The sequence below is a fragment of the Candidatus Babeliales bacterium genome, from assembly GCA_041660205.1.
Classification (GTDB): domain Bacteria; phylum Babelota; class Babeliae; order Babelales; family Chromulinivoraceae; genus JACPFN01.
Genome location: JBAZWT010000002.1, coordinates 1 through 57,671 on the forward strand (window position 1 = coordinate 1; position 57,671 = coordinate 57,671).

A 57,671-nucleotide genomic window follows, 5' to 3' on the forward strand; every position below is an offset into this window, starting at 1 on the left:
TTTCAGCTAGTCAAACTATGCCTGAATGGAGAGAGCATCGCGGCTTTTTAGGTGGAGTTTTAAACACTGGAGAAGCGATTGTTGAAGCTCCTGCAGAGATAGTCAGCCCTTCTTACAGAGAAGATGCAAAAATTAGAAGTGATGAGCGACGATATAGGAGAGATGACCGACGATATTGGAATAGTTACGATAGGAATGGTTATGATCAAAATGGTCGTTATAACAGCCGATATGATCAACGCAAAAATAGATCATACTACCGCGACTAGCGAATTAATTAAAAATGGAGGATAAAAATGAAAAAAATATTATTAGCACTTGCACTTATTTCAGCTAGCCAAACCATACCCTTTAGTATCGGTATAGGTGGCGGACCTTATTATGGTGGTTACTATGGTGGACCTTATGGTGGCTATGGTTACGGTCCTGGTTATTGGGGTCCTGGTTATGGTTATGGTGGTGTAGCTTTTGCACCAAGACCAAAATCTGATGCTGAAGTTGCAGCTGACGAAAGAGTTCGTCAAGCACGAGAAGAGACGCGAGATAAAGAAAACCAAAGAAAAGAAATTAGTAAACAAATCAAACGCTTGGACAAAGATATACGATTATCTCGAAGAAATGGAGATATCGAAACTGTAAAAATGCTTGAAAAACAACAAGCAGATTTACGTAAAGAATTAGCAAATGTTTAACCCGGCTTCGTTAATAAACTACGCCGAGGTAATAAAATGACCAAAATAGAAATAAATAAATAAAATAAAAAGGAACAAGTATATGAAAAAGTCTATTAAAAGAACAAAAAAATCAGTTGCAAGTAAAAAAACCGTTACACGTAGAAAAACTGCTGCACCTCGTAAAAAAAGTGCTGCTTCAAAGAAATCTGGTTCATTTATGTCAGGTCTAAAGAAAATGTTTTTTCCAACACTCTTGGCAATGATTAGTGTATCTTCTATGAATGCTGATTGTGGTGGTTGCAAAGCAAAACCAATAAACAAACCAGTACGTGTAGAAAAAGTAAGATCAAATTGTGGTGGTTGTTCAGCAAGACCTGTAAAAATAAAAGCAAAATGCGGTCGCGTTGGTTGTACAGCAAAACCCGTACATGTAAATCAACAAGTACAAACTAAAAAAGAAATGAAACAAGATTTGCATGAAATGAAAAAAGCAAAAGTAGAACATACAAATAAGCTTGCAACGCTTAAAAAGCAAGGAAAAGTAAATTCTCCAGAAGCTGCAAATCATAGATCGATAATTCAAACACTTGAATTGGACATTTCAGATCTTAAAGATAAAATTGAAAGCTTAGCTTAGTTTCACCCCTTCAATTACATTAAAGAGATCTGTTTTTACAGATCTCTTTTTTTGCCTAAAATAGTCACAATCAAACATCCATCGAGGCGTAAAGAAACAATGCACTTTTTACCACGAGGCCGCTCAAAAAGCATCAACAACTCATCTTGCCCGTCAAAGATAGATGTCAAATTCCATCCGAGCAATTCCATGTTGCAGCTGTATAGTTTTTTAATGTCTTCAAGCTGAACTACTTCTTTTTTTCTTGCTTTATACTCAATGCGTACGTTGTCAGAATTGCCTTCATCCTTTTCAACTTCTTTTACCTTAAAGCCAACTGGGCCGTCAGGTATATCGCAAAGGCGAGCAATTGACTCTTGCAACGCAAAACTATCTTGCCTTGATACAACTTTTGTTTTTTTATGCTGGCAGCCTGTGACTACAAGCAGCACCATGCAAGAAAAAACTATAAAGAAAGATAATGATTTATTCATGGTTTTAAACATAAGTGATACACCGTAACAGGAGGTACATTGCGATAAATCATAGCCTGTTCAACTAAGTATTTATTGCGAACGATTGATAAAAAATTTTGAACAGCCCTAAAATTTCGCTTACGCTCACTACCATAAAAATACTGAACAGCTTGGCGAACGATTGGGTATTCTACATACGAAAACATACAGCCAGGTCCAGCAACTTGCTCAAAATATGCTATTGCTTCTTGTGTAAAGTCTATACCCAGCGAGTTAAAAGGTAATGTAGAAATAATGCCATCGTACAGTACTTCAGGCTTCCAATCCAAAATCGAACACCAGTGAACAGAAACATTTGGATATTGCTGTAAACGTTGTTTCAAGATTTCACACATGTGCCCATCAATCTCAATAACATCTAAATGATCTTGTGGTCGAAGATTGCGAGCAATGCAAACACTAATGGCTCCACATCCGCCTCCAGCTTCTAGATATCTTTTACCTGCTTGCCCTTTGGACACGTATCTGGATAATTCAATACCAGCCAACTGTGATATTGGCGCAATTTCACCAACTTGTGCTGGATTTTTTAGATAACGAGAAAAAATGGTTACAACTTCTAAAAAACTGGTTGACCGCAGATCCTGCGAAAAACTGATCAAAAAAATAGCTGCTAAATGTAACTTTGTTAAAAACTTCACTTTACATCCTCAAATCTTAATTTTTTATAAAAATAGTGGGCTGTTGTTCACAGCCCACTAAAATTTTGCTTTTCAAAAATCTTATGCTTGACGCATTTGAAAGATATTTACGCAGCTACAGAAGCTTGCTCTACAGGAGCTACAGCTACTTTTTTTACTTTTTTTACAATTTTTTCTTTAATTGCAGCAGCTTTACCTACTTTGTGACGCACATAGTACAATTTCGCACGACGTACTTTTGCTTTTGATACCAATTTGATTGAATCAATAATTGGAGAATACATTGGATAAATTTTTTCAACCGCAATACCGTCAGCAGCCATTTTACGAACCGTAAATGTTGATGAACCTGCATTGTTGTTTCTTGCTATAACGTTACCTTGGAAAGCTTGGATTCTTTTTGTAGTACCTTCAAGTACCCATTGAGAAACTTCAATCACGTCGCCAATACCAAATGCTGGAAATCCTGTTTCTTTAACAGCGAGTTCTTGAATCGTTTCTTTGTTTATTTTTTTAGATTTCATGATGTTTTTTAACCCTTATCAATCATTTCATTGCTTATGGTAAAGAGTACCTTAAATTAAGCAGAATGACAAATTTACACGATATTTTTTACCCAACAATTTTTATCCATTTTTATTTTTGTAGCGCAAACCCTAGCCATTTATCAAAAATAATCGCTGCAGCAGAGCGAACTGACAAATGATTGAATTTGCTAAAGCCCTGAATTGGCTGCAATATGAAATCGCATTGTTTCATCAATTCTTCAGCCATTCCATGCCCCGTGCCCAGTAAAATCAATACGGGACGGTCATTACTCCATACCTTTTCTTGGTCGTGATACGAAATCATTCTAGGATCACCTGGTGCAAATTTTGCAGAAGTTCCTAAAATAATTGGCTTTTTGCCTTCTTTTTTCTCAATGGCAGCAATAACATCAGCAAGACCGTTTGCCATAATCACTCGGTTCATAGCTTCATGTCGATCACTGTTGTACTCACCACCAACTTCTTTTTCTTGCCAAAAATCTAAAAGATCTTGAATCATCTTTTTTTGATCTACCAGGGGCGACACAAGGAAATAATTTTTTAAATTATAGGTAGCGCTTGATCTGGCAATGTCATGCACATCAATTGACGTAATGGATGTCGTTCCAATTCGTCCATCTTTTAGCACAATGCCTGTATGCATTAAAGCAACATAGTGAGAAGGAATATAGCGCGACGCTAACTCTCTTTCTGCCGGCGTAAGCAGACAAGATCTCATCCAATCAAAATGTTTTTTTACCGTCAATTCTACTGATTTTTCTTGACGCCACTTTGCAATGGCGCCGTGGTTACCCGATCGTAAAACTTCTGGAACCACTCTGCCCTTCCACTCAACCGGTTTAGTATATTCCGGATGATCAACAAACGCTCCAGAAAAAGAATCTAACGTTACCGATTCTTCTTTTCCTACAACGCCTGGCATATACCGCAACAAACATTCAAGCAAAAGCATCGCAGGAATATCTCCACCCATCACAACAAAATCACCAACGGAAATAATTTCGTCAGCGTACTGCTCTTCAACGCGTGCATCAATTCCTTCGTACCGACTTGCAAATAGCATCACATGCTGCTGCGATGCTATCTTTTGCCATAATTTTTGTGCGCTATGTTGAGTTAATTTAGAACCCTGCGGAGATAAAAAAATCTTAAAAGATTTTCCAAATTGTTTTTCAGCTTCATCAATTCCATGTTCAATCACATCAGGCCGAATCAACATTCCTGAGCTATGCCCAAACGTAGGAGCATCAATTCGTTCTTTCGGTTGTACGTAGTCGAACATATTGTGCAAAGAAAAAGAAACAAGTTTTTTTTCTTGTGCTCGTTTGAGTAAGCTTGTTTGTAAAAATGACTGATATAATTCAGGGAACAACGTCAAAATGGAAACATTCATACAACAATTTTACGCAGTAAGGATTTTAAATAACTAAAGTCTACTTAGCAGCTGGTTTTGATTTTTTGATCACAGGAGCTTTTTCAGTTGCTTCTGTTTTCGCAGCTGGTTTTTTAGCTACAGCTTTTGCCACTTTAGGAGCAACTTCTGTTTTTTCCTGATCTACAGGGTTTTGTTTGCTTTTGATTTTCATCAAACGCACAACAGCATCAGTGATTTCTGCACCGACTGAAACCCAGTACGCTATGCGGTCATCATGAAACTGAACAAGTTGTTTAGTTTTAGGATCGTAAGTACCTAGGTTTTCCAGGAACATACCATCTCGTTTTCTGCGAGAATCAATTGCAACAATACGATAGATTGGTGCATGTTTTTTGCCAATACGGGCAAAACGAATTTTCACTGCCATTCGGCAATCCTTTTAGATAGAGTTAAACAATTACACATTTATAAAAATAATTTTACTTAAAAAAACGATTCTTCTTTAGCAGCTTAACAAATTGTTTACTTTGTTCAAACCTTTGCATTAAAAGATTTACGCTAGAAATGTCAACGCCTGCTCCACTTGCGATTCTTTTCTTATGAGAACCATCGATGATTTCAGGCTTTAATCGTTCTTTTGGAGTCATCGAGCTCAAAATAGCTCGGAATTTTTTAAGTTCTTTATCACTTTTTTCAGCGTCTTCTGCTGATACTTTCATTGAGGCCATACCTGGCATAAATTTCATAATCGACGAAACTGATCCCAATTTCGACATCATATTTAACTGTTGAGCAAAATCATTGAGCGTGATACTGCCGGACATGATCGATTTCGCAATGTTTTCTTGCTCAGATTGTTTAATTTTATCCTGAGCCTGTTCCATCAATGTCAGCACATCTCCCATCCCTAGCATGCGCTTTGCCACGCGTTCAGGACGAAAGATCTCTAAGTTTTCTACTTTTTCCCCAACGCCCATAAAATAAATAGGCTTTTTCAATTCATATCTAAATGAAAAAGCAGCTCCACCGCGAGCATCACTATCCATTTTTGAAAGTATCGCTCCGTCAAATCCAACAGTTTTTTCAAAAGATTTAGCAACGTTAAGTGACTCTTGCCCTGTCATAGCGTCAAGCACCATAAAGCTATACTTTGGTTGCATAATTTTTTTGATTGTTTGTAGCTCCTGCATCATCGATTCATCAATGTGCAAACGACCAGCTGTATCAAAAAATAAATATTCATATCCATGCTGTTTATAATAATTCAAAATATCTCGAGCTGCCAGCACCGGGTCCGTCTGTGGCGATCTATAAAAATCAACACTGACCTGCCCTGCCAGCACCTGTAATTGTTCCAGCGCTGCCGGTCTATAAAAGTCTACTGACGCAAAAAGAATTTTTCTTATTTTGCCGTGCTTTTCTGCTTGTTTTTTTATGAAGTAGGCTAACTTTCCAATCGATGTAGTTTTACCAGAACCTTGCAGCCCCATAACCATAATCACCGATGGAATTTGAAAATTGAAACCTTCGGCAAGATACTGACCACCTAAAAAAGAAAGCATCCGATCGTACACAATTTTAACAAATTGCTCAGATGGATTCATCGATGCAACCACCTTTTGGCCAACGACTTCACGCTGCACACCATCTACAAAAGTCTGCACAGATTCGTAGGCAACGTCCGATTCAAGCAAGCTGTCTTTAATTTGTCCAAGGACCTGCTGCAAATTTTGTTCGGTTAATTTACTTTTGCCCGTTAGCGAGGCAAATATTCCAGAAAACTTTTTTGTTAAAAAATCAAACATAGATTCTTTCCATAGGATCACGGCTTTAATTATCAATTTAACTGTTAGTATAACAAAAATCGCCCCCTCTTGCTATAAAATAACTACACTCAACAGCACTTTTCTAGTACACTGTTATTACGACCTCCACTTTAAAAGTAAGAAAGTTATTAATCTTATGGCAAAAAACGAACTGATATCAACAACGTTTTATAAAAAAACGTTGCTTGTTGGAGTACAGTCTCCAAATAACAAAACAGATGATATTGAAGCTTACTATGAAGAATTTCTCAATTTAGCTAAAACATACGGCATTGTTGACTACGTACTGCTCAAAATAAAATTACGAACCATTGAATCTGGTCATTATTTCACCAAAGGAAAACTGAGTGAAATCAAAACTATTTTCGATGAAGGCAATTTTGAAGAAATCATTGTCTCAGACACTCTGTCTGGTCAACAAGAGCGTAATCTACATGAAGTTTTCGACTGTCCTTTAATGGATAGAACTCGCTTGATTTTAGCGATTTTTGAAAAATCTGCTGTCACGGCTGAAGGTAAAATTCAAGTAGAAATTGCTAAGCTTCAATTTGCAAAAACACGCGTTACTGGACACGGAGTGCACCTTGATCAACAGGCCGGAACAGTCGGTATTCGCAGTGGACCTGGTGAAACGGTTAAAGAAGCAACAATTCGCTATCTAAGCCGTACTATCCTGACGCTTAAAGGACATTTAGAAAAAATCGAAAAAGCACGTGGCGCTCAGCGCAAACAGCGACTTACGCAAAAAGTACCTCTCATTTGCCTTGTTGGATATACCAACGCTGGTAAATCAACCATTTTAAATGTGTTGACTCATAGTGATGTGCTTGCAAAAGATCAATTGTTTGCAACGCTTGACACCACGACTCGTCAGCTTTTTATAGGTACTAGAAAAGTTGGTTTACTTTCTGACACCGTCGGATTTATCCAGCAGCTTCCTCATCAATTGATCGAGTCATTTAAATCAACGCTTGCAGAGCTTTCATACGCATCGCTTCTACTTGTAGTCACCGACATTGCTGACAACAACTGGAAAAATCACATTGATGTTGTTTTAAAAACACTTGAAGAAATCAATGTGAAAAAGCAGATTTTATTTGTATTTAATAAAGCTGATAAAATCACTAAAAAAGAACTGCAAAAACGCTTAGAAGAATTTGGCGATCAGCCGCATGTTGCAATCAGCTGCATTAAACCTGATGGCACAGCTCCACTGAAAAGATATTTAGCATCATGGAAGCCGGAACAAGATAAGGCAAAATCAAAACAGGATAAAACAAAATAATGAACGAGCACGAAAAACATAAGGCAGGTTTAAACCTAGATCCTTCCGACTTCGCCCAGGCTTCGACGGACACGCAGGCTATGTATGACGAAAATGACAATGATGAGTCTTTATCATCTCAGTCGCAATCAGAATTAAGAACATTGTTCAGCAATAATGATAATGCTGATACATACGCACAAACAATTCTTAATGATGTTCATCGTAGTCCTGAGGCAAAAGCTGCTTTTAATAATTTCGTGCAAGGTAGTTTAAATCAAGAGCAAAAATCAGCCGTCACGCCAAAAGACGGCTCATTTTTGGTAATCGCTGGAGCTGGATCAGGTAAAACACGTGTGATCACAGCACGTATCACAAACTTAATTTTAAATCATGGTGTTGAGCCTTCATCAATTATTGCTCTGACATTTACCAACAAAGCTGCTCAAGAAATGCAGCATCGTATTGAGCAATTTTTGCCAAACTTACGCACGAAACCAACAATTGCGACCTTTCATGCGTACTGTTTAAAACTACTCAAAAAAAATGCTGCCTTACTTCAAGCTCAACCATTTTCTGTCATCGATTCTGCAGATGGACAAAAACTGTTGCAATCAATCATAAAAGATCGTGGACTGGATAAATTATTTAATCCAAAACAACTGCTTCCTCTTTTTTCTTCATACAAAATGGCTGACACACTTCACCAGGAATTACCAGTCTGGAATATGCATCACGCTCAGCAGTTCATGGAACTGTACAATGCGTACGAACAACAAAAAAAATTAAGCAGTTATTTAGATTTTGATGATCTTTTGTATAAAACATTTCATCTTTTTGAAAGCAATCCACAATTTAAACAAGCACACATACAACGTCATCGTCATATCTTAGTTGATGAGTATCAAGATACAAACTTGATTCAGCATGAACTTTTAAAGCAAATGACTCTACAAAACAATCAAATCGTTGTTGATTCGATATGTGCTGTGGGAGATGAAGATCAATCAATTTATTCATGGCGCGGTGCAACAGTTAAAAACATTTTAGAGTTCAATCAAGAATTTAAAAATACTCAAACAGTTAAACTTGAACAAAATTATCGATCGACCCAGCAAATTTTAAATATTGCAAACAGCATTATTAAAAACAACGTTGATAGAAATCACAAACAATTATGGTCTGCAAGCACAGAGCAGCACCAACCGCTACTGCTTGAATGTCTTTCTGATTTACAAGAAGCATATTCCATTGCTCACTTGATTAATTTGATTGCAAAAAAAGAAAAGAAATCGTCGATTGCCATTTTATATCGAACGCATTATCAATCGCGTATCATCGAAGAAGCTTTGATCAAAGAATCAATTGCCTACAAAATCATTGGCGGCATTCAATTCTATGAACGAAAAGAAATTAAAGATTTGCTCGCATATTTGCGACTTTTAAAAAATCCTTTTGATCGAATTTCATTCTTCAGAGCTATTAACTGCCCTCTTCGAGGCCTTGGTGAAAAGTTTGAAGAAACATTTTTACAAACTTGGAATGAAAATCCATTTTCAACATTTCAAGAAGTTGCATCCATTGTGATCAATTGCGGACTTATTCCCATGAAGCAAATAGCATCAGTGCAAAGCTTTGTAAAATTGTTCAAAGCTGAATCGTTTGCAAAGTCTGAAGTCGAAAATTCAAGCTCGTCATCGCATGATGTAACAACTATGAATGTTACCAGCACGCTTGAGCATTTTATCAAACAAACTCAGTACATTTCATACCTTCAAGAAAGTTTTGATAAAGCTGAAGCTGAAGTAAAACGAGAAAACGTTGCTGAATTTTTACGAGCAGCAGAGTATTTTGATGAGCATACCGCAGCGGGTCTGTTACAATTTTTAGATGACATTTCACTCATGCAAGAACAGATCAAAAAAGATGACAGCTCTGTTGATCGCGTTAGCATGATGACACTGCACAGTGCAAAAGGTTTAGAATTTCCAACCGTCATTTTGGTAGGACTTGAAGAAGGGATTCTTCCAAGCAACCAATCAATCGGTCAAGAAAACGTGCAGGAAGAACGTCGATTATTTTACGTTGGAATCACACGAGCATGCCAAAAGTTACTCATTACACATAGCAAATTTCGCAACGTGTATGGAAAAATGGACCAACAGCGTCCATCCAGATTCCTTAGTGAAATACCACAACACCTTATGATTCAACAAGAAGCTGCTCACTGGAGCAGATCAAGTTTTTCAACCTTTTTTGAAGACTGGATTGGAAATAGAAAAGCTCCAAAGGATCAACCTGTGTATCAACCTCGTACACCGCAAACGACTACTGCTGCATCAGTAGTAAACAATAATACTGCAACTCAAACACCTTCTGCTAAGCAACTGCATATTCGTCGTTTACAAGCAGTTAAGCATGCAACTTTTGGACTCGGAATAGCACACCATGTGGAACAAAAAGGCGATAAAACTTTTGTGACCGTTCACTTCACGCATCACGGCACAAAAAAAATCGATGGTTCGTTTTTACAAATCATATAAAATTCATTTTTAAATTTTGTTTATAAAAAAATTAGAGAGCTCCTATTTTATCGCAAGAGCTCTCTAATTTCATTTTAATTTATAAAGTAGTTGCATTATACATACGCTGTATCCCAGACCCTTTAAATATACCTGACTGAGAGTCTCTTGCTAATTTTGGACCTTTTTGTTCTGCTTTTGGATCTGATTGTGCAGCAAATCTTTGAGCACCAGATCCATATTTATAATCCCTAAGAACTTTTTCCATTTTTTCTATACCTTGTAAACCATGATTTCTGATCTCAAGAGTATTTTGATCATTATCTATAAAACTTTGAGATAATTTTGCCAGCTCGGCGTACATAGGCCGATTCATATAATAATTTTTAATAAATTGATCCATATGAGCAGACATATCAATCAATGCTTGTTGTGCATTTTCATCAGTTGGACTGCTTACAAAGTCTTTATGAGCTCGACTATATTTATCTAAAAGTGGTGAAAAAAAGTTTAAGACTTGAGAGTCTACATTAGTTTGCAACCATCTTTCATGTTGATGATATTTTTGTAAAAAATCTTTAAAAAGATTTGGAGCTTCTTGTACTTGTTCTTGCTCTGCAGCTCTAGACCACCATGATGGTCGCAGTGTCATAAACCGTTTCATGGTCCATGGTGCAGCAGATAATACAGCTGATGAATCCTGCATTTCTGCTTGAACTTGACTAGCTGCAGCAGAATTTACCGTTGCTTGTGGCACTTGCACAGGTTGTACCTGTTGTTGACCATAACTAAATCCTTTAGTCGTCCATGATGATGGCTTACTTGATAAAGTAACCCCAGTTGTTCTCATCGCAAATATAGATGAGTGGAACAGTGCACTCAAGCACAGTATCTGAATGTACATTTTGTAATTATTCATGAAACTTCTCCCCCTACAAAAATAAATATTTTTCTAATCGATATCATCAAATGCAAATGGATGCTGTATAAAATCCTGTAACTTTTTTGAAATCACAGGTATTTGGGCAACCAATGCACCAGCTGATGATTTTAAGCACTCAGGATTTTGCATCATTTCATCCATGTCAGAATTTTCGTCTAATACAAAATCAACACCAATTTTTTTACCATTGCTCAGCACAACACCATCACCAGGAACTATAAAACAGCCTGTTTTCGTTTGTAATATTTGATACACCTGCTGATTAATTGTTGGGTTTTCTTTCAAATATGGACCTTTCCATTGACTAGAAAAGCCAAGACTCATAGCACCTACTTCAGGGCCAACAAACTGCTTAACTGTTAAAAAATCGATATTATTTTTGCTGTGAGCAAAGCTCACAATGCTACAGTCGTTATGTATCTGCTTAAATATTTTTTGAAGCATCATAACATCTTGATGAATAATAGTATCAGTTGACTGCGTACCATAACGCCAATAGATCGAGATGGACGCTATAAAAAGAAGACCGAAAATGAGCATTGAAACTGTCGGCAAAAATTTACTTTTATCTTTAGAAAATTTGATTTTATTCATGATATACCCCGATATAGAACCCCTAATTCTATAAAGAGTGTATAAAAAATTGGCTTTAAAAAGGAAGAGTTAGATGAAAAAAGCTGATTTAATAGGAAATTTCACGATCACAAGCACAGCTTTACATGAGAAAAGAGCTCCTGTTGTAAGGCAAGAGCTCTCATTTAAAAGCTAAATTTAAGGATGTGGAATGATTAAAAGAATAGTGATTTCGCCTTTGTCTGGACCGTAGCACCAAAAGATTCTGTAAGCTCCAGCTGTTTTTTGCTGAGCGTACGATTCAAAAACCTTTTCACCCTTTGGCCCTTTAAAATTATGGTACTCATGAGTGTTTAGCGAAGGATGCCTAAGATTCATTTCCATCAACTTCAAAGTTTTTACTACATCTTTTAATATGCGTTTTTTTGAAGCATCGGTTTTCAACTCTATGAGAGAATCAGCAGCATCATCAGATAAAATCAATTCAAAAGTAATCACTATTTTATCTTCAAGGTTTTTTTAAACTCACTAAATTTTATAGTTGGTTTTTCTTCTAAAGATTTTTTCAAACGCTTTAATATTTCTGTATTCTTTGGATCAAGCATCCATTGTTCGCGTTCTGAAACTTGCTGAACAGGCTCAAGAACAATGTTACCATCTTTTTGATAGATCTTATAAATTTGATCTAACTCATTGCTCATCTTTTTAGGAATCGTAATACGATTACGAGAATCTACTTTTACTATGTCTTGTTTCTTTTTCATGATGATTTCTTCCTCATGATTGGTTTTACTTATTTAAACCAAAAGATACCACAATTGGGCAAATGGGTAAACGGTTTGGTTGAAATATTAATTAATGATTGTTTTCATCACCTTTCTGGCTGGTTTTACTCTTACAGAAAGTGGCCTTAAAAAAGAAGAGTTAGATGATTTTTACTTCATCTAACTCACAAATCAATGTCAGGTATGACTGATTATGTCGTTTAATAATCAAGCATTAAAGCTTTTTTCACTTCTTGCATAGTCTGAGCACTCGCTTCCCGAGCCTTTGCAGTTCCAGCAAGCAGCATGCGCATCATTTCACCACGATCTTGGGCTAGCTCAGCTCTTCGAGTACGAATCGGGGTCAACATGGCATTCAGTACTTCAAATAAATATTTTTTAAGCACCACATCGCCAAGTCCGCCCTTTTGATAATGAGCTTTAAGTTCTTCAACCTTAGCTACGTCTGGATCAAATGCATCAAGGTACACAAAAACAACGTTACCTTCAACTTTGCCTGGATCACTGACATGTAAGTGACCTGGGTCAGTGTACATGCTCATAATACGTTTTTTAAGCGTGTCTTCATCGTCACCTAAAAAGATTGCATTGTTTAAACTTTTACTCATTTTTGCTTGTCCATCAAGCCCTACCAACCGAGATACTTTAGGAATTAGTGCCTTTGCTTCAGGAAAAATATCTGTTTGATAGGTACGATTAAAGCAGCGAATGATTTCATTAGTTTGTTCAATAACAGGAAGTTGATCTTCTCCGACAGGAATAATGGTACCTTTTACGATTGTAATGTCAGCAGCTTGGCTGACTGGGTACATTAAAAATCCAGCGGGTACAGACTCTCCAAATCCTTTTTGTTGAATTTCCGTTTTAACCGTTGGATTACGAAGCAATCGATTGACGGTTACCAAATTTAAATAAAACATGGTAAGTTCGGCAATTTCTGGAATCATCGATTGAATAAAAATTGTTGTTTTTGCAGGATCAATACCAACAGCCAAATAATCTAAAGCGACTTCCATAACATTTTCACGAACTTTTGCCGGATTTGCAGAATTGTCAGTAAGCGCTTGAATATCTGCGATCATGACATATTGCTTGTAAATATCTTGCAAGCTAACACGGTTGAGAAGTGATCCAACATAATGTCCAATGTGCAGTGGACCGGTTGGTCTATCACCTGTAAGTACGATCTCTTGCTTTTTCATGAGGTTCCTTTTAGATTCAAAAATATCAAATTTTATAATAAATATATGATACAACCAAAAAAGGAAAAATGAATGCTCGCTTTCTACCCCTTTCATTATCTTTTTGATTTTTGTGCTCAGCAATTAGGCCTGTACTCCTATCAAAATTATATCGAATTATCTTTGTTTATCTTTGTTACCTATAAATCTTTTGCATGGTTGAAAAGCGATCATACAAAACCACTGCTGCTCTACTCCTACGGCTATTTTGCATTACTTTTTACCAGTTATTATCTTTCGTGCAGTATTCTTTTTTACACCATGCTTTTATTTTCTCCAGCATTAGTTGTTTTTTGCATTGTTGTTCATCAAAAACAAATTCAGAAAAACTTTGTGGTTAGTTCTAGCAAGCACATCACTCCTCAAACAATTCCCAATAAAAATTGGCTCGAAATTCTAACCCGATCTTGTCTTGTAGCTTCATATCAAAAAAAACAAATTATGTGCATTGTGCAGCGAGCAGATCATCTTGACACCCTTCTGCATGCGCCATACATGTTGCAGCTGCCAATTCAACAAGAAATTACCGACCTGCTACTTTCAAGCACTGCTCTAAGTAACCCAACTATTTTATGGGTACAACGCTCAGGAGTTGTCCATAGCGTTAACGTAACGTGGCAAAAAAACCTGACACAGGAATTACTTTTGTTAAACGAACAAGATATTGTTACGCAAAATTATGAAGCTGCAACTCTGCTTACAAAAAAAACTGATGCTTTTATTTTCCTCATCAACGCTTCTAGCAATCAACATGCACTTTGGTATCAAGGAAAATGCTTGCAAGCCGTAACAATTGACCAACTACTCAAATGCGGCAAAGAAATTATGCACGATAGACAGCACCCTTTAACTCATGACAAAAAAGGAACTATGTATGATCAAAAATACAATACCCCAAAACATGATAGCTCTCACAGCACACCCCCACTTCACTAAAGTTTCATCAGTTTTCATTGGGTACATGCTTTGGTTTTTTGTTTCACAATATCAATGGACAACCATTGATCAAAACGTACCGCTCTGTTTTTACCAAAGTGAGCAGCAGTCATCACGAACTATTTTGGCACCAGACAACGTTATGATAAAAATTTCTGGACCTCGTAAAGAGATCTATCAATTTGATCCATTGCAAAGTGCAGTTCACATCGATGCATCAAGTTTTGATGATGGCAATCATGAAATTCAGCTCAGCAGGGAAAATCTTTTCTTACCAGACTCTGTAAAACTGATAGACTTAATACCATCCCATATATCCATACAAATATCAGGTAAAGATCGGAATCATGAATAAAGTTATGACAAAAAATTCAAATATTTTTACCAACAGCAGTATCAGAAATAAAGTTAATCAAGGTCTTGTAAACCCTAAAGACATGCAAAATATCGGTTACGGCATTGGTGCTTTACTTGCACAAGAATTTGATGAACCATGCAACATTTTAATAGCAACAGATACCAGAAGTTCAAGCGAATCGATAAAAAACGCGCTGATCAAAGGTATTACTTATTTCGGTCATGATGTATTTGATGCAGGTATTGCGCCAACGCCTTTTGTAGCAAAAGCAATTAAAGATTACACACTTGATGACGAAGAAGATCAGCAAGACTATGATGATGAGTATGATGAAGAAGACGATAACGAAAAAATGTTTGCTCTTGGAATTGTCGTCACAGCGTCTCACAACCCAGCTGAGTACAATGGCATAAAAGTTTTAACAGAATTTGGATATCTCAACATAGAAATGGAAGAAGAAATTTCAAGCCTTTTTCATGAAATCGTACAAGATCCAACAACGCTGGAAGATTTTCAAGATGATGAAAAAGGCACAGTCGTCGATTTCGATATAATCTCGTTTTATGAAACTCAAGTGGTCAATCAACTCGATAACGCTCCGTATAAAAATTTAAAAGTTGTTTTAGACTGTGCGCACGGTGCAACAGCAAAAATTGCAGAGCGAATTTTTAAAGCATGCGGTATCACAACTATTGCAATTAACAACACACTCGATGGCAGCCTCATTAATAAAGACTCAGGATGTGGAAAATCAGAATTATTACAAGAGGCTATAAAGCAGCATCAAGCTGACTGGGGATGCGCTTTTGATGGTGACGGCGATCGAGTAATTATCGCCAACAATCTTGGGCAGATATTTGATGGTGATGATATTCTAGCGGTTATCGCGCAACACCAACAATATTTTCAAAATCCCATCGTTGTAGCAACGATTATGAGCAATGGCGGACTGCAGCAGTACTTTACGTCACAACGTAAAAAATTAATCAAAACTCCTGTTGGTGAACGAAACGTTATTGATGCACTCATTGAAAATCAAGCGTACCTTGGCGCAGAAACATGTGGTCATATTACCATGATGGATCATGCCTTTTGCAGTGACGGAATTTTTGCCTCTCTTATGTTTTTCGACACGCTGGCATCAGGTAAAAATGTAAACCTACATCCTTACAAAAAACTATTTCAAGTTCATGAAACATTGCCTCTTTCTGCAGGAATAGATCAAAAAACGATTAATACAATCATTGCAAAAGTTGCGCTATCACCAGAGCAAGGACGTATTGTAATTCGACCATCAAACACTGAACCAATCCTACGCATCATGGTTGAGCATATTGACCAAGCACAAGCAAAAATAATTTTAGAAACCGTAAAAAATGAATGTAAAAAGGAGCTCAATGCAAATTAAAAATCTATATCATAGTCCAGGTGCGTATCTTCAACACTTATTTGGAACAGGATTAATTTTTTTAATTCCCATAATAATTACCTATGGTTTTTTCAGCTTTTTTTTCAACATGATTAAAGGCTTACTGCTGCCTATAAAAAACTTACATATTCCCGTTGTACAGGAAATTCCACAGCATGAAATTTTTATTTTAATCGGTTTTATTTTTCTTCTAGGGATTTTAGTAAAAGCATTTATTTTTAAACCGATCATTCATATGATTGAAGATTTTTTTGCTCGCATTCCTATGATAAAAACTATTTATCTAGCAACAAAGCAGCTAACTCATGCTTTCACTGCGCATGATCAAGCAAGCTTTAAAAAAGTTGTTATCATTGAGTTTCCACGCCAAGGAATGTACAGCATCGGGTTTTTAACGAAAGAAATTCCAACTCAAATTTCTGAAAAGAAATTATTTGGCATTTATGTGCCACATACGCCAAATCCTGCAACAGGTAGTTTTGTTATGCTGCCAGCTGAGTCATTTGTAGAAACAGATTTAACTCGTCAAGAGGCAACTGCTCTGGTTATCTCTGGTGGAATACTTCAACCAGGTCGATATCAAAAACATTCGGTTTCTGAAGAAAATTAAAACAACGAAAAAGGCGCAGTTTCCATGCGCCTTTTTAAATTTAAACTTTTATTTTTTAAAACTTACGAAAAGTCGCCAGAGAAGAATAATGCAAAAAACGCATCAAGACGATAGGAGCTGCCACCAGATTTTAATGCAAGGTCAATTTCATACATTTTTTGGTGCGATGCTTGCAGCTCAAACAATGTGTACAATTTCCAATCTTGTTTTAAAAAAGAAAATGGTAATCCAAACGTAATTTGCTTTTGATCAACAGGCACTCGGCCCTGCCACTGCACGTAAAAATATGCTTTAAATAATTGTTCTGAAAAAAACGTTGTCCAAAATTGATCAGAATAATAAGGTCTAACATCTGACCATTTTACAAAAAACTCTTCTGCTTTTTTTTCAAAAAATAGTTGGCTCAAATAAAATAATGAAATATCAGATACCACTAATTTTTCGACCCAATCATCAAAAAAAAGATCCATACTTTTGCCAAGCAGGCCGCTGTAATCTTGCAGCAAACAAATCTGATCAAGTGAATATTGCGAATTGATACGATATAATTTCGCAAAAAAATGAGCTGCTACTTCTGGTTTTAAGCTGTCGTATAAAAATGATAATTTTTTTATTTGATCACTGTTGTAAGATTCGGCAATAGAAACTTGCAATAAGGAAGACTGAGACGATGATAAAGGAAGATTATCCTCATCACACAAAAATCCAATGATCGTATGTGGACCTTGATACGATTGGATAAATTTAATCCAATCTGTTTTTTTCTTTTTAGAAGAAAGAAGAGAAAGATCACCAAAACAATAGATCTGTGTTTGTCCCAAAAAGCTTGTATGCAACGCAATTTGAATCGCAGTAAACTCTTGGTCCAGATTTATTTTTTTGAGTGGTTGGCCTAATTTTTTTTGAAGAAAAACTAAAGCTCGATCAAAAAAAAGTGGGCTATAGCTTTTACCTGTAAAAAGAATAACGGAATGATTTTTTACAAAAGATTCAGTACTTTGTGCAAAAAATTCTGTTATTTCCATACAAGAGCCATAACCCACTTATTAATTTACTGTGCGTTTAATTATCGTGCGTTTTTATCAGCAAAATCTAAACGTATTTTTCCTGATTCAGGATCAAAATCATCAACAATAACCATAATTTTGTCATCAATTCTGTAAAATTGATCAAGGTTTCTTTGTTTATCTTTTGGTATTTTTGAGATATGCAAGAGTCCAGCTTTACCCGGCGCAATATCTACAAATAAACCAAAGTCAGATGTTCGAGCAATATAACCTTCTAAGATCATACCTTGTTCGAGTTGATCAGCTAAAATTTTCACCCATGCAACAGCCATGTCAATATTTGACCCTGGTGCTCCAAAGATGTTAACAACAGAACCTTCAATATCAATTGTTGTTCCAGTGTGTTCGATAATTTCTTTAATAATTTTTCCGCCAGAACCGATAATTGCACCAGCTTTGTTTGGATCAATTTGAATTGAAATCATACGAGGAACACGAGGATTAAGCTCTTTGTTAGGCTCAGTCATAACTTTATTCATTTCACCCAAAATGTGAAGACGAGCTTGTTGTGCTTGCGCTAAAGCTTGTTCAAATACTCTACGAGGTAATCCACCTTTGTATTTAATATCCATTTGGATTGCATTAATTCCTGATTTTGTACCAGCAACTTTAAAATCCATTAGACCTAAAGCATCTTCAAATCCAGTAATATCAGTAATCGCTTGGAAATTTCCGCCTTCAGCATGTAAAAGTCCCATAGCAATACCAGCAACCATATCTGTAATCGGAACGCCAGCATCCATAAGAGCCATTGTCGATCCACAGACTGATGCCATAGAGCTAGAACCGTTAGATTCTAAGATGTCAGAAATAATTCTAATGGTGTACGGAAAGTCTTCTTTTGAAGGAAGTACACGTTTAATAGCAGAAGCTGCTAAATGTCCGTGTCCAATTTCTCGACGCCCAGGTCCGCGCATTGGTTTAGCTTCACCTACAGAGAATGGAGGGAAGTTATAATGCAACATAAACCCAATATCAATTGGTTCATTTTCAAAAAGATCATCAATTCTTTGAGCGTCTTTTCCACTACCCAAAGTTACACTGACAAGTGCTTGTGTTTGACCACGTTGGAAAAATGCAGAACCATGAACTGATGGAAGTAAGTTTACTTCTGTAGAGATATTACGAATATCTGTAAAATTTCTACCATCAACACGTACTTTACGTTTTAATGTTTCAACGCCAACTGCGTCATTGAGAACTGAATCGAAAACATAATTAATTTTGTTTTCTTCTTCACTTTTAGCAACCACGTGTTGACCAACATGCTCAGCATGAAATGCTACTTTGATTTTTTTAATTGCATCTTTTAATGCTTGTTTTTCTGAACCAACTTTAAAAATTTCATCAATTCGTGATGAAGTTAAAAAAGTTACAGCTTTGTTATGCCATGATGTCCAGTCAAAACCATCTTGGTATGTTGTGTTGTTTGCAACAGCCACTTCTTTGCAAATTTCTTCTTGCCATGCTACTTGCTCTTTGATTGACTCATGAGCAGTAAACAATGCATCGACTAATTCTGTTTCAGAAATGCCAGAAGCATTTCCTTCAACCATGCAAAGACCTTCTTTAGTTCCAGCAACCATTAATGTTACATCAGAATTTGCTAACTCGTCTCTTGTTGGATTCATAATCCATTTTCCTTCGTTGCGGCCGACTTGGACTGCGCCAACCGGTCCACCGAAAGGAATTCTTGATATTGATAATGCAATTGACGCTGCAAGCAATGTCAATGGCGCTGGAAGCGCATCTTTATCAAGTGAATAAACAGTTGCAAGGACTTGTACTTCATTGAAGAAATAGGAAGGGAAAAGTGGTCGAATTGATCGATCGATCAAACGACTTACCAAAACTTCTTGATCGGAAGAACGACCTTCTCTTTTAAGGTATCCACCTGGAATTTTTCCTGCAGCAGAAAAATATTCTCGGTAATCTACAGAAAGAGGTAAGAAACCCATAAAGCTTTTTGTTTCTGCCATAACAGCTGTTGCTAAAATAACAGTATCTTTATGTCGAAACCAAACTGATCCATCAGCCTGATTTGCAAATTTTCCAACTGTTACCTCGTATCCAAGACTTTTTAACTTAAAAGTTTTGACCATTCTATTTATCTCACTATCGTTATAAATTATTTTCTGATTCCAAGACGTTTAATCACATCGCTGTAACTAGCTTCGTCACATTTTTTTAGATAGATTAAAAGTCGTTTTCTGTCATTTACCATTTGCATCAATCCACGTTGTGTACTGAAGTCTTTTTTGTGAACTCCTAAATGAGCTTGTACTACAGCCATATTTTTTGTCAAAAGAGCTATTTGCACTGCTGTTGAACCAGAATCTTGTTCATTTTTGCCAAATTCTTTGATGAGCGCTAATTTTTCTACTTGTGTTAACATAACAACCTTATTTATATTTTGACTGTATCTTATTCATATTTTTCAAATCTATTTGTGCATACCAAGATACTAAGATCTTTGGTAGGCGCGAGCGGGATTGAACCGCTGACCCCTGCTACGTCAAAGCAGTGCTCTACCACTGAGCTACGCGCCTACTATTTATTTTTTATGCACAAACCTCATCACCTAAGTGCTTATCTTTAAACGAAGTCACACCGGTTCCTGCAGGAACTAATTTACCTACAATAATATTTTCTTTCAATCCGTATAAGTTATCAACTGTTCCGTATACGGCTGCTTCAGCTAAAATTCTCGTTGTTTCTTGGAATGATGCTGCAGAGAATACGCTTTCAGTTCCTAAAGATGCCATAGTGATACCCATCAATACAGGTCGAGCAACCGCAGCCGCTTTACCTTCTGATCGAAGTGCACCATTGACAGCTTTAAAGTGAACTTTGTCAACCAAGTCACCGATTAAGAAATCAGAATCACCTGGAGAAACAACACGTACTTTTCGAAGCATCTGTTTTGCAATAACTTCAATGTGACGATCGTCGATATCTACACCTTGTAAGCGATAGATCTCTTGAACCTGATTCACAATGTATGTTTGTAAAACATCTGGCCCCAGAATTCTTAAAACATCTTGGAGAACTGGTAGTCCATTGGTTAATGAATCACCAGATTTAACTTTTTCACCGTCTGCAACAATCAACTGACGATCTCTTGGAACTAAATAGTTGAAAGAGTTTTCACCAGCTGTAACGCTTACTTTACGATGTCCACGATGTAAACCACCAAACGCAACTTCACCATCAATGTCTGCAATGATTGCAGCATCTTTTGAAATTCGAGCTTCAAAGATCTCAGACACTCGAGGTAAACCTCCAGTAATATCACGAGTCTTGGTAACTTCTTTTGGAATTTTAACGAGAACATCACCAATTTCAACTTTTTGCTTATCAGAAACAAGCAAATACGAACCATGCGGTAAATAATACTGCAAGCGCGCATCTTCGTCTTTATTAACGATTGCAAGTGCAGGTTGATATTTATCTGATTTAAATTCTAAAATATAACGCAATGATTTTTGTGAAGCTTCATCGATTTTTTCTTGGCTCGTAATATTATTGATCAAATCAATATATTCAACATAACCTTCTTTTTCACCGATGATCACATCATTGTGCGGATCAAGTTTAACGATTTCAGTATCAGCTTTTATTTCTTGACCTTGTTTTACAAGCAACGTTGCTCCGTATGAAACTTGAACCTCTTGAAGTTCTCGACCATTTTCGGAAAGAATTCTTACGCAACCCTTACGACTCACAACAATATCTTGACCATCACGATCAACAACTGTTCTAATATCATGGAATTCAATACGTCCTGCATATTTTGCAAGATATAATGCTTGCTCCGCAAAACTCGCGGTACCCCCGATATGGAAGGTTCTCATGGTTAGCTGTGTTCCAGGTTCACCAATTGATTGAGCAGCGATCACACCAACAGCTACGCCAACTTCAATCAGCCTTCCTGTTGATAAATCCATTCCATAACATTGAGAGCAAATACCACGTTTTACCTGACATGATAAAACAGATCGTACTGATGCTTTAAGAACGTATGCATCTTTCAATGCTATAAGTTCATTTCTCGTAATTAATTGACCACGTTTGAAAAGAATTTCTCCTGTTAAACTGTCTTTCAAGTCTGCAACAAGTACACGACCATTTAAACGTTTAATCAATGCGTAAATAATTTTACCAGACTCTTTCAAGTCTTCTAAAACAACATGGCCAAGTGTTCCGCAATCGTCCATAGTCACAACAACGTCTTGAGCTACGTCAACTAAACGTCGTGTCAAATACCCAGAGTTCGCAGTTTTCAACGCTGTATCGGCTTGACCTTTTCGGGCCCCGTGCGTTGAAATAAAGTATTCAAATACGTTTAAACCACTTTTAAAGTTACTTTTAACCGGAGTTTCAATAACGTCACCAGATGGTTTAGACATCAATCCTCGCATTGCAACGAGCTGTTTGATCTGCTCTTTAGTACCACGCGCTCCTGAGTCAATTGACATGAAAATTGGATTAAACCATTTAAATGATTTATCGGCATTTTCATACGCTTGATTGTCATATTCTTCGTACTGTTGATACATTTCACGAGCAATTGAAGCTGCTGTATGATGCCAAAGGCTCACAACTTTGTTTTCGCGTTCACCATTAGTAATAGCTCCGCTTTTAAACAATGCTTCAATTTTCGTTACTTTTTTTTCTGCATCAGCAATAGAAGCTTTTTTGCTTTTCGGCTCAATCAATCCTTCCATTGGGAAAGAAATTCCACCCAATGTTGCATAGCTGAAACCAAGTTCTTTGATTTTTTCTAAAAATTGAACCGTTCTGTCTGAACCAAATTTATAATAAATATGTTCAACCAAACGTCCAATATCACTTTTTCTAAGTAATCGATTTACCAGTGAAAAGTCAGCACCATCTGGCATAACGTCGTATAAAATCGACCGTCCAACAGTAGTGTCTGCCATTTCGCCAGTTTTCAATCTCAATTTAATACCTGCATGTAAATCAACAGACTTACAATTGTATGCAGAGATAACTTCTTTTTCACTTGAAAAAACAGTACCTTCTCCGAGAGCAAATCGACGAGTTTTAGTCATGTAATACAATCCGATAACCATTTCCTGTGAAGGAAGCGCTATTGGCTGACCGTTCGAAGGAGAAAGTAAGCTTCTTGTAGAAAGAACTAATCGCTCAGATTCTTTTTGCGCTTTGCAGCTTAATGGCAAGTGTACGGACATGGTATCACCATCAAAATCCGCGTTAAATGCGCTACAAACCAAAGGATGAATTTTGATCGCTTTTCCATTAACCAATACTGGATAAAAAGCTTGAATACCTAAACGGTGCAATGTTGGGGCACGGTTTAAAAGTACGACTTTACCTTTTACGACAGTATCAAGCGCATCCCATACTTCAGTTGTCGCTTCTTCAACCATTTTTTTTGCAATACGCAAGTTCGAAGCTAATTCACAACGTAATAATTCTGCATACACATGCGATTTAAATAATTCCAATGCCATAACTTTTGGAAGTCCACATTGACTCATTTTCATTTCAGGATCAACAACGATCACTGAACGAGCTGAGTAATCAACACGTTTACCAAGTAAGTTTTGACGGAATCGACCTTGTTTACCACGAAGCATTTCGCTGAGTGATTTCAACGGACGTTTATTTGAACCGCGAACAGGCTGTCCTCTGCGACCATTGTCAACCAATGAATCAACAGCCTCTTGCAACATGCGTTTTTCATTTTTAATAATAACGCTTGGCGCTTCAATTTCTAACAATCTTTGTAATCGAACGTTTCTATTCAAAACTCGACGATATAATTCGTTCAAATCTGAACTAGCAAAACGTCCACCTTCAATAGGCACAAGCGGTCGTAGATCCGGTGGTAATACTGGAAGGATATCCATAATCATCCACTCAGGACGTAGACCAGCAGCTTTCAACGCTGACAAGATTTTAACGCGACGCATCATTTTGTGTTTTGCCGCAACTGATGTTGAATTTGCATATAATTCTTGAAGATGTGCAATTTCAGCACCAAGATCCATCAATTTTAAAAGATCTTTAACTGCTTGAGCTCCACTGTCAGCTTTAAATTCAAAGTCTTCTGGATGATTTATTTGATATTCTTCAAACTCATTTGTCGAGATAATCGATTTCCGAGTAAACGGAGAATTACCTTGATGAATGACCAAGTAAGAATCAAAATAAACAATACGTTCTAAATCTTTTACTGAAAGATCTAAAATAAAGCTGAGATAACTCGGTGTACCTTTTAGATACCAAATGTGACAAACCGGAGAAACAAGTTCAATGTGCCCCATGCGTTCACGACGAACACGAGCTTGAATAACTTCAACGCCACATTTTTCGCATGTAACACCGCGGTGTTTCATACGTTTATATTTACCGCAGTTACACTCCCAATCTTTTACAGGACCAAAAATTCGAGCACAAAAGAGCCCATCTTTTTCTGGTTTTAATGTTCTGTAATTGATCGTTTCAATTTTCTTCACTTCACCATACGATAAAGCTTTGATTTTATCAGGAGATGCAAGCCGCAATTTAATAGCATTAAACTGAGCAGGCTGAACATATTCTCTAAATCTTTGTAAAATTTGATTAGACACCTAATTCCTCCCTTCCAGCTTTAAATAAATCAATCTGTAAGCCTAAGCTTTGAAGTTCTTTCACTAACACATTAAACGACTCTGGTATTCCAGGATCTGGAATATCAGTACCACGAACAATAGATTCGTAAACTTTATGTCGTCCAATCACGTCATCTGATTTATACGTTAACAATTCTTGAAGAGTATAGGCAGCACCATATGCTTCAAGTGCCCATACTTCCATTTCTCCAAATCTTTGTCCCCCGAAATTCGCTTTACCACCAAGAGGTTGTTGCGTGATTAAGGAGTAAGGTCCAACAGAACGAGCATGTAATTTGTCGTCAACCATATGGTTCAATTTTATCATGTAAATTGTTCCAACAGTTACCGGTTGATCAAAATATTCACCGGTTCGACCATCTCTAACTTGATATGTTCCACCTTGGGACAATCCGCATTCTTGAAGCAATGGTTGAATTTCCGCTTCAAAATCAGGACCTTGGAAAATAGGAATTTCAAAATGAACACCTTCGCGAGCTGTTCTTCGTGCAAAGTCCATGATACCTTCTTTTTTATGAGAAGATTCGATTTCTTTAACAATCTTAGGATCATAGATTTTTTCTAAAGCACTTTTAACAAGATCGTAAGACTTTTGATCAACAAATTCTTGAAGTCTTTGTCCTAATTTCTTACCAGCATATCCCAGAACAGTTTCTAAAATCTGTCCTACGTTCATACGAGACGGAACACCCAATGGATTTAAAATAATATCCGCTGATTGTCCATCATCCAAGTACGGCATATCTTCGCGTGGTAAAATATTAGACACAATACCTTTGTTACCGTGTCGTCCAGCAATCTTATCACCAACAGAAATTGCTCGTTTTGAAGTAATGTAAACTTTAATAACTTTGATAACACCAGAAGGTAAATCGTCACCCTTTTTATAGAATGCTATTTTTTCTTCTGTCATGCTTTTCAAAATCGCAAGTTTCGTTTCATACGATGTTTTTACTCTTTCAAAACTTTCCATCTTGTCTGTATCTTTACATTTTAATGCAAAGATCGTTTCAAGATCAGTTTTTAATAATTTAGCACCGTCAAAAGAGTCGTTTGTTAACAAATCTTTAGAAACTTTACCAATTGGTTTTTGCTCATTAAGCAAAGTAGCAATTTTAGTTTTAACTGATGTTTGTAAAGCAAACATTAATTTTTCTAAACTACGTTCAAGTTTTTCAACTTTACGAGTTGAATCTTCTTTATAGCGCTTATCTTTTCGAGCACCGCCACGAGAAAATATTTTAATGTCAGAAACAGTACCTTCAACTCCAGGTGGTACTCTCAGAGATGTATCTCGCACTTCACGAGATTTTTCTCCAAAAATGGCACGTAATAATTTCTCTTCTGGAGAATATTGTACGTCACCTTTTAAAGTTACTTTTCCAACTAAAATATCACCAGGAACAACGCGTGAACCTAATTGAATAATTCCGTATTCATCAAGCGGAAATAAAGCTTTTTCACTCACGTTTGGAATATCTTTTGTGATTTCTTCAGGCCCAAGCTTAGTATCGCGAGCCTCAACTGTGAATTCATCAATTGAAATCGATGTCAACACACTGTCTACAACAAGACGCTGACTTAAAACAATCGCATCCTCAAAGTTGTAACCACGCCATGGCATAAACGCAACCGTTAAGTTTGCACCAAGTGCCAGCTCTCCATCAGTAAGAGATGCACCATCTGTTAGATACTCGCCCTTACAAACTGTGTCGCCAACCTTAACGATAGGACGTTGATGAATCCATGTACTATAACTTGAACGATTAAATTTCTTCAAACGATACGTTGTAATACCTTTGTCGACCCACGATTCTTCATCAGCAAATTCAGCTTCAGATGAAGCAACAATAATTTCATCAGAAGAAACATACTGCACAACACCTGATCGTTCAGCAATAATTGCTGCACCAGATGAACGCGCTACTTCAGATTCCATACCTGTACCCACCAAAGGAGTTTGAGGTAAAATCAAAGGAACAGCTTGACGTTGCATGTTTGCTCCCATAAGGGCACGACTGGCGTCATCATGTTCCAAGAATGGAATCAAAGCTGCTGCAACAGATACTAATTGCTGAGGCGACAAATCAATAGCGTTGACTTGTTTTTTATCAACCAAGATAAAGTTACCCGCATGTCGAGCAATTACTTTATCTTCTGTAATAGTTTTGCCATCTTCATCAGCAGCATCTGCTTGAGCAATATATAATGCAGATTCTTCAAAGGCATCAAGGAAGACAACATTGTCTTCAATTTTACCGTTTTTAACAGGACGATATGAAGATTCAATAAATCCAAGATCGTTCACCATTGCATAAGTTGCAAGTGAAGAGATAAGACCAATCGTTTGACCCTCTGGGGTTTCGATAGGGCAAATTCTTCCGTAGTGAGAGTTGTGAACGTCACGAACTTCGTACGTTGCACGATCTTTCATCACACCGCCGGGCCCGAGGGCTGACAGTCTTCGTTTATGAGCCAATTCCGCAAGCGGATTAGTTTGGTCCATAAATTGTGACAATTGGCTTGAGCCAAAGAATTCTCTAAGAACTGCACTTAAAGGTTTAATATTTAAAAAATCTTGAGGCATTAAAGCATTGTGCGCTTCTTGCATTCTGAATCGTTCTTTTGCGATTCTTTCAATACGAGAAAGAGCTGAATACACTTGGTTACCAAGTAATTCACCCACAAGACGCACACGTCTATTACCCAAGTGATCAATATCATCAAGTTCACCAAGGCCACATTCACGCAAATCAATAAGATATTTGATTGTCGCTATAATGTCTTCAATTGTTAACGTTGTAACTTCTTTCGAAATTGATAACCCTAATTTTGAATTCATACGTACACGACCAACTTGCGCTAAGTCGTAATAGCTGCCTGAGAAAAACTGACGATCAAGACGTTCTTTTACTTCAACGATAGATGGAACATCGCCAGGCCATACTTTTGCATGAATTTCATGTAAAGCATCTTCACGAGACTTACATGAATCATTCGATAAACTCGTTGCAATAGTCGGCTGGAATGTATAGCCATGAGAATGAACTAAATCAAGAACAATGTTTTTATGTTTTAATAATTCTAAGAATAGATCTTCGGTTAATGGTTCACCTTGTTCAACAAGAATTTCACCTGTTGAAGGATCAACAACATCAACACGAGTCACTTTATGTAACAACAAAAGATTAGGAATGATAACGCGATCAAGCCCTAATTCTTGAAGTTGTTTTAAAGTTTCGTCTGTTACTTTAGTACCAAGAAAATCAGATTCTACGCCAGAAGGAAGCATGTCTTTTACTATCTGCAAACCTAATAAGTTTGAATCAAGTTTTTTATAAAAGACTCCGCTATCTGCATAGATAATATCTGCATCATAAAACTTCGGTAAGATTTCTTCACGAGGAATACCAAGTGCCTGTAAAAACGCTGTTACTAATACTTTTTTCTTCTTATCGATTCGAACATACAAGCTATCGCTTGTATCAAATTCAAAATCTAACCAAGAACCACGCATTGGAATAATACGCGCAAAATAGTAAGGACGACCACGCAAATCTTTGGTTTTTTTGCTTTTTGAAAAGACAACACCAGAAGATTTGTGTAGCTGACTTACTACAACACGATCAACACCATTTATGACAAAAGTTCCTTGGCTACCCAAGCGATACTGACCATTACGTTCATACGAATCAACCATGACTGGAACATCTGCAAAATATACATCCTGTTCTTTAATGTCATGAATTGTTTTGTTTTCCTGTTCGTCAATATCCCAAGTAATAAGCTGAACTTTTACCTTAAGCGTAAACGCAAAAGTTTTTTCACTATCACGACAATCTTGTACTGAAAACGGAATACTTAATTCTACACGAGAATGACAAGTAGAACACATGATATAACGCTTAGTTTTCGAGCTTCTGTCTAAACGGGAACATCCCATTTTTCCAGTTACTGAATCTTTCCACGTATAGCGATTAGTTATACCAGTCAAGCTCCCACAAGAGCACGCCCATGTTCCAAGTTCATAACTCACATAATCAAGTGAGATTTTTGGACCACATTCAATAGGAAAAATGTCTCGAAAGGCTTTTTCAAGTCCTATACTTTTTCGCTCTTCAGGCAAAAAGTCGAGTTGCACAAATTCATTGAACGAATCTGATTGAACTTCAATCAGATTGGGAACAGGAACTAGTGATTTACTTTTTCTAAACGATTTTCGTAAAACAAAATTATCAACGGTCGAGCAAGATATCATGCTCCTCCTTATCGAAAAAACCACACAAAGTAACAGCCGCTTTCAATTGTACCACTCATCAAAGAATCGGTCTTACGCCAATTCTACTTTAGCGCCAGCACCTTCTAATGCTTCTTTTGCTTTTTTAGCATCATCTTTTGACGCCGCTTCAAGAATAGTAACCGGAGCACTTTCCACTAATTTCTTAGCTTCACCAAGGCCCAATGTTACAAATAATCTTACAGCTTTAATAACTGCAATTTTATCAGCACCAAAGTCTTTTAAGATAACTTTAAATTCTGATTTTTCTTGAACTGGAGCCGCAGCTTCAGCGCTTTCACCAGCAGCTGCAGGAGCAGACATAGCTGACGCAGAAACACCAAACTTAACTTCTAAAGCTTTTACAAGCTCAGCAAGATCTAAAACAGACATTTTTTCAACAGACTCAATGATCGAATCAAAATTTTTTGACATGGATGTCTCCAAAGAATATTAAACAAACTATTTAAAACTAATACAACAACACTCTAAACTTCTTTTTTGAGCACTTATTACTCTACTGTTGGCTCAGTCACAGGTTCAGCTTCAGCTACAACTACAGGACCAACTTTTTGTTCCAATATTTGTGCTAAAACATAAACAAATTTAGCCGTAACAGCATTTAATGTGCCACACAATCTTGCTAGCAATACTTCCCTTGATGGAATCAATGCTAGTCGCTTTACCCCTGCGCTATCAAACAATTGTGATTCGCAGCAGCCAGCAACAATTTCTAAGTCTTTATTTCTTCTCGCAAAATCACTAAGAACTTTTGCAACACCAGTAAAATCTGATTTAGCAAATACTAAAGCTGTTTGGCCCTTCATCAAAGATCCCAAACCTAAACAATCAGCTTCTTTTGACATTGCTAATTTCATCAAACGATTTTTTGCAACTTTGAATTCGCCGTCTTTTTTTTCTAACTTGATGCGTAATTCTTGCAAATCAGAAACCGTTAGTCCTTGAAATTTTACAATAAAAGCTGCTTCATTCGTTGTAAATTTCGCACTCAGCCCTTGTACTGTGTTTTCTTTTTGATGTCGATTCATTTTTATACCTTCTTATCGAATTATCTTACTAAAAATTATCCACATCGACATTAATACCAATACCCATTGTAGAAGAAATGGTAATTTTTCGGATAAATTTTCCTTTTGACGCAGATGGCTTAGCAGAAGCTAAAACCTTTAAAAACTCAGCTAAGTTTTCATGTAAAACGTCAGCACCAAAAGAAACTTTTCCGATAGCAAAATGGACTAAGCCATATTTATCATTTTTGAAAAAAGCTTTTCCTCTTTTCAATTCTTTTACAACAGAAGCAACATCATCAGCAACTGTACCTAATTTTTTATTTGGCAATAAGCCTTTTGGTCCGAGAACTTTTGCAAGCTTTCCAAGACGAGGCATAAGATCTGGCGTAGCAACGGTGTATTCAAAATCGATCCAACCGCCTGAAATCTTTTCAACCAAATCTTCAAATCCTACGTAGTCTGCTCCAGCAGCTCTTGCTTCGTCAGCTTTAACGCCTTCAGCAAAAACAAGAACTCTAGTTTTTTTACCTGTGCCATGAGGTAATGCAACACTTCCACGAACAACTTGTTCACCCTTAGAAGCATCAATTCCCAAATTCACAGAAACATCCACAGATTCGTCAAACTTAACAAAAGCTAATTCTTTAACTTTTTGAAGAGCGGCTTTACCCGGTAAAGCAACCTGTTTATTTAAGGTTTCTTTCGCCTTACGATATTTTTTTCCGTGATTAATCATAGTAAAAATCCTTACCCTTAAATAACCTCAACACCCATACTACGCGCAGTTCCAGCAACAATTTTTGTTGCTTCTTCTAAGTCACGAGTATTAAGGTCCGGAAGTTTGATTTTTGCAATTTCTACCACATCACTCATAGATATCTTGCCCACTTTATTTTCATGCGGACGAGCAGATCCCTTTTGAATGTTTATTTTTTTACAAATCAACTCAGAAGTTGGAGATGTTTTAAGAACAAACGAAAAAGTTTTATCTTTCATAACAGTTACAACTACTGCAACAGTCTCACCTTTTCGGTCAGCTGTTTTAGCATTGAACTGCTTACAGAATTCCATGATATTGACACCATGTTGACCAAGAGTTGATCCAACTGGTGGCGCCGGAGTTGCCGCCGCACCTTTAATGCGAAGCTTGAGCCTCGACTTTATGTTACCAAGATCTTTTGCCATAAACATTACACCATTAATTATGTATTATTTTTTTACCTGATTAAAATTCAACTCGACTGGGGTCATACGTCCGAAGATACTTACCATGACCGTAATTCGATCATTCTCAGCATCAACTTTTTCAACAATCCCAACAAAGCCCGAAAATGGACCTTCCGAAATTGAAACTTCACTACCAACCAACAATCCTTCTTTCTCGCCAGACAAGACTATACCGCCTTTGACCTTTTCAAAGATACGATCAACTTCTTTTTGAGAAAGAGGAACTGGTGTTCTACCACCAAGAAATCTTAAAACTCGAGGAACCTCGAGTACGATTTGCATAACCTCTGGAGACAGATCGGCCTCAACCAGCATGTAGCCTGGAAACAATTGCTGATCCTCTTCTCCCCCTGAACTAAAAACTTGCTTCATTTTCGCAGACGGAAAATGAACACCACCAAATCTTTCATTTAGAGGAGATTCTTGAATGCGACGCTCAAGATCAGCTTTGATCTTAGCTTCGTAACCCGCATAAATTTGAACCACATACCAACGTTTCATAACCAAACAACCTTACCGGACCACCCTGTTAACGACCAAACACAAGAAACTGGAAACCTCTGAGAGAGCCAGTATAGAAAATATAATTTACAAGACCTAAAAAGATCGCGAATGCGACCATAGTTATTAATACAACAATAACCGCCCCTAAAAATTCGCTTCGAGTTGGCCAAACGACCTTTGATAACTCGACTCTCACTTCACCAAAAAATGTTCTTAGATTTTTCATGTTTTTTAAACCCTACAGACCATACACAAACAATTTTTATGGCAGGCCAGGAGGGATTCGAACCCCCAACACGCAGATTTGGAGTCTGCTGCTCTACCGTTGGAGCTACTGACCTATTACAATGACAGAGCCCAACGAGGCCACTTCATTTGCCAACTCACCTATCTTTTTATGGAGCCCGCGACCGGATTTGAACCGGTGACCTCTCCCTTACCAAGGAAGTGCTCTACCTACTGAGCTACGTGGGCATAAACATGCGCATTAAAATACGCTCGTTTATTTCTTCAGTGTAAAGCAAAAAGCAGAAAAAAACAACTGTATTTTGCAAGGCTTTTTTAAAAAAGTGGAGCTGGCGGCTGGACTTGAACCTGCAACCTACTGATTACAAATCAGTTGCTCTACCATTGAGCTACGCCAGCGTATTGTTTTTATTTCAATCATCTCTGAGAGATGGAGCGGGAAACGGGACTCGAACCCGCAACCTACAGCTTGGAAGGCTGTCGCTCTACCAATTGAGCTATTCCCGCATTACAGTAATTCTTTCATTACTATCTTACACAGACCCTTTAACGCCCAGCCGACGCTAAAGCTATGGCGGGCAGCTTTCGCATTCACCTGTACACATATTTTTTTAACAAACACATTCCGTTAAAAAAACTGGCCGTGCCAGCTGAAGCCTTGGCGAAAGCTGGTGGCGAGAGAAGGAGTCGAACCTTCGAAGGCAGAGCCAACGGATTTACAGTCCGTCCCCTTTGACCACTCGGGAATCTCGCCTAAGATATCTTTTTTCTTACAAAATTTCAAATGAATTTTTTTGCAAATTTCTGTGACCGTTTTTCAAACTCACAAATCGATATACTCATCGTAAGTATTTTTTCAAACTTATCAACGAAAACTTTAAAAATCTTCATATTTCCGCGATAAGCGCAACTTGGATCGCATCTTTAATTTTCAAAAAATTTCAAGAACACTTACACAAGAAGCTTTTTTATTTTACCGAGATCTATAAACATTGCAACTGATTCTTTTATAGCTTGCAACAGCCCACATGGGGCCTACTGCTCAAAATTTCATGAACTTCTTGAACACATGAGCTGCACCCTGTCCCTACTCCAAGCTTTTCAGAAAGCTCATCAAAGCTATGAGCACCGTCACCGATTGCCTCAATAATTTCTGAATACATCACGCCCATGCACGTACAAACTAAATGATCTTGACCTACGATTTCTTTTACAGCCTCTTTAGAAGCAGCGCATCCACCATTATTTTTTTTACAGCAACCCACAGGTCCCCCTTCGCTCAATTTTTAAATTCATACGTCATTATTCTTTCATCTTGACCAACCGACCTTAGCTCAACATTGCACACAGAGTGCGTAAGAACCGGCTCTACGATCTCTGGCCACTCGATAAGCGCTACGCTGTTTGACTGGTAAAGATATTCAAAAAACCCAGCCATCTCAAACTCTTGGATATTTTTCAATCGATACAGGTCAAAATGATAGGCCGTCCTGCCATCAGCAAGCGTGTAAATATTGAGATAGGCAAACGTTGGACTCGCAACCGGTACATCGACCCCCCAGCTTTTTAACAACGCTCCCACGAACGTTGTCTTGCCTGCGCCCAGAGACCCGGTAAAAGTTATAACCGCAGCGTCGCGAGCATCTTTTGAAAATTGAGACGCAACGTTGTCGATGTCTTGAATTTGATAACGAACTGTTTTCATATTTTTAGATTCACTGCTTTAAATTTTATCTATTTTACGCATTAAATGCTTATCTGGCTTTGATACTTTTTTTCCACCCCGAACACGAGGTGGCGCGTCATGTTCTTTAATTATTTTCCCCTTCATGAGCCCCCTGCTTCCTTCTTCCATAATCCTATCAAGATCTTCAAGCTGATCCAAACCTTGGTTTTGTTCTGATGAGTTTTTATTGCTGGATCCTTCAGCCGTCGCTTTAGAGCTATGGCCGACACGGCGAGGTAAGCTCAAGGATGACGAGAGGTCACCCGTCTTATGAACTGTTTGAGTAACTTTTTGCTCAAACTCTTGTTCTTGCTTCATGACATGATTAAAAATTTTATAAAAATCATATGACCCTACTGACGCCACACGTGCATCATCTGCACAGTGGCATAGCTCTCGATCAGAACTTACTAAAAGAGCATCAGCTCCTGGATGCGCCTTTAGCCAAACCTTAATCACATCATCTGCGGTTTGTTGTTGACCAGCGTACATAACCGTCACTCCGCCATGCCGCTGCGTTGATGGATAGTATCCAGGTCCAGCGTCAAAAATTAATATAATCGGATTGTGACGAACCCGGACATACTCTTTAAATATGTCGATCCATTGTTGCGCCGTTCGATCGTCGATAAACGTTTGTCCGGCAACCGATTTTATGTAGTTGTAAGCATCTATTACTATAATCATACATATATTTGTATCACCCCAACCGACCTGTTGCAAGATTTTTCAAATTATGGCATCATTTTTATGTCGACTTTTTCCAAAATAAACCTTTTGGAAAAGCATTTTTTTCTTTTTTTGGGGGCATGATTATGAACGTTTTTTCTCGTACAAATTTTCTATTTTTACTCATTTTTTCGGTAACATCTAAGTTTGTCCGCTCAGAAGGCTTGCCTACGCCCGTACCTGCAAATTCATGGTCGCAAATATCACCCCGCATGACCATTTCTTGCGCACAACCTAATCAATCAAAAGAAGAAAAATTAAAACTATGCGTTGGCAATGCATTTTTTCTGCACGGCTCACAAGATCCATTAATCAATGAAGAGCTCCTGCAAACGCTCGATAGTCTCAACGTATTTTCGCACGTCATTCCAACATTAACCCAAACACATCTTGCGTGTGGTCAATTTATTATTGCTAAAAATTTCACTCAAGTTACTGATGACTTTCAGCAACTTGAAAAACGTCAAAAACTTTTAACGTACTTATCAGAGCACCAAGAGCTTAAAGAAGAACTCGAAAATCATATCAAAAGCTTAATTGAATGCGAAGCTGACGTCTTAGAACGTTTCTATCCTCAACCAAAAACAGAAGCAGACAAAGCTCTTGAATCTTTTGGTCTAAAGTTGGCAATAAAAACCATCAATGGGATATCTAGCGTCAATGATTACATTGATAACGCCACTAAACCAATAGGTTATCGCCCGTACTACTTAGAGTTAAGACAACGATTAATACAACTCAGTCTTTTATACATGTTTAAAAACGCATCAGACGATTTATGGAATTTCAACAAAATAGCTCGGGCCCAGCAAAATAGTTATGATTCTCTTCAAGCAGTCATGGCTGCCGCCAAAGACACAACAGATCTTGGGAAATCTTGCACTGAGTGTGGCACCAATCTTTTTCAAGTAAAAATGCAAAAAATTTCAATTGATATTTCAAAAGATATTAATCGACAACCATCACTGTATTTTCAAGCTAAAACAGCTGTCGGCTTTTTTATGCCGGTTCTTCACATGTATTCTCTTGGCAATGTCATGAGAGCTTTTTTTCATGATATCTATAAAAAACAAAAAAACCTGATGCAACTGCGCCGCATGCTTAAAACAACTCAAAATATACATAAGTTACTCAGTCAACACCCAGAAATCGCAAATCTTATTCCTGGTCATGAAAAAATTACACAGCTTGCTACATACAAAGATGAATCAAATAAAGCAATTTCTGATAATTTAAAATATTTTTTAACTCTTTTAAATTCTTCAACTTTTAAAGGGCAGCAAAGCTTTTACTTTTCATTCCAAGGTAAAATAACAGAAGCACATAATGAATTTACGCTCATCGCACACGAGCTCGTGCCGTTCTTTGAAGCGTTTGGTAACATCGATGCGCAGCTTTGGGCAGTCAAACTTTTACAAAGAACTGATGCTCAATTCTGCATACCGACTTGGATTAAATCAGACCAGCCAGTTCTTGAAAATATTGATTTTTGGCACCCAATGATAAATCCGGAAAAAGTGGTTAAAAACTCAATGCATGTTGGCGGAAAAGCTAAAGCAACAAACGTCGTTATCACAGGTTCAAACGCTGGTGGTAAAACAACATCGCTCACAGCTGTTATGCTTGGACAAATCATGGCTCAATCACTGGGCGTCGCACCGAGCAAAGCTTTACGCAGCACACCATTTGCTAAATTTCACACCTACTTAGATATTTCAACCAACTTGGCAAACAATGAATCTTTATTTATGGCACAGGCAAATCGTGCTGCAAAATTACAAAATTCAATTCGCTCATGCACGGCTGACCAAAAATCACTTTCACTTCTTGATGAAATTTTTACGGGGACAAGAGCCGATTTTGCAGAAAAAGCATCGTACGGTTTTGCAAAAAATCTTGGCGAAAATAAGCACAGCATCTGCCTTCTTGCAACCCACTTTCCAAAACTGACAGAACTCGAAAAGCTTAAAACTTTTATCAATTACAAAACGCAAGACGCTACCATTACCGCGCAAGGTGACTTGGTTTACCCTTATAAAATAGTCCCTGGAATTTCTGATCAAAACATTGCGCAACACATCTTGCAGCAAAAAGGAATTTTAAAAAAAGCTTAACTAGTTGTTGAATTTTAAAGTTCATAAAAATGATTTTCAAAAAGGCCGAGTTTGCCGCTTGGCCTTTTTTTCTATAAAAAACTTGTCCTGACAAAAAGATCAGCGTAGGATATTTGAGTTGTATAAGCATATTGGCTGTAAAAGAAAAAACTATGTCACAACTGATTCAATTAAAACAAAGAATTCAAGCAATCGCATCAATCAAAAAAATTACGCAAACCATGCGATTAATTTCGATGTCGTCACATTCCAAACTAAAAAAGCAATCTGAAGCTCTACAGCGCTTTAGAGGTGAAGTGAAACCGCTTTTATGTGCCTTAACAACTAAAAATCAAAACGCAAGCAACCATATCGAACCACAAAATAAAAACTTATACATTATTTTTGCCGCAGAAAAAGGTCTTTGTGGTACTTTTAACAGCGCAATGTTTGCCTATTTTAATCATCATTTAACACCAGAAACACTGCAAAATAGCCATATAATCTGCGTAGGCAAAAAAGCTATCGATTATTTACAATCAAGAAACATTGAGCCTCTGGCAAAGTTCGACAAAGTTCTTCCGAACAAACTTGAACAAATAGCCCAAAACTTGTACGAACAGGTCATTAAAATTCATGAAAATTACGAGTCAGTTATTTGTTTATCAAGTCACCCAAAAACATTTTTTGTTCAAGAAGCTCAAACTACAACGATTATTCCCGTTCAGCAAGATCCTTGTGACCTTGAAAATGTAGTCTCGCTCGACGATTACGAGTGGGTTCAAGATCAAAAATCGGTCCAAGCGAGCATGTTTCAGGTACTGCTCAAAACAAACATCTTACTCATCTTGACTAATTCAATGCTGTCAGAACAATCGGCACGATTTTTATCTATGGACAGTGCAACACGCAGTGCCGAAGATTTGCTCAAAAGCATGAAGCTTGCTTTTAACAAACTTCGCCAAGCAAAAATTACACGAGAATTGATCGAATTAATCTCTGGATTTTAAAATATAAAAATTGTACTTCAATGATAATGGGCGCCGTTTAAGCGCCCATTATTAATATCTAAAACTGTAAGAAAACTATCTCAATTCAACGAATGCACCGAGCGATCGCAATTTTTCATCAAGAGTTTCATAGCCACGCTTCCAATGATGCGATCCATCAATTACCCGAGTTTCACCATGAGCAGCCAGTCCTAAAAGAGCTAGTGCACATGCAGCACGAATATCGGTAGCAATGACGTCAGTTCCTTGCAGCTCTGGCGTACCAATCAACTTTGCATAATGTCCGCTTGCTTGAATGTTTGCTCCAAGCTTGTTCATTTCAGGAACATGCAAAAATCTATTCTCAAATACCGTTTCTACAATTTCACATTTTCCGCTTGCTGTGACTTGAGCTGCAGTCATCAATGCTTGTAGATCGGTTGGAAATCCAGGATAAGGTCCAGTTTTAAATGAAACCGCTTTCGGGTTTGAAGTTGCTTGAATACGAACGCCAAGTCCGTTTGAACCAACGGTAATGACATGACCCATTTCTTCAAGTTTCATCAAAAACAGTTCCATTGCGTTGCCGTCAGCTTGCGGTACATACACGTCACCTTTTGAAATCGCACCAGCTATCAAAAGCGAGCCAGCCTCTAAGCGATCGTACATCACACTATGCTGCACGGGCTGCAACGTTTTAACGCCACGTATACGAATCATAGCCGGAGGAGCAATTTGGATGTCTGCGCCCATTTTTTGTAGCACTTCGATCACATCCAGCACTTCAGGTTCAAGGGCTGCGTTGACAATCCATGACTGCCCTTCGACGAGCACAAGTGCCATCATTAAATTTTCTGTAGTGCCTACGCTTGGATAATCAAGTACAAATCTTTGCGCTTGAAGTTTGTCAGCGGTTGCATGCAAAAATTCATTATCTTGATAAACGTCAGCGCCCATTTTTTTAAAGTTTTTAATATGATAGTCCAGAGGACGAGCGCCAATTGCATCACCACCAGGCATGGCAATTTTTACCGATTTGAAACGCGCTAAAAGCGGGCCAAAAATCAGGAGTGACGCTCTAAACTTTTTAACTGATTCTTGAGCTAAAGGATTATTTTGTAGATTTGTTGTATCAACTTCTAAGATATTTTTTTCGCTATCAAACTGAACCTGAGCTCCAAGAGACTCTAAAACCAAAATCATTTGGTATACATCGGCAATTCCAGGAACATTTTTTAAAACAGATTTGCCTCGAGTCAGCAACAATGAAGCCATGATTGCAAGCACTGCATTTTTTGCCCCTGACAAAGAAACTTCACCAACGAGTGGTCCTGATTGCTTAACGAAAACATATCCAGTTGACACAAATAAACCTTTAAGAAAGAGGATTTCTAAATTTTTTAACGATTTTTAGTATAGCCTTATTTCAAAAAATTTCACATAATGTTAGAGCTCTTTATTAAAAAAAAGTACAATTCTTGCTTGAAAAAAAATAGTCGCGTCGTATCTTAGACCAATAAATTTTTAACAAAGGTGATCATATGAAAAACATAGTTTTTTTTACCGTATTCTTATCATTTTTTACACCACTGATCACTCAAACGCATACTGGCTCTTTAACCGTAATTTGCGGTTCAATGTGCTCAGGTAAGTCAGCAACCGTCATTGAAATCGTCCGAAGAGCGCTGCTCGCAAATAATAAAGTTTTAGTACTGAAACCAGCAATTGATAACAGAAAAATGTTAGACCTCGAAATCGATCCACTTACCTACATTCCTTCTCGAAATGGAAACTGGATTGATTGCGTTCCCGTACGATCAGTACAAGAAGTTGCAGATTTAGCGCAAAAAACAAATGCTTCAATTATCGTCATTGATGAAGTTCATTTTTTCACCCCAGAAGCTGATGCATTTTTCGAAGTCGTTCGGTCACTTGTTCAATCAGGTAAAAAAGTATTTGTCGCTGGGCTTGAACTTGATTTTCGTGGAGAACCTTTTGGCCCTATGCCAAAACTTTTAGCATATGCCGATACCGTCATGAAATTAACAGCTATTTGCAGTAAATGTGGTGCTGATACCTACTGCATATCGCAACGTTTCGTCAATGGACAACCTGCTCACTACAATGATCCTTTATTTGTTGTTGGAGCTGATCAATACAAACCTCATTGTAAAAGTTGTCACATTGTTCGAAGAGATTAAGGCGAAAAATTAAAACTTAAGCTATACTAATTCGTATGAGTAAAGCACAAAACTATTTCGAATGTCTTCAATGTTCATATCAAACCGTTAAATGGATCGGCTGTTGTCCTGAGTGTAAATCTTGGAACAGTCTTGATGAAATTGTAACGACAAAAGTAGAAGCTAAATACAAAGCTTCCATTCAACCTGACAAGCATCTTTTTACGCTTGCAGATATCAAACTTGAAGAGCAAGCGCGTATCACGTCTGCATGCTCTGAGTGGGACCGGGTAGCTGGTGGTGGCATAGTTCCAGGATCTTTCATCTTAGTTTCTGGTGATCCAGGAATTGGAAAATCAACCCTTCTTCTTCAAATTTCTACTCAGCTCAACCCGAAACATACTATTATTTATTTTTCATCAGAAGAATCATTGCCACAAGTAAAATTACGCTTTCAAAGGATTCAAAAAACAACTCCTGACAACCTTTTGTTTTCTGACCAATCATCACTGCAAGCAATCATAGAAATTTGCAAAAGCAAAAAACCTACACTCGTCATTATCGACTCTATTCAAAACGTCTTAAACGAAGAAACTAACGCACTTCCGGGTACCATTTCACAGCTTAAAGAATCAGCGTTCCGACTCATGAAATTGGCTAAAGAACATAACATTGCAATCATTGCCACAGGCCACATCACTAAAGAAGGTACCATTGCTGGCCCAAAGCTGCTTGAACATATGGTCGATGCTGTTTTTTATCTTCAAAAAGAAGATCAATGGCAAACTCGAACACTCAGGTCTATTAAAAACCGCTTTGGATCGATTAATGAAATCGGTTTTTTTCATATGAAAGGTGACGGCCTTCAAGAAGTTCAAAACATTAATCAGCATTTACTTGAACAGACAAAAAACGCACCTGGTTCAACACTTGTAAGCTCACTTGAAGGCACAAGGCCCATATTTTTAGAGCTTCAAGCGCTCACTATTCCCGTAAAATTTGGTATTCCACAGCGCATCATTACCGGCATTGATCACAAACATGTGGTACTCATTGCAGCAATTTTAGAAAAATATTTACACATACCACTCAGCAAACATGACATATTTTTTAAAATAAGCGGTGGCCTAAAAACAAAAGACCAAACCTGTGATTTGGGAATTGCTCTGGCTCTACTTTCAAGTTACTTTCAACAGCCTCTTGCTGGAAAAACTATTGCCCTTGCAGAACTCAGTTTAACAGGACAGGTCAAACCGATTTACAACATCGATATTCATGCAAAGGAATGTAAAACCTTTGGCTTTTCAAGTATGATTATCGCCCAAGATCAAGTTCTGCATAAACAAGACGCACCATCTTTAAAAAGAATATCCACAGTTCATGAACTTTTGCTCTTCTTCCCTGCTGAACAAATTTTAGATTGATGATCTTCGATCGCTGATCCTCAATTGACAAATATAGTCGACTGCTATACAGTTATACACAATCATTTTTACCACCTTCAGTCTGCAAAAAAAAAGCCCACTGACATGAAAGCATTATCAAAATAAAGTTCAAATTTTACCTTAGCTATATCAATTTTTTTACATGTAACAATTCCACAAATCTCATTTTTGCAACAATCGCATCAAATTATTGTATACTCAATACAGCCTGATGTAATGTTGAGCAAAATTAAAGGAGTATTTTTTATGAATAAACAACTTTTACTTTCCATTCAAAACGTTGCAAAAACGTATCATGGAACACCTACTATCCACGCACTCAAAAACGTCAATCTTGATATTTACCAAGGCGAAGTTTTAAGCCTACTTGGTATCAACGGCGCTGGAAAAACAACACTTTCGTCCATTATTGCAACACTTCATCCTGCATCGTCAGGAGACATTTTACACAACGGTGTTTCCATTTATAAAGACATTATTACTTATCGTCACATGATGGGATTTTGTCCGCAAAAGCCAAATATTGATGCAATGCTGACCATCAAAGATAATTTAATGTTTGCTGGTCGTTATTTTAATTTGCCGCATGATGTCATTGAAAAACGAAGCAAAGAATTAATGAAACAATTCCAACTCACTAAATATGCAGATGCAAAAGGCTCAATTCTTTCAGGTGGCTACAAACAACGATTTTTACTTGCACGAACACTCATGCATAGCCCAAAGCTTGTTATACTTGATGAGCCAACAGTTGCTCTTGATCCACACATCAGAAGAAATTTATGGGACGTCATCAAACAATTAAAAAATGAAGGCGTGACCGTTCTTTTAACAACCCACTACCTTGAAGAAGCTGAATTTTTATCTGATCGCGTATGCATCTTAGACCAAGGCGTCATTAAATTAGTCGACACTCCTGACAATCTCAAGAAAAATTACAGCAAAGCAAATTTAGAAGATGTTTTTATTAAATTAATGCAAGAATCTGAGGAGGAAAGAAAAGATGACTTATAAACTTTTACAAACCTTTCTTGCCATTTTAGTTCGAGATGCTCGTGTTTTCAAACAGCATATCACCAGCAGAATGATTGATGCTTGCGTTTGGGCTGGGGCATCCTTATATGTAGCTCAATACGTTTTGCCAAAGTTTGGAATCGATCATAAATATGCTTCATTTCTTATGCTTGGAAACCTTGCCGTATGGGGAATGTTTGAAGTTGGGACCAATATGGCAATTATTTTAGGTGACCTGCAAGGCACAAATGCTTTAAGCTACTACCTAACTTTGCCACTGCCTTCAAATTGGATTTTCATCAGACTTGCTTTGATGGACACATACCGGTCGATCATTCCTACGCTTTTGATGATTCCAGTAGGTAAATTAATACTTCAAGATAATATATCGCTGAGCTCAATTAATTATCCAAAGCTTTTTTTTGCATGGATACTCTCGCATTTATTTTTTGGATTTTTTGGTTTGTTTCTTTCAAGCATCACACCAACATTTGATTACATCACAACCGTTCGACAACGTTTTATTTTCCCACTATGGTTCTTAGGTTGTTATCAATTTTCTTGGTACATGCTGTATGAAGCAAATCCTGTTCTGGCTTATATAAACTTGCTCAATCCTGTTGTATACATCATGGAAGGTATGCGTGGTGCTGCAAATTTGCCAATTCAAACTCTTCCTTTTTCTATGTGTATGCTTGTAACGAGTATGTACACGGTACTTTTTGCATATTTAGGAATTCGTAGCTTTAAAAAAAGAGTAGACTGCCTTTAAACAGTCTACTTACCTTACAATGATCCATGCATCAAACAGCCTAAGATCTTGACATACCGTTATTGCAAATTACAATAATGCTTATTAAAGTCCAAATTGTTTGAATAATTTAAAAGGTATCATATGGATTATTATCAAATATCAAGTAAGCGATATGTCTTAACGCGTTCCATTGTGCTTACTTATATTTTGCTTATATTTTCAAAATTATTACCATCAGACTTTAATTCCAACTCCTTACAATCTAATGAAAGCTGTCGCACAAACAGCCCTATAACTTTCTCATTAAGCCCAAGAAATGACTTGGATACCCAAAGATTTTTAGAAGCAGTACAAGAAAAAGAGTTTGATTGTGCTGCAATATTTTTACGCCAAACCCCAGAAATTTTTCAATACTTACCTCCTGAGACACAGGCAGATATCTGTAAAGCAATAGAATTACAGCCAGAAGAACCGATAGACCAAGATACGAGTAAATTTGCACTCGCTTCAGTGTTGTTACAGAACAGTCCAAATTTATGCCAAAATTTTCACAGAACTACCTTGAGAAAATTTTGTAATCAAACAGTCATTGATCCAGAAAAAAATTCAAATCTTTTCAAAGCACTCGTTACCTATTTTTTAAAAAATAATCAAAATACTTTTTATAGAGAGTTTTGTCTTCTTGCAACTCAAGGCTATACAATAAATCACACTGTCGTTGGGCAATTACCAAAAGAGCTCAAAGATTTTTTATTACAATCTCAAGGAGAACCCCGTCTTAATAATGCTGCATTTGAAGTTAAGCAAAATTATAGCAGAGAAATGTTATGCAGGCATCCAGCGATACACTATGACAACGCTTTACAGAAATTCTCTATTACTTCTGGCGAAAAAACCTATTCCCAACCACTACTACATCATATAATCAGACATACTGATCCTAAACTATGCTTACAATTTATTAAATACGCACTACTTAAAGGCGCATCACACACTGTCGTTAATGCTAATCAAACAGATGTTTTCGATTTTGCTAAAGTCTATAACCCATCATGCATATTATTTTTACAGCAATATAATGATTGGCAACCTGCTTTTAATCCAACACTTATTTCAGAAAACGATTACAAAAAATTGCTAGAAGCCTACAATAACTTTATGCTTCTCGATCAAATAGAACCATTATACAATCTACTTAGACCAGATATTACCAACCCAAGAGATTTGTCAAAACTAGTTTTAGGGAATCGTGCATGCTTTATAAATATATGCCAAAAAGAATATATTTCTGAAAAAAATTTTTTTTTAGAAGCTTTTGTGCCATATTTATATTCACAACTTTTACCGATACTACAAACTATAAAACAAGAAAAAAAATCAACCAACTGCGTAGAAGATCAAGACACTGTTTTTTTTAATGCGATAGTCCAAAATGATACAAAAACTGTTTCAACCATGTGCCTGAATGGATATAATATAAACACTTTTTATTCGGGATCTGAAATACCTCTTTATTATGGTAGCTTGCCTCTTTGGGTAGCTATTTCAGAAGGACATCTTGAAATAATACAAATCTTATTAAAATACAGACCTTCTTTAGAATTACGTCCCGAATGGTATGCTTATCGTAGTAGTCTACATTTTGCTCTTCAAGCATATTTTTTTCATGATAAGCGAGAAAAAGAATATCCTCTTTGCAAAAAACCATTGTCTGAAAGACTTACAATAATTCGTATCATCTTAGAACATGCAAAAGAATTTATAAATAGACCAGAACAAACAAATAAATCATTACTTGAATATGCAATTTGTGATCAAGCTGAATCAAAAAAACGGCCCAATAATATGGAGCTCATCTCAATGCTACTTGAGCTAGGAGCTGATCCTTATAAAATAAGCCCTGGAAAGCATAACAGCTTAGAAGACTTAGCTGCTTCTTTGGGAAACAAAGACCTTGCTTTATGGCTTTCAGAATATAAAAACAACCATAAAAAAACTCAGCCAAGCCTATAAAATAGTTATAAAAATTAACGACTACCAATAGCTCCGTAAGGAGTGCCGCTTTGTACACTTTTACTTGATTCTATTTTCCAAACACTCTTACCTGATTCCATTATTTTTTGCGCAGAATGACGAGCTATAACTCTGTCTCGTGTCGGGATGCGTTCATTTGTATCACTAAACAAATTGTAGCGCTCTACGTGCATCTCTATAAATGCTATTGGTGAGTCAGAATGTTGTAAAAAATGTTCAAATAATTTTACAATATCCGATCTAGAATAACCAGAACGATTTGTCCCTAAAACAAAAGTTCTATAGTAAATTGCAGCATTTTCTGGCTTAGTTTCAACTTTCCTATCTAGATAATCTAAGCAATATTGCATAAACTGAGGATCACGATTAAGAACGTTTGAGCTGTTAAGAGAAGCCTCGCACAGAGCCTGAAAATCATACTCAGGGAGCGTAGCGCCAAACGAATGTATCATATTGGACCATTTTTCTAACAATGGTTGATTGTATGTGCTGTGAGGTATATCTGTAATACTTGTTTCTGTAAGTTGATTCATTTCTTCAGAGCCAGAACACGATTCTTCAGAACCAAAGCACAACCCTGCAGACACAATCAATAGCATGAACATATATTTTTTCATAAGACCCCTAAAAAAGTATTTAATATTACCTTTTTAATATACCATGAGCCCAAAAAGCATACAACCAGAAGCCCTTTTCCCAGTAAAGCTTCTTAATCAATATGATAGAGGCTTGATTTTTACTATATTTTCAAACACTCTTATAAAGAGAGATCAATTGGACCTCTGAACAATAAAATATTCATTCCATATTTACTACACGAGATGATTTATGATGAAACACTTCCGTTTTTATTCATCACGACTACTTCAATTAAATCAATTTAAACAAAATATTACCGCTGGCATTATTATTGGAATTATTGCACTGCCTTTATCCATGGCATTTGCAATTGCATCAGGCGCAACGCCAGCATCAGGAATCTATACCGCAATTATTGCTGCCATTATCGTTGGAATATTTGGCGGAACTCAAGTTCAAATAGCTGGTCCGACAGGAGCTTTTGTCGCTATTTTATCAACCATTACAGCACAACATGGATTTATTGGTTTGCAACTTGCAACGCTCATGGCCGGCATCATTATGATACTTATGGGACTCTTTAAGCTCGGTAAGGTTGTTAAATTTATTCCCTATCCAGTTATTGTTGGATTTACAACAGGTATCGGTTTTATTATTTTTGTAGGACAATGGAAATCTTTTTTCGGACTACCTGTTCATATTTCAACCCAAGCTCATTTTCATGAAAAATTCGTTCTACTGCTGCAGCACATCCCTTCTTTACATGTTGCAACAACAATACTTTCATGCACAAGCTTATGTACCTATCTCATTACCAAGCGCTATTTTAAAAAAATTCCAGCACCTCTTACAACGCTCATCAGTGCAACAGTTTTAAATCTACTATTTGGCAACAATTCAATTGAAACCATCGGTTCTGCTTTTGGAGCAATTCCCCAACAAATTCCTACATGGTCAATACCTATGTTTTCAACAGTAGATTGGACGCAGCTTATAGGACCTGCTTGTACTATTGCGCTACTTGGAGCTATTGAATCTCTACTTTCTGCATCAGCTGTAGATGCTATTTTAAATACAAAACATAATTCAAATCAAGAACTAATCGGCGAAGGACTAGCTAACATAGTAACACCTTTTTTTGGAGGATTTGCATCAACTGGTGCAATAGCTCGAACAATCACAAGTATTAGAAATGGTGGCAGTAATCCAATTGCAGCAATCACACATTCAATCGTACTTTTATTTATTTTATTATCATGTGCACCCCATGCCTCATACATACCTCTTTGCGCACTAGCAACAATTTTGTTTATTGTCGCGTACGGCATGAGCGACTTACATCAATTTATTCATATCGCTCATCATGCTCCATGGTATGATGCGGCAGTTTTAATCATCACATGTCTGCTTACTATTGTAATCGATTTAGTAATTGCAGTTGCTTTTGGATGTATCATTGCAACTTTATTTACTCTCATACGGTTATATCAAACGACAACCTCACGCCATCCATATGTGTTTGCCACTCTTTGGAAAACATCAGTAACTAATGTTACATCAACAACATGCGAGAATAACACGGTAGAATTTATCATAGAAGGTCCATTCTTTTTTGGAGTGGCTGAAAAACTAGAACAAGCGTTCTCTGTCACCAACACTGATCCAACATGTATTATTTTTAATTTTAAAAATGTTCCATTTATTGATATCACAGGACTGACAGTTTTTTATAAAACAGTACAAGATTATCATCAACGAGGCGTAAAAGTTTATATCAAGCTTGCCAATGAACGCATTATTCAAAAATTTAAAAAAATGGGAATCGATACGTTTGTTCATTATTTCTAAGCTAGAATTATAGGCCTTACGCGCTGCCTCTGCTCATAAGACAGATCAAATATTCTACCAGTGCCAACATCAAACAGATGATTGACGCTCCAATTTCCATCTCTATTTTTATAAAAATGCATCAACGTGCAGTTGGCTACTACCCACTCGTCACTATCAATATTTAAAATACGGCACAAAGCGCTATATACCCCACCATGCGCTACAATAAGTACCGGAGCTGGATACTGCAAAGCTTTACGGAGTCCCTTAGTAACTCGTTTTAAAAATTTTTTAAGATTTTTTGAAATCGGCATCTGTTTGCTTTTTACGCTTTGCAACTCACTGAAAAAATCACCTGTACCTTCTGCAAGCTCAGGAATTTTAACTTCAGGAATACCTAAGCCAGCATTAATAATATCTTTCGTCTGTTTTGCTCGCTTCAACGGACTATAACATATCGTTTTAATCGGTAATTTTGCAATGTACGATTTCACCATTGTAGCTTGCTGCAAGCCAACCTGATTAAGCGGCACATCTAAATTTTTCTTAACTAAGCCTATATTGTGATCTGTTTGACCATGCCTGACAAAATAAAACTCAGTTACGCCACACAGCGGCATAAAAGACAAGATAAACCCAATCAGCACAAAAGCTCTGCTCTTTTTAAAGTTTCTCATCATATATTTCCTTATATTTTATTATTTCAAAACATGTGGCTTTCTATCTCACTAAGATGATTTAATAGTCGGTCACAGAGTATGTGCACTATTGCAATATGAGCCCCTACGGGTAAATACTCTTGAATTTCAGAATACTCAGACTCTTCGCGCGCAAACAATATCGCTGTACGTAAAGCTCGAACTGTAATTTGTCCAGAATCTGCATTCAAAACTTTAACAACTTCCTCAACGTTTCCAGCTTGAACAGCTCTATTCAGTCTAGCTTCAATCGTTAATGGCACATTAGTTAATAGCACATTGGTTAATGGCGCATTGGTTATATGGGCAGATAACTCAATAGCTTTAACACGTTCATCAGATTGTAGACTAGGCTGTAGATCACAGCATTGAAATAAATAAGTTGTCAAAAATAATATCCCCTTAAAGTTTCGTATCTTCATATTTCCCCCTACTTTAGATACTGCCCTCTTACTCTAACGGTAACAAAAAATCCCCAGCTCTCGCTAGGGATTTTAAATTTCATACTTAAAATGCTTCTTATTTTTTCAATCTCTTAAAGTTACTCAAAGCCCTGTCTCGAGACTCTTTTAGATCAACAATAGGCATCGGGTAATCAACGCCCATTTCAATTCCTGCTTTTTTCAATACTTGCTCAGGAGCAAGCCATGGAGCAGCAATATATTTATGTGGCAGTTTAGATAATTCTGGAATAAATTGTCGAATATAATCGCCAGCAGGGTCAAATTTTTTAGCTTGAGTGATTGGATTAAAAATACGAAAGAATGGAGCAGCATCATAGCCACAACCAGCGACCCATTGCCAGTTAAAACTGTTACTTGCTACATCAGCATCAACGAGTACATGCCAAAACCACTTTGCTCCTGTCCGCCAATCAATCATCAAATTTTTCACTAAAAATGACGCTACTACCATGCGCATACGATTATGCATATATCCCGTATTAAAAAGTTCTCTCATCGAAGCATCAACAATCGGATATCCTGTCATACCAGTTTGCCACGCAAGCAAATCTTTTTTGCTATAACGCCATGTAAAATGATCAAACTTTTCTTGTAAGTTTTTATGATACACCGATGGATTATGATACAAAACATAGTAAGAAAATTCACGCCACACCAACTCTTTTAAAAAATGTGAGCAATTTTTTTTATCACTATACTCATGGCCATTTGTTTTAATTTCATACCAGAGTTGATGTACAGAAATCTCTCCAAAATGAATATGAGCAGAAAGGCGAGAAACATTTTGCAACGCAGGAAAATCACGACCTTTTTCGTAATTACTTAAACCATTTTTCATAAAATGTTTCAATCTTTTGCGAGCAGAAACTTCACCCGGTTTCCAATATTTTTCAAAACGGTTTTCAACAGAATTTTCATCAAGCAATTGCAATGATTCAATCGTATGCTTATCTACTTTTGTTGTAAAAAATTCTATATTTCGTGGTTTTGGCAAAGGCGAGCGAGGCATTTGTCCTTTCAGACATTCACGATAAAATGGGGTAAAAACTCGATACGGTGTACCATCTTTTTTTAAAGTGGCTTCTGGACTAAACAACAATGATCCTTCAAATGTTTTCACTGCGATATCAAACTTTTGAAGTTCACGCTCAATGGCACGATCACGTTTGGTTTCTGCTGGTTCATATGATCGATTTACATAAACAGCTGTAACTTTATACTGCTTTGCCAAATCAAGTAAAATCTTTTCAGCATCACCTTTATAGCAACGAAGTGAGCCCTCTAACCCTTCTTGCAAAGATTGTAGTGAGTGATGCAACCACCACTTACTGCCATCTCCTATGGCATAATCTTTCGCAAAATCTTGATCAAAAATGTATATCGGCAAAATTTTGGCTTGGCCTGCAGCTGCATGCAAAGCAGGATTATCCGATAACCTTAAATCACGCCTAAACCAAACAATTATTACTTCATTTTTCATTATTTTCTACTTCTTTGACGAACTGTTTTAATCGATTCTGAATCATAGCAGCTACTACAAGCCGAGGACCTATCGGTAGAAAATCATGACTGCCAGGATACATACATTCTTCATGAGCAAACAGCATTGCTGTGCGTAAAACTTGTACTGAAAACTCTGGCGAAACATCAAGAATATTTCTAACCTCCTCAGCGTTTCCAGCTTGAACAGCCACATTTAATATAACGTCGGCCTTTTCTGGAAAAATCGGAAAACCATCATTCAATTTTTCACTGACTTCTTGCTCAGACAGTTGATACATTTTAGCATATAATGAAACATTTTTGGGATAACACTTCCCTAACGACTCATATTTTGGCAATTCATCGCTCTGGCAAGCGTAACTTTGAAAAGAACAAATAATGAAAAAAAATAATAGAATAATACGCATCTTTACATTCCCCTACTCTAGATATGATATATATGTCCCTTTAGGTATGAGGCTAACAAAAAATCCCTAGCATTCGCTAGGGATTTTAAGTTTTATACTTAAAAAGTTTTAATAATTACAGCTCATTTTCTTCAGATTCATTTTCTTTAGATTCATCTTCTTTAGACATATCTTCATGAGATTCATCTTTTTCTTTAGATTCATTTTCTTGAGACTGGTCTTCAGTATTTTTACTTTCAACGTTTTCGACATCTTTGTTTTCGACATCCTTGTCTGAGGCGTCACTTTCTTCAGACTGCATATCCGAGACATTTGGTTGCATCATTTCTGGCTGTATCTCTGACTCTTCAGCCTCTGGTTCTTTAGCCTCTGACTCTTCAATCAAAGGTTCTTGAACTAAAGGCTCTTCAGCCGATAGCTGTTCAGCCAATGGCTGTTCAGCTTCTACCAATAATTTTTCTTCCGATGACTTTTCAGCCGATGGCTCTTCAGCTATAACTTCTTCAAAAGGATTTGGTAATGCAATCACCTGTCCTTGAACAATTTTATCGTACAAAATATTTGCAACAGGTTTCATATTTTTTTGCATCTCTTGACGACTTTGCACTACAGACAGTGGCTCCGATCCACCAAGAATTACCACACCATCTTGTTGTATTCGATTTTTTTCTACTGAGTTCAAATAAGTATGCACATCTGATTGAGGTATCACCGAAATAGCAATATTTTGCGAGACAGGAAGCAATGTCACCTCTATCTTATTTTGCTCTGAACTAAGTTCAAGACGCTGAGATAATGGTATTTGACCGTTATAATCAACAAATACGTACAAAGGTATTTTAGAAACTGGAACTTCTATCGTTACCGTCTTGCTTTCGCCGGTTGATGGCATTACGGTGCCATTAAGCCTTTTATATTGATAATTGCTGGCATTGACCGATAATGACGATGCCATCAGGCCAAAAGCCAATAAAACTTGTTTTTTAAAAAATGAACTCATAAAACCTCCTTTTGAGTCGTATAATTTACTTCTTTCAGGGTAACAAAGCAGAATATGAAATATCAAGAGTTTTTCTTAATCTAATTCACTTTTTTCATAATTTGGTCCACAGGATTCCGAGACCGCATCATAGACTTTTTATATCCAAGGCAAACGACCTACCCTAATCAAGAATTTGGCCTTTTTAAAGCAATCTCTAGAAAAAGACATGTCCCATAAAGTATTCTGCTCGTACATGTTACATTTTTCAAACTGTAAGGAGTTACTATGTTACTAAGCTGGGTTGTAATTTTTCTCGTTATCGCTCTTGTTGCTGGATTTTTTGGATTTGGTGGCGTGGCTAGCGAAAGCGCTTGGATCGCAAAAGTTTTATTCTTCATATTCTTAGTTCTGTTCATCATTGCATGGATGCAAGATATGGGATATATGGGCACAGACTTGAGGCTCTTTTAAAACATCTACGTTTTAAAAATCTAAAAAAGCCACTTTTTCAAGTGGCTTTTTTGTTGTGAAAAAAGAACAGGACCCTTTTTCAAGAGCCCTATTATAATAAAAATCAAACTGTTTTTAAAAAATAATTATGCAACTTTCAAAATAGTGAGTCGAACCATGTAGTAACCAGTAGCAGTTCCTGCAGTGACCACTGCAAAGGTACCAACAAGCGGACTAATGATGGCGGCTACTGTCGTTGACGGTGGAACAGTAACAATTGATCGTCCATGAATCCATGTAGTTGCAGTTGTAGATCCTGCTACAGAGTTATCATCTATAACGACAGTTGCCTCAGTTGCTCCTGTATAAATGGCGACAGATCCGGCTGATCCCAAACTCATTTCATAATCGAATATATAAGTACCAGCTGTGAGAGTAAAGTAAGTGCCTCCATCTCCGCGGAGTGTAGATGTAACGGCTCCTGAGGTAGTGTTGGAAACTTGTGTACCGATTAGGAAGGCATCTCCCGGTGCTCTAGAAACATTTACGCCTTGAGCAAATTGGGTAAATTCTGCAACTCCTCCAGAACCCACACCTCCAGTAGCTCCTGTAGCTCCTGTAGCTCCCAAAGTATTACCGTTTGAATCCGTAATCGTACCACCAACCATTAAATTGCCACCGACGTTTAGGTTGCCACCGACAGTTTCATTGCCGCTGACATTTAATCTTCCAAACGTTCCGCTTTTAGCAGATAAAGCTCCTTTTACAATAAGTGAACAAAATGTTCCACTTGAATAACAAACACTGTTGTTGTCACAGCAACCACGAGTTGCATTTTCGTCATCTTGAGAAGATCGATTTTCTTGATCCTGAGCGATTGCTCCAAGGCTGAAACTGAGCAGTAACGTCAGTAACGTATTTTTAAACTTTAAGTTTTGCATCATGAACTCCTTTTTGGAAAAAATAAAAACTTTACTTCTATATAAAAATTTTAACTAATGATTGTCAATGTCTTAAAAAAGTACTTTTAAAACAAGTCCACTCCTTAAAAAAGAAGAGGGTTCATTTTAAAATGTCGGCACAGCTAACATTACTTCACTTATTTAATATCTATCATGTTGTTTGCGATCTTCTTCTCTTCGATTACGATCTTCTCTGTGCTTACGATCAGCTTCTCTTCGTTTACGATTTTCTTCACGTTGTTTTCTACGATCTTCGTCTCTTTCTTTTCGATCTTTTTCTTTATCGGCAGTAACTTTTTCTGAAGCTTTTCTTGATGCATGGTGTCTTTTTGAAGAAGCATCAAAACTCTGGTCTCTTTCTTTTCGATAAGCTTTTTCACTAGCTTGGCTTACTTTGTCAGAAGCTTGACGTTGATCATCTACTATTTCTCTATCACTTCGATATTCTTCTCTATCATCAGCAAGTTTGTCTGAAGCTTTATATCGAGCCTTTTGTTTTTTTACAGAAGCATCAGATCTCTGGTCATCTTCTTTTCGTTGAGCTTTGTTTCTAGCTTTACTTAATTTTTCAGAAGCTTTTGCATCAGCTTCTTTTTGTTCATATGTTGCCCAAGGCCATGACCATGCGCAGGCTGTGCTTGGCAACATAACTGTGAGGGCTACAAGAAACAATATTTGTTTTTTTTGCATTGTGTTCTCTCCTTTTTAGAGTTGAACAGATTATAAATTTTACTCATTAAGAGAGATAACATAATTTTTTTTGTAATTATATAATTTCATCTTTTAAACGTAGTTTTTGATATATGAAAGCAAGATGTGGAATATATAGGCTCTGACTTAAGGCTATTTTAAAACATCTATGCTTAAACGAACCTGAAAAAAGCCACCTAAAAAAGTGGCTTTTTGTTATAAATTTTTAAAACCTAATATCTCAATTTAATTGGAAAATTTCTACCGAAGCACCAGCTTGCCCTGCTTGAACAGGTACTTCTACGGCATTAACGGCATTTCCTGAAAGAGAAGACACATTGAGATTAAGAATCTGATTTGCAGCTGTTGTTTGTATTAATGCCCATCCACTAACTTCCGCTCGTGTTCCATCCTGAGCAGGGGTTGCAGGACCTGCAGAAAAGAACGCTGTAGAAATTGTATTTGGTATAAGAGTTGATGTCGTAGCATTAAATAATTGAGCTGTTGCTGTCATTGCAAGTCCAGTAACAGGAGCGTTAATAACATCGAAAAGAACTGAGTAATTAACCAAATAAACGCCTGCATTTGCTACCGTTATAGATGTGCCAGCAACGGTAATGCCACTGTTTAAGGTGTTGCTTGGTGTGTTAAATACTACTGGTACTGCCGCAGCATTCGTAACAATTGCTTGGCCTAAAGCATTATATGCGTAACCGTATGAACGGATGCCACTGACAAGCGGTACACCAGCTGCTGTTTGAAAACAAGGTGCTGTTACACATCCACTAACCGTTAAGTTTCCACCGACAGTTTCACTGCCAGTCACATTTAATGTTGTAGTAGATATTTTACTTGCAGTCAAAGTACCTTTAACCGAAAGTGAGCTAAAAGCTCCACTAGACAGACAGCAATTATGTCCCTTGATATTTAAGTCATCGCCAGAAAACTGGTCTCCTGCTGATTGGTCGGTTTCGTCACTGCCTTGATCTTGGGCGTTTGCTCCAAGACTAAAACCAAGCAACATTATCAATAACGTATTTTTTAACTTTGAATGTTGCATCATGAATTCCTTTTTTGGAAAATAAAAAAATAATCATCGTCTGATATAAAAACTTTCCCCAAAGATTGTCAACACTTTATGAGCAACATTAATGTTTCCATATTAATTACGACTTACCCTGCATGCTCTACCTTACTACGTAGTTCGCTTCACTCATTTACTTCGTAACGAGCTACCTGCCATTTAATAAAAATATCGACCATGAAATTGAGCCTTGCGAGCTTTTCCTGAATCACACAAGCATCAACGATGTAAAAACATCCTGAACAATGCAACGTTTTTATCGCAGAACTCCACCAAAGATAATTTTTCAAAAGGTTAATTTCTTCCTTAATTTCTTGTAAAAATAAGCCGTGAGCACTTTGATTAGATTCTTTGAGCGATTGCTCTTTAAGCGACTGCTCGGTAAGCGATAATGAAAAATATTTTTTTGCAATATCGATGTGGAGTTGCTTGATCGTATCTTCGTATGGGCTGGCCACCAAATGAGACAACGCAACAACCTCTTTCCAGTTACACCATACATCAGGAGACTCAATCAGCTGATGCACCAAGTGCAATTTATAAGCAGCAAGGGCGTAGCTTGACAGCAAACCCATCGCAATTAATTTAAATTTGCTGATGGAAATGGAAGGTTGAAACGATTGCGTCTTTGAAAGCAAAGCGTTCAAGCTTGAAACAAGACCAAAATCATGTTTATGCTGCACGATATACTGCTTAGATGTGTTTGATGCAGCAGAAAAAGAATCGGTATTTGTTGTTGATCCTGCATTCGACTGATTATCAATTTGTATTTCAATAACCCTTCTCTGGCGCTGTTGGTCAATTTGTTTTGCAGCTGAATGTATGGTCAATGTTGTTAACAATGAAAAAAGTAACAGAATTTGTGACTTATTTGTCCGTGATTTATTTGTCATATTCCCCCCTAAGGATTAACAATTCTTCACTAAATAGTTAATGTATCGTATCACATTGCCTACTTTATATGTAAGTAATGCCTACAACATAGGGCTACTGACCCCTTGCCTGACTATAAATTACAAATCTGTTTCATACTCATTTTACAGCTTAATTACATACTGATTTCAATACGCCAACCATCAAAAAGCCAAGCCAGCCATCCCATGGTTTTTTCATTTTTAATAGTTTGATCTGATGAATTTGATGACGCAGAGCCAGACTTACTAGATGTTTCAGTTGTAGCGTTAGAGTTATTTTTAACTCTAACAAGAATAATCGGATCGCAGTCATTCTCTAAATTATCTTCTAAGATTTCACTTGATGTGGGAAGCACTGGACCAGAAGCAGCATGCACCATGCTTACAGATAACATCACAGCAAGAAACAGTATTTTTGACGTTTGCTTCATAACTATCCTTTTTTATATTTAATAATTTTATAACGCATAGGGCATGCTACTTTAAATTTTAAAGGTAGGCAAGAACGCTCATTATTGAAAAAGGAACAGTTTAGCACCGTTCCTTTTTCAATAAATTACTTAATATTTTTTACTCATTCCAACCGTCAATAGCATCACACAAATCAGACCAAAAACTTTCTTGGCCATTTTTTTTACGTTCTATGCGGTTACGCTCTCGAGCTATTCTATTTCGACCTTTTTGGCTTCTTGCTTGTTGCTCCTCAGCATAAGCTTTCTTTTCTTCTGCTAAAGCCAGACGTTGTTTAACTTCTAATTCTTCTTGAGCCCTTTTTTCTTCTTTGCGAATTCTTGTTTCATCAATGTATGCTACAGAGCTGAGTAACTCTACACTCAGTTGTTCCATTTTATCGATCAACATTGGGTCACATGAAACATGTTGACGAGTTTTATATAAAACCGTTAACGCATTTTGTAATTTTTGAATGCTATCATGCATTGGATAAAGTGAGTTACCCTGGCAGATTTTTCTAGCTAACTTTGTAATATCTTTTTCTTCAGTAGAAAAATTCCATGAAGCCATCACTGGAGTAAAGTAAGCAATAACTTGCAAAGCTGTCATACGCTCTGCCATATCATACATTTTGTCATGCACCAATCTTACATCGGCAGCCCACTGCGAACGAAGATCACAGATAGTTTGGTATGCGTGCTGCATGCTTAGCGTGTTGTTCCATGGAGTTACATAAGAATCATATCGATTACGTATCTCTAAATATGAACTTTGCACACGATTATCGAAACGATTTACTTCTCTTTCAAATTCCGGCACTCGAAGCATAAAAACTTGTACATCTTGAAGCGTTGCAATTTCTGATAACAATGTATGTATTTCTTTTGCACGGTCTCTGCTTAAAGCCTCTACTCGAGCTATTTTCACATCGTTAGATTCACGCTTAGCCCAATACACACCGGTTCCAACAGCAACAACAGTTACAGCCATTGCAGCAATAACAGTATTTTCATTATTTCGCTCCTGAATATTGTTTTGGGCCTGAACATTTTCTGTTCCAACAAAAGCAAGACCAAGAATTAACATTAATTTTTTAAACATATAAATCTTTCATATTTTTTCAGAAGTAAAGTAATCAATAATTTATAGAGCTATGACTGATTGTTTCTCAAATTCATGTATTTTATCATAATTGCAAACATCTGGGCAAAATTTTCCAGAAAGTTTAAATCGCTCAACAACTGCTGTTTTTACAAAATCAAGAGCCACAAGAAGAGATCGTGAGTAAAATTTAACAAAAAGAAATTAAATCATGAAAGTTTGCAACTTTAACCAAAAGTAATTATAGCTTTGAATACAATGTGAATTAAAACGCATCTTTAAATTAATTCGAAAAACTAACATGCAAGCAAAATTAATATTGTTCATATTTCTTTGTGTTTCACTACAATCAACAGTTTCTTTTTCAAGCGATTCTTCATCTTCAAAAAAATTATCAGCTCAACAACATGTTACCTTGGTATTTACAAATTCAACCACTTCACCAAACCAGGTTCCAGAAAAATTAAAAAGAATTATGGAACAGTATCCTGATGCAAAAGAAGTCAAAGTGTATGACACCATATACATGAAAACGATTATTAACCAAGAGCGAGAAACATGGATAGCGCTTCCAAAGCTTTTAATACCTAAGCCAGAACCTTTAGAAACAGAACCAGTTAAACGGACAAATCCTTTAAACGATGTTCAGTTAAAACTTTTCTAGCTGACCCTCTGAAGAATTATAAGCTCTAAGTCTTAA

56 protein-coding genes and 6 tRNA genes are annotated in these 57,671 nt (G+C 37.0%); 19 read left to right on the plus strand and 43 right to left on the minus strand.

Annotated elements, in window-relative coordinates; all coding sequences use genetic code 11:
- From WC747_00710 to WC747_00720, 3 genes are all read left to right on the plus strand, one after another.
- On the plus strand, window positions 1-269 hold a 269-nt coding region (locus WC747_00710), incomplete at its 5' end, for a hypothetical protein (GenBank protein ID MFA5998528.1).
- A 27-nt stretch (window positions 270-296) separates the two neighbouring features.
- Window positions 297-692, plus strand: coding sequence for a hypothetical protein (locus tag WC747_00715; GenBank protein MFA5998529.1), 396 nt, complete (start codon window positions 297-299; stop codon window positions 690-692).
- An 82-nt stretch (window positions 693-774) separates the two neighbouring features.
- Window positions 775-1,311: a hypothetical protein gene (locus tag WC747_00720; GenBank protein MFA5998530.1), complete on the plus strand. Its 537-nt coding sequence runs from the start codon at window positions 775-777 to the stop codon at window positions 1,309-1,311.
- 35 nt (window positions 1,312-1,346) lie between these two features.
- Here WC747_00720 and WC747_00725 read toward each other — a convergent pair whose 3' ends face one another.
- The 6 genes from WC747_00725 to ffh all read right to left on the minus strand — a co-directional run bounded on the left by WC747_00725 (window position 1,347) and on the right by ffh (window position 6,195).
- The gene (locus tag WC747_00725; protein ID MFA5998531.1) at window positions 1,347-1,796 is read right to left on the minus strand and encodes a hypothetical protein; all 450 of its coding nucleotides are present in this window, start codon (window positions 1,794-1,796) and stop codon (window positions 1,347-1,349) included.
- On the minus strand, window positions 1,781-2,467 hold the full coding sequence (locus tag WC747_00730) for an rRNA adenine N-6-methyltransferase family protein (protein ID MFA5998532.1): 687 nt from the start codon (window positions 2,465-2,467) through the stop codon (window positions 1,781-1,783). The genes WC747_00725 and WC747_00730 overlap by 16 nt, the downstream gene beginning before the upstream one ends.
- A 107-nt stretch (window positions 2,468-2,574) precedes the next feature.
- Entirely contained in the window at window positions 2,575-2,991 is a 417-nt protein-coding gene (gene rplS / locus WC747_00735; protein ID MFA5998533.1) for a 50S ribosomal protein L19, read from the minus strand.
- A 112-nt stretch (window positions 2,992-3,103) separates the two neighbouring features.
- Window positions 3,104-4,408 (minus strand): tRNA (guanosine(37)-N1)-methyltransferase TrmD, encoded by a 1,305-nt coding sequence (trmD, locus tag WC747_00740; protein MFA5998534.1) that lies wholly within the window; start codon window positions 4,406-4,408, stop codon window positions 3,104-3,106.
- 40 nt (window positions 4,409-4,448) lie between these two features.
- Window positions 4,449-4,817: a 30S ribosomal protein S16 gene (gene rpsP, locus WC747_00745; protein ID MFA5998535.1), complete on the minus strand. Its 369-nt coding sequence runs from the start codon at window positions 4,815-4,817 to the stop codon at window positions 4,449-4,451.
- Between the two features lie 52 nt (window positions 4,818-4,869).
- Complete coding sequence (ffh, locus tag WC747_00750) at window positions 4,870-6,195, minus strand: signal recognition particle protein (GenBank protein MFA5998536.1); 1,326 nt, start codon at window positions 6,193-6,195, stop codon at window positions 4,870-4,872.
- Window positions 6,196-6,352: 157 nt separating this feature from the next.
- Here ffh and hflX point away from each other — a divergent pair, with 157 nt between their 5' ends.
- The gene (gene hflX, locus WC747_00755) at window positions 6,353-7,501 is read left to right on the plus strand and encodes a GTPase HflX (GenBank protein MFA5998537.1); all 1,149 of its coding nucleotides are present in this window, start codon (window positions 6,353-6,355) and stop codon (window positions 7,499-7,501) included.
- Window positions 7,501-10,023 (plus strand): UvrD-helicase domain-containing protein, encoded by a 2,523-nt coding sequence (locus WC747_00760; GenBank protein ID MFA5998538.1) that lies wholly within the window; start codon window positions 7,501-7,503, stop codon window positions 10,021-10,023. Before hflX ends, WC747_00760 begins: the two co-directional genes overlap by 1 nt.
- 79 nt (window positions 10,024-10,102) lie before the next feature.
- On the opposite strand, the gene WC747_00765 is transcribed toward WC747_00760, so the two are convergent.
- The 5 genes from WC747_00765 to trpS form a co-directional block, all read right to left on the minus strand.
- Complete coding sequence (locus WC747_00765) at window positions 10,103-10,921, minus strand: hypothetical protein (GenBank protein ID MFA5998539.1); 819 nt, start codon at window positions 10,919-10,921, stop codon at window positions 10,103-10,105.
- Window positions 10,922-10,954: 33 nt separating this feature from the next.
- Complete coding sequence (locus WC747_00770) at window positions 10,955-11,539, minus strand: hypothetical protein (protein ID MFA5998540.1); 585 nt, start codon at window positions 11,537-11,539, stop codon at window positions 10,955-10,957.
- A 177-nt stretch (window positions 11,540-11,716) separates the two neighbouring features.
- Window positions 11,717-12,016, minus strand: a complete 300-nt coding sequence (locus WC747_00775; protein MFA5998541.1) for a hypothetical protein — start codon at window positions 12,014-12,016, stop codon at window positions 11,717-11,719.
- On the minus strand, window positions 12,016-12,282 hold the full coding sequence (locus WC747_00780) for a hypothetical protein (GenBank protein ID MFA5998542.1): 267 nt from the start codon (window positions 12,280-12,282) through the stop codon (window positions 12,016-12,018). Before WC747_00780 ends, WC747_00775 begins: the two co-directional genes overlap by 1 nt.
- 221 nt (window positions 12,283-12,503) lie before the next feature.
- On the minus strand, window positions 12,504-13,505 hold the full coding sequence (gene trpS / locus WC747_00785; protein ID MFA5998543.1) for a tryptophan--tRNA ligase: 1,002 nt from the start codon (window positions 13,503-13,505) through the stop codon (window positions 12,504-12,506).
- Between the two features lie 72 nt (window positions 13,506-13,577).
- On the opposite strand from trpS, the gene WC747_00790 reads away from it, so the two are divergent.
- From WC747_00790 to WC747_00805, 4 genes are read left to right on the plus strand one after another with little or no spacing between them, the layout of a single operon-like run.
- Window positions 13,578-14,480: a hypothetical protein gene (locus tag WC747_00790; GenBank protein ID MFA5998544.1), complete on the plus strand. Its 903-nt coding sequence runs from the start codon at window positions 13,578-13,580 to the stop codon at window positions 14,478-14,480.
- The gene (locus tag WC747_00795) at window positions 14,419-14,835 is read left to right on the plus strand and encodes a hypothetical protein (GenBank protein MFA5998545.1); all 417 of its coding nucleotides are present in this window, start codon (window positions 14,419-14,421) and stop codon (window positions 14,833-14,835) included. Before WC747_00790 ends, WC747_00795 begins: the two co-directional genes overlap by 62 nt.
- The gene (locus WC747_00800) at window positions 14,828-16,246 is read left to right on the plus strand and encodes a hypothetical protein (protein ID MFA5998546.1); all 1,419 of its coding nucleotides are present in this window, start codon (window positions 14,828-14,830) and stop codon (window positions 16,244-16,246) included. Before WC747_00795 ends, WC747_00800 begins: the two co-directional genes overlap by 8 nt.
- Window positions 16,236-16,877, plus strand: coding sequence for a DUF502 domain-containing protein (locus WC747_00805; GenBank protein ID MFA5998547.1), 642 nt, complete (start codon window positions 16,236-16,238; stop codon window positions 16,875-16,877). The genes WC747_00800 and WC747_00805 overlap by 11 nt, the downstream gene beginning before the upstream one ends.
- A gap of 62 nt (window positions 16,878-16,939) precedes the next feature.
- Here WC747_00805 and WC747_00810 read toward each other — a convergent pair whose 3' ends face one another.
- The 19 genes from WC747_00810 to WC747_00900 all read right to left on the minus strand — a co-directional run bounded on the left by WC747_00810 (window position 16,940) and on the right by WC747_00900 (window position 34,303).
- Window positions 16,940-17,902, minus strand: a complete 963-nt coding sequence (locus WC747_00810) for a hypothetical protein (GenBank protein ID MFA5998548.1) — start codon at window positions 17,900-17,902, stop codon at window positions 16,940-16,942.
- Window positions 17,903-17,943: 41 nt separating this feature from the next.
- Window positions 17,944-20,046 carry a polyribonucleotide nucleotidyltransferase gene (gene pnp, locus WC747_00815; protein MFA5998549.1) on the minus strand — a complete coding sequence of 701 codons (2,103 nt, stop codon included), beginning with the start codon at window positions 20,044-20,046 and terminating at the stop codon, window positions 17,944-17,946.
- Between the two features lie 26 nt (window positions 20,047-20,072).
- The gene (rpsO, locus tag WC747_00820) at window positions 20,073-20,339 is read right to left on the minus strand and encodes a 30S ribosomal protein S15 (protein MFA5998550.1); all 267 of its coding nucleotides are present in this window, start codon (window positions 20,337-20,339) and stop codon (window positions 20,073-20,075) included.
- 79 nt (window positions 20,340-20,418) lie between these two features.
- Window positions 20,419-20,493 (minus strand) — tRNA-Val (locus tag WC747_00825).
- 12 nt (window positions 20,494-20,505) lie between these two features.
- Window positions 20,506-24,564, minus strand: a complete 4,059-nt coding sequence (rpoC, locus tag WC747_00830) for a DNA-directed RNA polymerase subunit beta' (GenBank protein MFA5998551.1) — start codon at window positions 24,562-24,564, stop codon at window positions 20,506-20,508.
- Window positions 24,557-28,864, minus strand: coding sequence for a DNA-directed RNA polymerase subunit beta (rpoB, locus tag WC747_00835; GenBank protein MFA5998552.1), 4,308 nt, complete (start codon window positions 28,862-28,864; stop codon window positions 24,557-24,559). The genes rpoC and rpoB overlap by 8 nt, the downstream gene beginning before the upstream one ends.
- 72 nt (window positions 28,865-28,936) lie before the next feature.
- The gene (gene rplL, locus WC747_00840) at window positions 28,937-29,317 is read right to left on the minus strand and encodes a 50S ribosomal protein L7/L12 (GenBank protein ID MFA5998553.1); all 381 of its coding nucleotides are present in this window, start codon (window positions 29,315-29,317) and stop codon (window positions 28,937-28,939) included.
- A 77-nt stretch (window positions 29,318-29,394) separates the two neighbouring features.
- Window positions 29,395-29,931, minus strand: coding sequence for a 50S ribosomal protein L10 (gene rplJ, locus WC747_00845; GenBank protein ID MFA5998554.1), 537 nt, complete (start codon window positions 29,929-29,931; stop codon window positions 29,395-29,397).
- 28 nt (window positions 29,932-29,959) lie between these two features.
- Window positions 29,960-30,649 (minus strand): 50S ribosomal protein L1, encoded by a 690-nt coding sequence (gene rplA, locus WC747_00850; protein MFA5998555.1) that lies wholly within the window; start codon window positions 30,647-30,649, stop codon window positions 29,960-29,962.
- A 17-nt stretch (window positions 30,650-30,666) separates the two neighbouring features.
- Window positions 30,667-31,098 (minus strand): 50S ribosomal protein L11, encoded by a 432-nt coding sequence (gene rplK, locus WC747_00855; protein ID MFA5998556.1) that lies wholly within the window; start codon window positions 31,096-31,098, stop codon window positions 30,667-30,669.
- 24 nt (window positions 31,099-31,122) lie between these two features.
- Complete coding sequence (gene nusG / locus WC747_00860; GenBank protein MFA5998557.1) at window positions 31,123-31,641, minus strand: transcription termination/antitermination protein NusG; 519 nt, start codon at window positions 31,639-31,641, stop codon at window positions 31,123-31,125.
- 268 nt (window positions 31,642-31,909) lie between these two features.
- Window positions 31,910-31,985, minus strand: a tRNA-Trp gene (locus tag WC747_00865).
- 57 nt (window positions 31,986-32,042) lie between these two features.
- A tRNA-Thr gene (locus WC747_00870) sits at window positions 32,043-32,118 on the minus strand.
- Window positions 32,119-32,214: 96 nt separating this feature from the next.
- A tRNA-Thr gene (locus WC747_00875) sits at window positions 32,215-32,289 on the minus strand.
- Between the two features lie 32 nt (window positions 32,290-32,321).
- Window positions 32,322-32,397: transfer RNA gene (locus WC747_00880), tRNA-Gly, on the minus strand.
- 162 nt (window positions 32,398-32,559) lie between these two features.
- Window positions 32,560-32,644, minus strand: a tRNA-Tyr gene (locus tag WC747_00885).
- Between the two features lie 253 nt (window positions 32,645-32,897).
- On the minus strand, window positions 32,898-33,155 hold the full coding sequence (locus tag WC747_00890; GenBank protein MFA5998558.1) for a (2Fe-2S)-binding protein: 258 nt from the start codon (window positions 33,153-33,155) through the stop codon (window positions 32,898-32,900).
- A gap of 14 nt (window positions 33,156-33,169) precedes the next feature.
- The gene (tsaE, locus tag WC747_00895) at window positions 33,170-33,595 is read right to left on the minus strand and encodes a tRNA (adenosine(37)-N6)-threonylcarbamoyltransferase complex ATPase subunit type 1 TsaE (protein ID MFA5998559.1); all 426 of its coding nucleotides are present in this window, start codon (window positions 33,593-33,595) and stop codon (window positions 33,170-33,172) included.
- Between the two features lie 18 nt (window positions 33,596-33,613).
- Window positions 33,614-34,303, minus strand: coding sequence for an NYN domain-containing protein (locus tag WC747_00900; GenBank protein ID MFA5998560.1), 690 nt, complete (start codon window positions 34,301-34,303; stop codon window positions 33,614-33,616).
- A gap of 128 nt (window positions 34,304-34,431) precedes the next feature.
- On the opposite strand from WC747_00900, the gene WC747_00905 reads away from it, so the two are divergent.
- Window positions 34,432-36,459: a hypothetical protein gene (locus WC747_00905; GenBank protein MFA5998561.1), complete on the plus strand. Its 2,028-nt coding sequence runs from the start codon at window positions 34,432-34,434 to the stop codon at window positions 36,457-36,459.
- A gap of 152 nt (window positions 36,460-36,611) precedes the next feature.
- Window positions 36,612-37,448, plus strand: coding sequence for a FoF1 ATP synthase subunit gamma (locus tag WC747_00910; GenBank protein MFA5998562.1), 837 nt, complete (start codon window positions 36,612-36,614; stop codon window positions 37,446-37,448).
- 75 nt (window positions 37,449-37,523) lie between these two features.
- Here the strand turns inward: WC747_00910 and murA are convergent, their stop codons facing one another.
- Window positions 37,524-38,792 (minus strand): UDP-N-acetylglucosamine 1-carboxyvinyltransferase, encoded by a 1,269-nt coding sequence (gene murA / locus WC747_00915; GenBank protein ID MFA5998563.1) that lies wholly within the window; start codon window positions 38,790-38,792, stop codon window positions 37,524-37,526.
- A 176-nt stretch (window positions 38,793-38,968) separates the two neighbouring features.
- Here murA and WC747_00920 point away from each other — a divergent pair, with 176 nt between their 5' ends.
- From WC747_00920 to WC747_00940, 5 genes are all read left to right on the plus strand, one after another.
- On the plus strand, window positions 38,969-39,628 hold the full coding sequence (locus tag WC747_00920; protein ID MFA5998564.1) for a thymidine kinase: 660 nt from the start codon (window positions 38,969-38,971) through the stop codon (window positions 39,626-39,628).
- Between the two features lie 35 nt (window positions 39,629-39,663).
- Window positions 39,664-41,031: a DNA repair protein RadA gene (gene radA / locus WC747_00925; protein MFA5998565.1), complete on the plus strand. Its 1,368-nt coding sequence runs from the start codon at window positions 39,664-39,666 to the stop codon at window positions 41,029-41,031.
- A gap of 267 nt (window positions 41,032-41,298) precedes the next feature.
- Window positions 41,299-42,066 carry an ABC transporter ATP-binding protein gene (locus tag WC747_00930; GenBank protein ID MFA5998566.1) on the plus strand — a complete coding sequence of 256 codons (768 nt, stop codon included), beginning with the start codon at window positions 41,299-41,301 and terminating at the stop codon, window positions 42,064-42,066.
- The gene (locus tag WC747_00935) at window positions 42,056-42,838 is read left to right on the plus strand and encodes a hypothetical protein (protein ID MFA5998567.1); all 783 of its coding nucleotides are present in this window, start codon (window positions 42,056-42,058) and stop codon (window positions 42,836-42,838) included. Before WC747_00930 ends, WC747_00935 begins: the two co-directional genes overlap by 11 nt.
- Window positions 42,839-42,961: 123 nt before the next feature.
- The gene (locus WC747_00940) at window positions 42,962-44,833 is read left to right on the plus strand and encodes an ankyrin repeat domain-containing protein (GenBank protein ID MFA5998568.1); all 1,872 of its coding nucleotides are present in this window, start codon (window positions 42,962-42,964) and stop codon (window positions 44,831-44,833) included.
- 14 nt (window positions 44,834-44,847) lie between these two features.
- Here the strand turns inward: WC747_00940 and WC747_00945 are convergent, their stop codons facing one another.
- The gene (locus tag WC747_00945; GenBank protein ID MFA5998569.1) at window positions 44,848-45,471 is read right to left on the minus strand and encodes a hypothetical protein; all 624 of its coding nucleotides are present in this window, start codon (window positions 45,469-45,471) and stop codon (window positions 44,848-44,850) included.
- A 211-nt stretch (window positions 45,472-45,682) separates the two neighbouring features.
- On the opposite strand from WC747_00945, the gene WC747_00950 reads away from it, so the two are divergent.
- On the plus strand, window positions 45,683-47,281 hold the full coding sequence (locus WC747_00950; protein ID MFA5998570.1) for a SulP family inorganic anion transporter: 1,599 nt from the start codon (window positions 45,683-45,685) through the stop codon (window positions 47,279-47,281).
- On the opposite strand, the gene WC747_00955 is transcribed toward WC747_00950, so the two are convergent.
- The 5 genes from WC747_00955 to WC747_00975 all read right to left on the minus strand — a co-directional run bounded on the left by WC747_00955 (window position 47,278) and on the right by WC747_00975 (window position 51,335).
- Entirely contained in the window at window positions 47,278-47,943 is a 666-nt protein-coding gene (locus WC747_00955) for a histidine phosphatase family protein (GenBank protein MFA5998571.1), read from the minus strand. The two genes, WC747_00950 and WC747_00955, sit on opposite strands and share 4 nt — an antisense overlap.
- A gap of 23 nt (window positions 47,944-47,966) precedes the next feature.
- Complete coding sequence (locus WC747_00960) at window positions 47,967-48,383, minus strand: hypothetical protein (protein MFA5998572.1); 417 nt, start codon at window positions 48,381-48,383, stop codon at window positions 47,967-47,969.
- A 97-nt stretch (window positions 48,384-48,480) separates the two neighbouring features.
- Window positions 48,481-49,905 (minus strand): deoxyribodipyrimidine photo-lyase, encoded by a 1,425-nt coding sequence (locus tag WC747_00965; GenBank protein MFA5998573.1) that lies wholly within the window; start codon window positions 49,903-49,905, stop codon window positions 48,481-48,483.
- Window positions 49,895-50,335 carry a hypothetical protein gene (locus WC747_00970; protein MFA5998574.1) on the minus strand — a complete coding sequence of 147 codons (441 nt, stop codon included), beginning with the start codon at window positions 50,333-50,335 and terminating at the stop codon, window positions 49,895-49,897. Before WC747_00970 ends, WC747_00965 begins: the two co-directional genes overlap by 11 nt.
- A 115-nt stretch (window positions 50,336-50,450) precedes the next feature.
- On the minus strand, window positions 50,451-51,335 hold the full coding sequence (locus WC747_00975) for a hypothetical protein (protein ID MFA5998575.1): 885 nt from the start codon (window positions 51,333-51,335) through the stop codon (window positions 50,451-50,453).
- Between the two features lie 267 nt (window positions 51,336-51,602).
- Here WC747_00975 and WC747_00980 point away from each other — a divergent pair, with 267 nt between their 5' ends.
- The gene (locus tag WC747_00980) at window positions 51,603-51,788 is read left to right on the plus strand and encodes a DUF1328 domain-containing protein (protein ID MFA5998576.1); all 186 of its coding nucleotides are present in this window, start codon (window positions 51,603-51,605) and stop codon (window positions 51,786-51,788) included.
- A gap of 125 nt (window positions 51,789-51,913) precedes the next feature.
- Here the strand turns inward: WC747_00980 and WC747_00985 are convergent, their stop codons facing one another.
- The 6 genes from WC747_00985 to WC747_01010 all read right to left on the minus strand — a co-directional run bounded on the left by WC747_00985 (window position 51,914) and on the right by WC747_01010 (window position 56,971).
- Window positions 51,914-52,711, minus strand: coding sequence for a hypothetical protein (locus WC747_00985; protein MFA5998577.1), 798 nt, complete (start codon window positions 52,709-52,711; stop codon window positions 51,914-51,916).
- Window positions 52,712-52,870: 159 nt separating this feature from the next.
- A complete protein-coding gene (locus tag WC747_00990; GenBank protein ID MFA5998578.1) occupies window positions 52,871-53,419 on the minus strand; it encodes a hypothetical protein in 549 nt (182 codons plus the stop codon).
- Between the two features lie 241 nt (window positions 53,420-53,660).
- Entirely contained in the window at window positions 53,661-54,482 is an 822-nt protein-coding gene (locus WC747_00995; protein MFA5998579.1) for a hypothetical protein, read from the minus strand.
- Window positions 54,483-54,628: 146 nt separating this feature from the next.
- A complete protein-coding gene (locus WC747_01000) occupies window positions 54,629-55,396 on the minus strand; it encodes a hypothetical protein (GenBank protein MFA5998580.1) in 768 nt (255 codons plus the stop codon).
- A 155-nt stretch (window positions 55,397-55,551) separates the two neighbouring features.
- Window positions 55,552-55,848 carry a hypothetical protein gene (locus WC747_01005; protein MFA5998581.1) on the minus strand — a complete coding sequence of 99 codons (297 nt, stop codon included), beginning with the start codon at window positions 55,846-55,848 and terminating at the stop codon, window positions 55,552-55,554.
- Window positions 55,849-55,987: 139 nt separating this feature from the next.
- Complete coding sequence (locus tag WC747_01010; GenBank protein MFA5998582.1) at window positions 55,988-56,971, minus strand: hypothetical protein; 984 nt, start codon at window positions 56,969-56,971, stop codon at window positions 55,988-55,990.
- Window positions 56,972-57,272: 301 nt separating this feature from the next.
- Here WC747_01010 and WC747_01015 point away from each other — a divergent pair, with 301 nt between their 5' ends.
- Window positions 57,273-57,635: a hypothetical protein gene (locus WC747_01015; protein ID MFA5998583.1), complete on the plus strand. Its 363-nt coding sequence runs from the start codon at window positions 57,273-57,275 to the stop codon at window positions 57,633-57,635.
- The last annotated feature ends 36 nt before the right edge of the window (window positions 57,636-57,671 follow it).

What these genes read in the sequence shown, in the direction of transcription:
- WC747_00715 (MFA5998529.1), top strand. Translation starts at nt 297, where the DNA reads ATGAAAAAAATATTATTAGCACTTGCACTTATTTCAGCTAGCCAAACC.
- WC747_00720 (MFA5998530.1), top strand. Translation starts at nt 775, where the DNA reads ATGAAAAAGTCTATTAAAAGAACAAAAAAATCAGTTGCAAGTAAAAAA.
- WC747_00725 (MFA5998531.1), bottom strand. Translation starts at nt 1,796, where the DNA reads ATGTTTAAAACCATGAATAAATCATTATCTTTCTTTATAGTTTTTTCT.
- rplS (MFA5998533.1), bottom strand. Translation starts at nt 2,991, where the DNA reads ATGAAATCTAAAAAAATAAACAAAGAAACGATTCAAGAACTCGCTGTT.
- trmD (MFA5998534.1), bottom strand. Translation starts at nt 4,408, where the DNA reads ATGAATGTTTCCATTTTGACGTTGTTCCCTGAATTATATCAGTCATTT.
- rpsP (MFA5998535.1), bottom strand. Translation starts at nt 4,817, where the DNA reads ATGGCAGTGAAAATTCGTTTTGCCCGTATTGGCAAAAAACATGCACCA.
- ffh (MFA5998536.1), bottom strand. Translation starts at nt 6,195, where the DNA reads ATGTTTGATTTTTTAACAAAAAAGTTTTCTGGAATATTTGCCTCGCTA.
- hflX (MFA5998537.1), top strand. Translation starts at nt 6,353, where the DNA reads ATGGCAAAAAACGAACTGATATCAACAACGTTTTATAAAAAAACGTTG.
- WC747_00760 (MFA5998538.1), top strand. Translation starts at nt 7,501, where the DNA reads ATGAACGAGCACGAAAAACATAAGGCAGGTTTAAACCTAGATCCTTCC.
- WC747_00765 (MFA5998539.1), bottom strand. Translation starts at nt 10,921, where the DNA reads ATGAATAATTACAAAATGTACATTCAGATACTGTGCTTGAGTGCACTG.
- WC747_00770 (MFA5998540.1), bottom strand. Translation starts at nt 11,539, where the DNA reads ATGAATAAAATCAAATTTTCTAAAGATAAAAGTAAATTTTTGCCGACA.
- WC747_00780 (MFA5998542.1), bottom strand. Translation starts at nt 12,282, where the DNA reads ATGAAAAAGAAACAAGACATAGTAAAAGTAGATTCTCGTAATCGTATT.
- trpS (MFA5998543.1), bottom strand. Translation starts at nt 13,505, where the DNA reads ATGAAAAAGCAAGAGATCGTACTTACAGGTGATAGACCAACCGGTCCA.
- WC747_00790 (MFA5998544.1), top strand. Translation starts at nt 13,578, where the DNA reads ATGCTCGCTTTCTACCCCTTTCATTATCTTTTTGATTTTTGTGCTCAG.
- WC747_00795 (MFA5998545.1), top strand. Translation starts at nt 14,419, where the DNA reads ATGATCAAAAATACAATACCCCAAAACATGATAGCTCTCACAGCACAC.
- WC747_00800 (MFA5998546.1), top strand. Translation starts at nt 14,828, where the DNA reads ATGAATAAAGTTATGACAAAAAATTCAAATATTTTTACCAACAGCAGT.
- WC747_00805 (MFA5998547.1), top strand. Translation starts at nt 16,236, where the DNA reads ATGCAAATTAAAAATCTATATCATAGTCCAGGTGCGTATCTTCAACAC.
- WC747_00810 (MFA5998548.1), bottom strand. Translation starts at nt 17,902, where the DNA reads ATGGAAATAACAGAATTTTTTGCACAAAGTACTGAATCTTTTGTAAAA.
- pnp (MFA5998549.1), bottom strand. Translation starts at nt 20,046, where the DNA reads ATGGTCAAAACTTTTAAGTTAAAAAGTCTTGGATACGAGGTAACAGTT.
- rpsO (MFA5998550.1), bottom strand. Translation starts at nt 20,339, where the DNA reads ATGTTAACACAAGTAGAAAAATTAGCGCTCATCAAAGAATTTGGCAAA.
- rpoB (MFA5998552.1), bottom strand. Translation starts at nt 28,864, where the DNA reads ATGATATCTTGCTCGACCGTTGATAATTTTGTTTTACGAAAATCGTTT.
- rplL (MFA5998553.1), bottom strand. Translation starts at nt 29,317, where the DNA reads ATGTCAAAAAATTTTGATTCGATCATTGAGTCTGTTGAAAAAATGTCT.
- rplJ (MFA5998554.1), bottom strand. Translation starts at nt 29,931, where the DNA reads ATGAATCGACATCAAAAAGAAAACACAGTACAAGGGCTGAGTGCGAAA.
- rplA (MFA5998555.1), bottom strand. Translation starts at nt 30,649, where the DNA reads ATGATTAATCACGGAAAAAAATATCGTAAGGCGAAAGAAACCTTAAAT.
- rplK (MFA5998556.1), bottom strand. Translation starts at nt 31,098, where the DNA reads ATGGCAAAAGATCTTGGTAACATAAAGTCGAGGCTCAAGCTTCGCATT.
- nusG (MFA5998557.1), bottom strand. Translation starts at nt 31,641, where the DNA reads ATGAAACGTTGGTATGTGGTTCAAATTTATGCGGGTTACGAAGCTAAG.
- tsaE (MFA5998559.1), bottom strand. Translation starts at nt 33,595, where the DNA reads ATGAAAACAGTTCGTTATCAAATTCAAGACATCGACAACGTTGCGTCT.
- WC747_00900 (MFA5998560.1), bottom strand. Translation starts at nt 34,303, where the DNA reads ATGATTATAGTAATAGATGCTTACAACTACATAAAATCGGTTGCCGGA.
- WC747_00905 (MFA5998561.1), top strand. Translation starts at nt 34,432, where the DNA reads ATGAACGTTTTTTCTCGTACAAATTTTCTATTTTTACTCATTTTTTCG.
- WC747_00910 (MFA5998562.1), top strand. Translation starts at nt 36,612, where the DNA reads ATGTCACAACTGATTCAATTAAAACAAAGAATTCAAGCAATCGCATCA.
- WC747_00920 (MFA5998564.1), top strand. Translation starts at nt 38,969, where the DNA reads ATGAAAAACATAGTTTTTTTTACCGTATTCTTATCATTTTTTACACCA.
- radA (MFA5998565.1), top strand. Translation starts at nt 39,664, where the DNA reads ATGAGTAAAGCACAAAACTATTTCGAATGTCTTCAATGTTCATATCAA.
- WC747_00930 (MFA5998566.1), top strand. Translation starts at nt 41,299, where the DNA reads ATGAATAAACAACTTTTACTTTCCATTCAAAACGTTGCAAAAACGTAT.
- WC747_00935 (MFA5998567.1), top strand. Translation starts at nt 42,056, where the DNA reads ATGACTTATAAACTTTTACAAACCTTTCTTGCCATTTTAGTTCGAGAT.
- WC747_00940 (MFA5998568.1), top strand. Translation starts at nt 42,962, where the DNA reads ATGGATTATTATCAAATATCAAGTAAGCGATATGTCTTAACGCGTTCC.
- WC747_00945 (MFA5998569.1), bottom strand. Translation starts at nt 45,471, where the DNA reads ATGAAAAAATATATGTTCATGCTATTGATTGTGTCTGCAGGGTTGTGC.
- WC747_00950 (MFA5998570.1), top strand. Translation starts at nt 45,683, where the DNA reads ATGATGAAACACTTCCGTTTTTATTCATCACGACTACTTCAATTAAAT.
- WC747_00955 (MFA5998571.1), bottom strand. Translation starts at nt 47,943, where the DNA reads ATGATGAGAAACTTTAAAAAGAGCAGAGCTTTTGTGCTGATTGGGTTT.
- WC747_00960 (MFA5998572.1), bottom strand. Translation starts at nt 48,383, where the DNA reads ATGAAGATACGAAACTTTAAGGGGATATTATTTTTGACAACTTATTTA.
- WC747_00965 (MFA5998573.1), bottom strand. Translation starts at nt 49,905, where the DNA reads ATGAAAAATGAAGTAATAATTGTTTGGTTTAGGCGTGATTTAAGGTTA.
- WC747_00970 (MFA5998574.1), bottom strand. Translation starts at nt 50,335, where the DNA reads ATGCGTATTATTCTATTATTTTTTTTCATTATTTGTTCTTTTCAAAGT.
- WC747_00975 (MFA5998575.1), bottom strand. Translation starts at nt 51,335, where the DNA reads ATGAGTTCATTTTTTAAAAAACAAGTTTTATTGGCTTTTGGCCTGATG.
- WC747_00980 (MFA5998576.1), top strand. Translation starts at nt 51,603, where the DNA reads ATGTTACTAAGCTGGGTTGTAATTTTTCTCGTTATCGCTCTTGTTGCT.
- WC747_00985 (MFA5998577.1), bottom strand. Translation starts at nt 52,711, where the DNA reads ATGATGCAAAACTTAAAGTTTAAAAATACGTTACTGACGTTACTGCTC.
- WC747_00990 (MFA5998578.1), bottom strand. Translation starts at nt 53,419, where the DNA reads ATGCAAAAAAAACAAATATTGTTTCTTGTAGCCCTCACAGTTATGTTG.
- WC747_00995 (MFA5998579.1), bottom strand. Translation starts at nt 54,482, where the DNA reads ATGATGCAACATTCAAAGTTAAAAAATACGTTATTGATAATGTTGCTT.
- WC747_01000 (MFA5998580.1), bottom strand. Translation starts at nt 55,396, where the DNA reads ATGACAAATAAATCACGGACAAATAAGTCACAAATTCTGTTACTTTTT.
- WC747_01005 (MFA5998581.1), bottom strand. Translation starts at nt 55,848, where the DNA reads ATGAAGCAAACGTCAAAAATACTGTTTCTTGCTGTGATGTTATCTGTA.
- WC747_01010 (MFA5998582.1), bottom strand. Translation starts at nt 56,971, where the DNA reads ATGTTTAAAAAATTAATGTTAATTCTTGGTCTTGCTTTTGTTGGAACA.
- WC747_01015 (MFA5998583.1), top strand. Translation starts at nt 57,273, where the DNA reads ATGCAAGCAAAATTAATATTGTTCATATTTCTTTGTGTTTCACTACAA.